The 57,671-nt window shown below is 37.7% G+C and carries 45 protein-coding genes and 14 pseudogenes (2 of these 59 running past the window's edge); 43 read left to right on the top strand and 16 right to left on the bottom strand.

Annotated features, from left to right (window positions below):
• The 8 genes and pseudogenes from WG932_RS16950 to porN form a co-directional block, all read left to right on the top strand.
• Window positions 1-181: the final stretch of a DUF4271 domain-containing protein gene (locus WG932_RS16950; protein ID WP_483084756.1), read on the top strand. 713 nt of this gene lie to the left of the window's left edge; the window shows 181 of its 894 coding nt (coding positions 714-894); its start codon lies beyond the left edge, outside the window; its stop codon occupies window positions 179-181.
• Window positions 182-183: 2 nt separating this feature from the next.
• Entirely contained in the window at window positions 184-399 is a 216-nt protein-coding gene (locus WG932_RS16945; RefSeq protein WP_483084755.1) for a DUF4271 domain-containing protein, read from the top strand.
• Window positions 400-414: 15 nt separating this feature from the next.
• Window positions 415-1,197, top strand: a complete 783-nt coding sequence (locus tag WG932_RS16940) for a uroporphyrinogen-III synthase (protein ID WP_483084754.1) — start codon at window positions 415-417, stop codon at window positions 1,195-1,197.
• A 67-nt stretch (window positions 1,198-1,264) separates the two neighbouring features.
• Complete coding sequence (locus WG932_RS16935) at window positions 1,265-2,239, top strand: PorP/SprF family type IX secretion system membrane protein (protein WP_483084753.1); 975 nt, start codon at window positions 1,265-1,267, stop codon at window positions 2,237-2,239.
• A gap of 114 nt (window positions 2,240-2,353) precedes the next feature.
• A pseudogene (gene porK, locus WG932_RS16930) lies at window positions 2,354-3,447 on the top strand (T9SS ring complex lipoprotein PorK/GldK).
• A 63-nt stretch (window positions 3,448-3,510) separates the two neighbouring features.
• Window positions 3,511-4,319 (top strand): annotated as a pseudogene (porL, locus tag WG932_RS16925) (type IX secretion system motor protein PorL/GldL).
• 57 nt (window positions 4,320-4,376) lie between these two features.
• Entirely contained in the window at window positions 4,377-5,978 is a 1,602-nt protein-coding gene (porM, locus tag WG932_RS16920; RefSeq protein WP_149392073.1) for a type IX secretion system motor protein PorM/GldM, read from the top strand.
• A 43-nt stretch (window positions 5,979-6,021) separates the two neighbouring features.
• The gene (gene porN, locus WG932_RS16915) at window positions 6,022-6,846 is read left to right on the top strand and encodes a type IX secretion system ring subunit PorN/GldN (protein WP_014019215.1); all 825 of its coding nucleotides are present in this window, start codon (window positions 6,022-6,024) and stop codon (window positions 6,844-6,846) included.
• Window positions 6,847-6,898: 52 nt separating this feature from the next.
• Here the strand turns inward: porN and uvrC are convergent.
• The 4 genes and pseudogenes from uvrC to porW all read right to left on the bottom strand — a co-directional run bounded on the left by uvrC (window position 6,899) and on the right by porW (window position 13,775).
• Window positions 6,899-8,692: pseudogene (uvrC, locus tag WG932_RS16910) on the bottom strand (excinuclease ABC subunit UvrC).
• 219 nt (window positions 8,693-8,911) lie between these two features.
• Window positions 8,912-11,221: a penicillin-binding protein 1A gene (locus WG932_RS16905; protein ID WP_149392072.1), complete on the bottom strand. Its 2,310-nt coding sequence runs from the start codon at window positions 11,219-11,221 to the stop codon at window positions 8,912-8,914.
• Between the two features lie 8 nt (window positions 11,222-11,229).
• Window positions 11,230-12,375: a tetratricopeptide repeat protein gene (locus WG932_RS16900; RefSeq protein ID WP_483084752.1), complete on the bottom strand. Its 1,146-nt coding sequence runs from the start codon at window positions 12,373-12,375 to the stop codon at window positions 11,230-11,232.
• Window positions 12,276-13,775 carry a type IX secretion system periplasmic lipoprotein PorW/SprE gene (gene porW, locus WG932_RS16895; RefSeq protein ID WP_483084751.1) on the bottom strand — a complete coding sequence of 500 codons (1,500 nt, stop codon included), beginning with the start codon at window positions 13,773-13,775 and terminating at the stop codon, window positions 12,276-12,278. The genes WG932_RS16900 and porW overlap by 100 nt, the downstream gene beginning before the upstream one ends.
• A gap of 200 nt (window positions 13,776-13,975) precedes the next feature.
• On the opposite strand from porW, the gene WG932_RS16890 reads away from it, so the two are divergent.
• From WG932_RS16890 to WG932_RS16880, 3 genes are read left to right on the top strand one after another with little or no spacing between them, the layout of a single operon-like run.
• Entirely contained in the window at window positions 13,976-14,845 is an 870-nt protein-coding gene (locus tag WG932_RS16890; protein ID WP_014019211.1) for a M23 family metallopeptidase, read from the top strand.
• A 2-nt stretch (window positions 14,846-14,847) separates the two neighbouring features.
• Window positions 14,848-15,267: a bactofilin family protein gene (locus tag WG932_RS16885; RefSeq protein ID WP_014019210.1), complete on the top strand. Its 420-nt coding sequence runs from the start codon at window positions 14,848-14,850 to the stop codon at window positions 15,265-15,267.
• Window positions 15,233-15,472 carry an AtpZ/AtpI family protein gene (locus tag WG932_RS16880; protein WP_014019209.1) on the top strand — a complete coding sequence of 80 codons (240 nt, stop codon included), beginning with the start codon at window positions 15,233-15,235 and terminating at the stop codon, window positions 15,470-15,472. The genes WG932_RS16885 and WG932_RS16880 overlap by 35 nt, the downstream gene beginning before the upstream one ends.
• 33 nt (window positions 15,473-15,505) lie before the next feature.
• Here WG932_RS16880 and WG932_RS16875 read toward each other — a convergent pair whose 3' ends face one another.
• Complete coding sequence (locus tag WG932_RS16875) at window positions 15,506-15,739, bottom strand: hypothetical protein (RefSeq protein ID WP_149392070.1); 234 nt, start codon at window positions 15,737-15,739, stop codon at window positions 15,506-15,508.
• Between the two features lie 176 nt (window positions 15,740-15,915).
• Between WG932_RS16875 and atpB the strand changes: the two are divergent.
• From atpB to atpG, 6 genes and pseudogenes are all read left to right on the top strand, one after another.
• Window positions 15,916-16,937, top strand: a pseudogene (atpB, locus tag WG932_RS16870) (F0F1 ATP synthase subunit A).
• A gap of 40 nt (window positions 16,938-16,977) precedes the next feature.
• The gene (atpE, locus tag WG932_RS16865; protein ID WP_014019206.1) at window positions 16,978-17,235 is read left to right on the top strand and encodes an ATP synthase F0 subunit C; all 258 of its coding nucleotides are present in this window, start codon (window positions 16,978-16,980) and stop codon (window positions 17,233-17,235) included.
• A gap of 77 nt (window positions 17,236-17,312) precedes the next feature.
• Window positions 17,313-17,807 carry a F0F1 ATP synthase subunit B gene (atpF, locus tag WG932_RS16860; RefSeq protein ID WP_149392068.1) on the top strand — a complete coding sequence of 165 codons (495 nt, stop codon included), beginning with the start codon at window positions 17,313-17,315 and terminating at the stop codon, window positions 17,805-17,807.
• A gap of 10 nt (window positions 17,808-17,817) precedes the next feature.
• Window positions 17,818-18,378, top strand: a complete 561-nt coding sequence (gene atpH, locus WG932_RS16855) for an ATP synthase F1 subunit delta (protein ID WP_014019204.1) — start codon at window positions 17,818-17,820, stop codon at window positions 18,376-18,378.
• 37 nt (window positions 18,379-18,415) lie between these two features.
• Complete coding sequence (gene atpA / locus WG932_RS16850; RefSeq protein ID WP_014019203.1) at window positions 18,416-19,993, top strand: F0F1 ATP synthase subunit alpha; 1,578 nt, start codon at window positions 18,416-18,418, stop codon at window positions 19,991-19,993.
• Between the two features lie 45 nt (window positions 19,994-20,038).
• Window positions 20,039-20,908 carry an ATP synthase F1 subunit gamma gene (gene atpG, locus WG932_RS16845; protein ID WP_014019202.1) on the top strand — a complete coding sequence of 290 codons (870 nt, stop codon included), beginning with the start codon at window positions 20,039-20,041 and terminating at the stop codon, window positions 20,906-20,908.
• Window positions 20,909-21,319: 411 nt separating this feature from the next.
• Here the strand turns inward: atpG and WG932_RS16840 are convergent, their stop codons facing one another.
• Both WG932_RS16840 and WG932_RS16835 read right to left on the bottom strand, forming a co-directional pair.
• Entirely contained in the window at window positions 21,320-22,255 is a 936-nt protein-coding gene (locus WG932_RS16840; protein ID WP_483084750.1) for an SGNH/GDSL hydrolase family protein, read from the bottom strand.
• A gap of 186 nt (window positions 22,256-22,441) precedes the next feature.
• Window positions 22,442-23,464 (bottom strand): hypothetical protein, encoded by a 1,023-nt coding sequence (locus tag WG932_RS16835; protein WP_483084749.1) that lies wholly within the window; start codon window positions 23,462-23,464, stop codon window positions 22,442-22,444.
• Window positions 23,465-23,960: 496 nt separating this feature from the next.
• Between WG932_RS16835 and WG932_RS16830 the strand changes: the two genes are divergently transcribed.
• From WG932_RS16830 to WG932_RS16800, 7 genes and pseudogenes are all read left to right on the top strand, one after another.
• Window positions 23,961-25,097: an alkaline phosphatase PhoX gene (locus tag WG932_RS16830; protein ID WP_483084748.1), complete on the top strand. Its 1,137-nt coding sequence runs from the start codon at window positions 23,961-23,963 to the stop codon at window positions 25,095-25,097.
• Window positions 25,094-25,369, top strand: coding sequence for an alkaline phosphatase PhoX (locus WG932_RS16825; RefSeq protein ID WP_483084747.1), 276 nt, complete (start codon window positions 25,094-25,096; stop codon window positions 25,367-25,369). Before WG932_RS16830 ends, WG932_RS16825 begins: the two co-directional genes overlap by 4 nt.
• A gap of 258 nt (window positions 25,370-25,627) precedes the next feature.
• On the top strand, window positions 25,628-26,368 hold the full coding sequence (locus WG932_RS16820; protein ID WP_483084746.1) for a tetratricopeptide repeat protein: 741 nt from the start codon (window positions 25,628-25,630) through the stop codon (window positions 26,366-26,368).
• Between the two features lie 76 nt (window positions 26,369-26,444).
• Window positions 26,445-26,924, top strand: a complete 480-nt coding sequence (gene ribH, locus WG932_RS16815; protein WP_483084745.1) for a 6,7-dimethyl-8-ribityllumazine synthase — start codon at window positions 26,445-26,447, stop codon at window positions 26,922-26,924.
• 41 nt (window positions 26,925-26,965) lie between these two features.
• Window positions 26,966-28,290: pseudogene (locus WG932_RS16810) on the top strand (aspartate kinase).
• A 10-nt stretch (window positions 28,291-28,300) separates the two neighbouring features.
• A pseudogene (locus WG932_RS16805) lies at window positions 28,301-28,638 on the top strand (DUF6787 family protein).
• Between the two features lie 37 nt (window positions 28,639-28,675).
• The gene (locus WG932_RS16800) at window positions 28,676-30,487 is read left to right on the top strand and encodes an ABC transporter ATP-binding protein (protein WP_014019194.1); all 1,812 of its coding nucleotides are present in this window, start codon (window positions 28,676-28,678) and stop codon (window positions 30,485-30,487) included.
• Here WG932_RS16800 and nadC read toward each other — a convergent pair.
• Together nadC and WG932_RS16790 are read right to left on the bottom strand one after the other, a co-directional pair.
• A pseudogene (nadC, locus tag WG932_RS16795) lies at window positions 30,444-31,320 on the bottom strand (carboxylating nicotinate-nucleotide diphosphorylase). The gene WG932_RS16800 and the pseudogene nadC overlap by 44 nt on opposite strands.
• A gap of 43 nt (window positions 31,321-31,363) precedes the next feature.
• Window positions 31,364-31,765 carry a DUF4783 domain-containing protein gene (locus WG932_RS16790; protein ID WP_014019192.1) on the bottom strand — a complete coding sequence of 134 codons (402 nt, stop codon included), beginning with the start codon at window positions 31,763-31,765 and terminating at the stop codon, window positions 31,364-31,366.
• Window positions 31,766-32,014: 249 nt separating this feature from the next.
• On the opposite strand from WG932_RS16790, the pseudogene WG932_RS16785 reads away from it, so the two are divergent.
• The 3 genes and pseudogenes from WG932_RS16785 to WG932_RS16775 form a co-directional block, all read left to right on the top strand.
• Window positions 32,015-32,206 (top strand): annotated as a pseudogene (locus WG932_RS16785) (2,3-bisphosphoglycerate-independent phosphoglycerate mutase); the annotation flags it as partial.
• A pseudogene (gene gpmI, locus WG932_RS16780) lies at window positions 32,186-33,542 on the top strand (2,3-bisphosphoglycerate-independent phosphoglycerate mutase). The pseudogenes WG932_RS16785 and gpmI, both read left to right, overlap by 21 nt.
• Window positions 33,543-33,547: 5 nt before the next feature.
• Complete coding sequence (locus WG932_RS16775) at window positions 33,548-34,111, top strand: hypothetical protein (protein WP_483084744.1); 564 nt, start codon at window positions 33,548-33,550, stop codon at window positions 34,109-34,111.
• Window positions 34,112-34,365: 254 nt separating this feature from the next.
• On the opposite strand, the gene WG932_RS16770 is transcribed toward WG932_RS16775, so the two are convergent.
• From WG932_RS16770 to WG932_RS16755, 4 genes and pseudogenes are all read right to left on the bottom strand, one after another.
• Complete coding sequence (locus tag WG932_RS16770; protein WP_483084743.1) at window positions 34,366-35,889, bottom strand: sodium:proton antiporter; 1,524 nt, start codon at window positions 35,887-35,889, stop codon at window positions 34,366-34,368.
• 178 nt (window positions 35,890-36,067) lie between these two features.
• A pseudogene (locus WG932_RS16765) lies at window positions 36,068-37,293 on the bottom strand (Glu/Leu/Phe/Val dehydrogenase dimerization domain-containing protein).
• A complete protein-coding gene (locus WG932_RS16760; protein ID WP_483084742.1) occupies window positions 37,290-38,201 on the bottom strand; it encodes an anhydro-N-acetylmuramic acid kinase in 912 nt (303 codons plus the stop codon). The pseudogene WG932_RS16765 and the gene WG932_RS16760 overlap by 4 nt, the downstream one beginning before the upstream one ends.
• A 56-nt stretch (window positions 38,202-38,257) precedes the next feature.
• A complete protein-coding gene (locus tag WG932_RS16755) occupies window positions 38,258-38,407 on the bottom strand; it encodes a hypothetical protein (RefSeq protein ID WP_483084741.1) in 150 nt (49 codons plus the stop codon).
• A gap of 105 nt (window positions 38,408-38,512) precedes the next feature.
• Here WG932_RS16755 and WG932_RS16750 point away from each other — a divergent pair, with 105 nt between their 5' ends.
• The 13 genes and pseudogenes from WG932_RS16750 to WG932_RS16690 all read left to right on the top strand — a co-directional run bounded on the left by WG932_RS16750 (window position 38,513) and on the right by WG932_RS16690 (window position 52,645).
• A complete protein-coding gene (locus WG932_RS16750; protein WP_483084740.1) occupies window positions 38,513-39,238 on the top strand; it encodes a type III pantothenate kinase in 726 nt (241 codons plus the stop codon).
• Window positions 39,225-40,541 carry a BamG family beta-barrel-assembly machinery protein gene (gene bamG / locus WG932_RS16745; protein ID WP_483084739.1) on the top strand — a complete coding sequence of 439 codons (1,317 nt, stop codon included), beginning with the start codon at window positions 39,225-39,227 and terminating at the stop codon, window positions 40,539-40,541. The genes WG932_RS16750 and bamG overlap by 14 nt, the downstream gene beginning before the upstream one ends.
• On the top strand, window positions 40,516-41,835 hold the full coding sequence (locus tag WG932_RS16740; RefSeq protein ID WP_014019184.1) for a tetratricopeptide repeat protein: 1,320 nt from the start codon (window positions 40,516-40,518) through the stop codon (window positions 41,833-41,835). The genes bamG and WG932_RS16740 overlap by 26 nt, the downstream gene beginning before the upstream one ends.
• Window positions 41,836-42,107: 272 nt before the next feature.
• Window positions 42,108-42,560 (top strand): LPS export ABC transporter periplasmic protein LptC, encoded by a 453-nt coding sequence (lptC, locus tag WG932_RS16735; protein WP_483084738.1) that lies wholly within the window; start codon window positions 42,108-42,110, stop codon window positions 42,558-42,560.
• 130 nt (window positions 42,561-42,690) lie between these two features.
• The gene (locus tag WG932_RS16730; RefSeq protein ID WP_483084737.1) at window positions 42,691-42,918 is read left to right on the top strand and encodes a hypothetical protein; all 228 of its coding nucleotides are present in this window, start codon (window positions 42,691-42,693) and stop codon (window positions 42,916-42,918) included.
• Window positions 42,908-44,166 (top strand): annotated as a pseudogene (locus tag WG932_RS16725) (hemolysin family protein). The gene WG932_RS16730 and the pseudogene WG932_RS16725 overlap by 11 nt, the downstream one beginning before the upstream one ends.
• A 94-nt stretch (window positions 44,167-44,260) precedes the next feature.
• Window positions 44,261-46,374 (top strand): annotated as a pseudogene (locus WG932_RS16720) (SurA N-terminal domain-containing protein).
• A 97-nt stretch (window positions 46,375-46,471) separates the two neighbouring features.
• Window positions 46,472-46,738 carry a DUF493 family protein gene (locus WG932_RS16715; RefSeq protein WP_014019179.1) on the top strand — a complete coding sequence of 89 codons (267 nt, stop codon included), beginning with the start codon at window positions 46,472-46,474 and terminating at the stop codon, window positions 46,736-46,738.
• Between the two features lie 11 nt (window positions 46,739-46,749).
• Window positions 46,750-46,980: a 4a-hydroxytetrahydrobiopterin dehydratase gene (locus WG932_RS16710; RefSeq protein WP_014019178.1), complete on the top strand. Its 231-nt coding sequence runs from the start codon at window positions 46,750-46,752 to the stop codon at window positions 46,978-46,980.
• Between the two features lie 7 nt (window positions 46,981-46,987).
• Window positions 46,988-47,668 (top strand): 16S rRNA (cytidine(1402)-2'-O)-methyltransferase, encoded by a 681-nt coding sequence (rsmI, locus tag WG932_RS16705; RefSeq protein ID WP_014019177.1) that lies wholly within the window; start codon window positions 46,988-46,990, stop codon window positions 47,666-47,668.
• Window position 47,669: 1 nt separating this feature from the next.
• The gene (locus WG932_RS16700) at window positions 47,670-48,467 is read left to right on the top strand and encodes an inositol monophosphatase family protein (protein WP_483084736.1); all 798 of its coding nucleotides are present in this window, start codon (window positions 47,670-47,672) and stop codon (window positions 48,465-48,467) included.
• A gap of 224 nt (window positions 48,468-48,691) precedes the next feature.
• On the top strand, window positions 48,692-49,300 hold the full coding sequence (locus WG932_RS16695; RefSeq protein WP_014019175.1) for an NADPH-dependent F420 reductase: 609 nt from the start codon (window positions 48,692-48,694) through the stop codon (window positions 49,298-49,300).
• Window positions 49,301-49,882: 582 nt separating this feature from the next.
• Window positions 49,883-52,645, top strand: coding sequence for an AsmA family protein (locus tag WG932_RS16690; protein ID WP_483084735.1), 2,763 nt, complete (start codon window positions 49,883-49,885; stop codon window positions 52,643-52,645).
• Window positions 52,646-52,651: 6 nt separating this feature from the next.
• On the opposite strand, the gene WG932_RS16685 is transcribed toward WG932_RS16690, so the two are convergent.
• Both WG932_RS16685 and WG932_RS16680 read right to left on the bottom strand, forming a co-directional pair.
• Window positions 52,652-53,575: an AEC family transporter gene (locus tag WG932_RS16685; protein ID WP_149392053.1), complete on the bottom strand. Its 924-nt coding sequence runs from the start codon at window positions 53,573-53,575 to the stop codon at window positions 52,652-52,654.
• A 74-nt stretch (window positions 53,576-53,649) separates the two neighbouring features.
• The gene (locus WG932_RS16680) at window positions 53,650-54,021 is read right to left on the bottom strand and encodes a hypothetical protein (protein WP_014019172.1); all 372 of its coding nucleotides are present in this window, start codon (window positions 54,019-54,021) and stop codon (window positions 53,650-53,652) included.
• Window positions 54,022-54,469: 448 nt separating this feature from the next.
• Between WG932_RS16680 and WG932_RS16675 the strand changes: the two are divergent.
• The 3 genes and pseudogenes from WG932_RS16675 (at window position 54,470) to rpiB (ending at window position 57,038) form a co-directional block, all read left to right on the top strand.
• Window positions 54,470-55,737 (top strand): annotated as a pseudogene (locus tag WG932_RS16675) (serine hydroxymethyltransferase).
• An 11-nt stretch (window positions 55,738-55,748) separates the two neighbouring features.
• Window positions 55,749-56,594, top strand: a complete 846-nt coding sequence (gene tatC / locus WG932_RS16670) for a twin-arginine translocase subunit TatC (RefSeq protein ID WP_014019170.1) — start codon at window positions 55,749-55,751, stop codon at window positions 56,592-56,594.
• Window positions 56,595-56,604: 10 nt separating this feature from the next.
• Window positions 56,605-57,038, top strand: a pseudogene (rpiB, locus tag WG932_RS16665) (ribose 5-phosphate isomerase B).
• Between the two features lie 22 nt (window positions 57,039-57,060).
• Here the strand turns inward: rpiB and WG932_RS16660 are convergent.
• Window positions 57,061-57,671, bottom strand: partial view of a hypothetical protein gene (locus tag WG932_RS16660; RefSeq protein WP_483084734.1) — the 3' portion only. The gene runs 709 nt beyond the window's last position; 611 of the gene's 1,320 nt are visible here — the last part of the coding sequence; the start codon falls outside the window, past its right edge; its stop codon occupies window positions 57,061-57,063.

The following is a 57,671-nucleotide window of genomic DNA, read 5'->3' as shown; positions in this document are numbered from 1 at the left end:
AAGTGGGATTGAAAAGTTAGTGTTTGCTTGGCTTATCTTTTCCCTGTTATTGACCATAATCACATTTTTTAAATTTATCTGGCTGGGAACTGGTGCATTCTTATTTAGCCTTAATAAAATCGCTTTTCCACATTTTTTCTACCTTTTAAAAGTTAGGGGTTTGCACTTTTCATTATCATAGGTATGCTCGTGCTTGTGTATGCGAACAATTGGGTTTCTTTGTATGAGCATTTCTCTTATATGTATTATACTTTTTTCCTAATATATTCTTTGGGATTAATAGGCTTGGCAATATGGTTGTATAAAAAAAATGGATTTAATAATTATCATTTATTTTCTTACCTTTGCACCTCGGAATTGATCCCATTTTTGGTTATTTGTAAATTACTCCTAGGGTAAAGGAAAAAAAAAAAAATGACGCAAGCAACAAAAAACAGACTAAATCGAGTTAGGAGCATCTTGGTTTCACAACCTAAACCTTCCGATAAGCGGTCCCCTTATTTTCAGTTAACTGAAAAATATAAGATCAAAATTGACTTTAGGCCTTTTATAGAGGTACAGCCGGTGTCTATAAAAGATTTCAGAAAGCAAAAGATTGAAATTTTAAAACATACTGCAGTAATTTTCACGAGTAGGAATGCCATAGATCATTTTTTTGGCATATGTCAGGAGCTAAAAATAGAGATGCCTGCGGATATGAAATACTTCTGTATTTCAGAGCAGACAGCTCATTATCTTCAGAAGTACATTGTGATCCGGAAAAGAAAATTGTTTGTAGGTACCAGAACCGCTGCCGATTTATTTGATTTCTTTAAGAAACATAAATCAGAGAAATATTTATTTCCATGTTCAGACATTAGGAAAGATGATATTCCTGAGTTTTTGAGCAAAAACAACATTGATTTCACAGAGGCAATCATCTACCATACAGTGGCAGCAGATTTATCAGACCTAAAGGATATTAAATATGATATTTTAGCGTTTTATAGTCCTTCAGGAATTAAATCATTGTTTCAGAATTTTCCGGATTTCGAACAAGGGAAAACCAGAATTGCGGCATTTGGGCCTACTACGGCACAGGCGGTAAAAGATATGAACCTTATCATGGACATAGAAGCCCCTTTACCAAATGCCCCAAGCATGACCGGTGCTTTGGAGCTTTATATAAAAAAGCGAATAAAATCTGATTTCTTTTAATCTTTTTACTGGTAAATTCAGTTTAATTGTGTAGAATAGATTTCGGAAAGCAAAACATCTTTTACGCATGAATAAAAGAATTTACCTGTTAACTTGTGTGATGATCGTCATGGCTTTTATTCTGGATCTCCAGAAAGCCAATGCGCAGCAGGATGCGCAGTTTACGCACTATATGAATAACGGTATGTTTTACAATGCCGCTTTCGCAGGTAGAGAAGAAGGAAATATTATAACAGCACTCCATAGAAGTCAATGGTTAAATTATAGTACGAGCTCAGGAGCAGGAGGGGCTCCCACCACCCAGTTGATATCTTTTTCCGGGAGATTAAAAAGTTTGCCGGTAGGATTTGGATTGGTTGCAGTAAATGATCAAATAGGCCCATTTAGCAACCAGGAGGTGAATCTTTCTTTAGCGTATAACTTAAGGTTAGGCCGAGGAAATTTAAGAGTTGGTGCATCAGGTGGTTTTTTTTCTAGCACGATAAGATTTGATGAATTTTCGCCGGTTAATCCTGATCCGAGTATCCCTTCTGCAGGGGATGAAAACCAAATGAAGTCTCAAGCTTCTATTGGATTATTATACGAGCGAGGAAATTTTTATTTGGGATTAAGTAGCAGGCATTTAAATGAGCCTGATTTTGATTTTGGTAGTGGAAGTTTAGCTAATCAACTTGAAAATCATAATTATTTGATGGCTGGTTACAAAATAAACACTTTTGCCCAATTGAGTGTTGAACCTAGTATGTTGGTTAAATCCGTTGGTTTGAATAATTTTTCATATGACTTTAGCGTTATAGGCACATATAATAAAAAAGTAAGTCTTGGAATGGCTTATAGGTTAGAAGAATCGGCATCAGTTTTGGTAGGGTATAGTTTGTTGAAAGACAACTCCCTTAGATTGGGGTATGCATTTGACTTGGTAGTGGGTGGCGTTCAGGCAAAAAAGCCATCTTCTCATGAGTTTATGCTTACTTATAATATACCCCAAGTAGCGAAACAATTTGACAGAATTATTCAAAGAACTCCGAGATATAGGTTTTAACTTTAAGAATTTTATTGAAGAAATCTTTGCTATTTTCTAATAAAATCTGTTAAATTTCGAATTAGTTGATTGTTTAAATGGTTGAAAATGAATGTAGTTACTTTATTGTCATTTATGTTAAAAAAAATGAATCATAGCTTTTTGACCCTGATATCAGGGTTATTAATAATGACACTACTTCAAAGTTGTGGCCTTTTTGGAAATAAGGGTACAGCTAGTGAAAAGCTCAATAGAAGAGGTGAGGTAACGGGTGTGCCTAAAAGATCCGGCTGGCAGCAATCCCTGCCATTTGAGATGGTTCCTATCAAGGCGGGGACATTCTGGATGGGTCAAGCAGATGAAGATATAGGTGTAAGCAGGTCATCAACCAATAAACAAGTGACTATCTCTGAGTTTTTTATGGATAAATATGAAGTGTCTAATAATAAATACAGACAGTTTTTAGATGCAGTGAGAATGGGGGAATTGGCATTAGGTACTCCTACTACCCAAGCAAATCCTCCAGAGTTTGTTTTGGAAGAACTGTTGCCTGATACCACAATTTGGTCCCAAAGTTTCACACATCACTATGGAGATCCCCTGATGGAATACTATTTCGATCATCCGGCTTTTGATGACTATCCGGTTGTAGGTGTTAGTTGGGACCAGGCCAAGAAATTTTGTGAGTGGAAATCATACCATATGAATGCCAATGACGATTCAGAGTTTGATATGCCTAAATTTCGTTTACCATTAGAGGCAGAGTGGGAATACGCTTCAAAAGGAGGTAAAGATATTGCAAAATATCCTTGGGGAGGTCCTTACCTTAAAAATAGGAGAGGCTGTTTGATGGCTAATTTTAAACCTGGAAGGGGTAATTATATAGATGATGGATTTGCTTATACAGCTCCTGTGGATGCTTTTGCACCCAATGGATACGGGCTATATAATATGGCAGGAAATGTAGCAGAGTGGGTAGAAGATGCGTACAATCCTGCTGCAAATGCTTTGATATGGGATATGAATCCTACGTATATTGATTCTACTGAAAGTAGAAAAGTAGTGAGAGGCGGATCGTGGAAAGATGTAGGGTATTTTTAGAAACTAGTTCAAGGAATTTTGAATACCAATTTGTTCAGACGGCTCATATTGGATTTAGAACGACGATGACTTATATTGGAAGGTCAGGTTCCATGAATGTTAATTCAAACAAAAGGAGCCGTCGATAATTATTAATAATCACTTAAAATCAAATACTAGCAAACCGTTTTAAATTTTTATTTTTACTAAATATGTCTACAAAAAATAACACTTTCGCTTATAAATTCTACGGATCAATAATGCCTAAAATTTATGGTATTGGTGCCGCAATTGTAATTCTTGGTGCGATGTTCAAAATTTTGGACTGGCGTTTTTCTTCCATAATGATCGGTGTTGGTTTGTCAACAGAAGCATTGATATTTTTTCTATCTGCTTTTGAACCTAAAAATGAAGAATTAGACTGGACAAAGGTGTATCCTGAGCTGGAAGGTGAAAATGCAGGAGCTACTCCGGTAAGAAGAGGAGGGGCTGTGCAAAATACTGATCAAACTTCCCAAAAATTGGATGAAATGTTGGCTAAAGCAAAAATAGGCCCTGAATTGATCGAAAGTCTGGGGAAAGGCATGCAAAACCTAGCTAGTTCAACAGAGAAATTAGGTAAGCTTTCGGATGCAGCGGTTGCTACCAATGATTATGCTGAAAATGTAAAAAAGCATCCAAATCAATGCTTGAAATCAATGAGTCTTATACCAAAACTGCAAGTGCTTTGGCTGAAATGTCTTCGGCATCTGAGGGAGCAAAGGCTTATAGAGACCAATTAGTGAATGTAACCAAGAGCCTGGCTTCATTAAATAATGTGTATGAGGAAGAATTGAAAGATTCCAATATGCATGCCAAAACCATTAGTAAATTCTATTCCAATGTTAGTGTAGCAATGGAAGGGATTCAGGAAGCAGGAAAAGAAACAGAGACATTCAAAAATGAGTTGGCTAAACTCAATAAAAATGTTAAATCGCTTAACAATATTTATGGTGGCATGCTAACAGCCATGAAAGGTTAATAAAACATAATTCCAATCAAATTTTTATTTATATATATTCATAAAGTAAAATAGCTTATGGCGGGTGGTAAAGAAACACCAAGACAGCGGATGATCGGGATGATGTACTTAGTATTGACCGCGCTGCTGGCTTTACAAGTAAGTAACCAAATCCTACAAAAATTTGTATTGATCAACGATGGGTTGGAAAGAACTTCAAAGAATTATGTTCAGAAAAACCTATTTTCTGTAAATATTATATCTAGTACGGTAGAACAACAAGGTAATAACAAGGTTGATATCCCTAAAGTGGAAGCAGCCAAGGAAATTCGCCAAAAAAGTGCGGAATTGGTAAGTTATTTGGAAGAAGCAAAAACGAAGTTGATTGAAGAATCAAATGCCATTGATGATCAAGGCAACTTTAAATCTTCTGCACTTAAAAATGTTGATATTCCGGGTAATTTATTCAATAATAATCGCCTTGGCTATGACATGCAGGAAAAGTTGAATGAATTTCCTGAAGAGCTAGAACAAATATTGGCTGGATTGAATATTGACATGTCCTTCGAAAGAATAGCTAAGAATGCTGACGAAATCGACCTTTTCAAAAATGATGTCGATGTAAATTTCAAGGATTATGTAAACTTAAACTATGTCAAATCTCCAATTGGTGCTGTTTTAGCAATTATTAGTCAGCATCAAAATGAGGTGTTGAATATTGAAAGTGAAGCCCTGACAGCAATTACCAATTCTTTAGGTTCATTTATCTTTGAAGCTGATAAGTTGAAAGCAAGAATTGCCGCCAATTCAAATGTTGTGGCAGCAGGGACTACTTTCGAAGCTGAAATGTTTTTGGCATCTTCCTCCTCATCCACCGAGTTGAAAATGACTGCTGATGGTAGAGAAATTCCTGTTGAGGAAGGTTTTGGTCAAATTAAATTTCCGGTAGCTCCGGCTTCTAATTATGATGACAGAGGATTAGCGGCTAGATCTCTCAAAGGTGAGATTACAGTTCCTATTGGTGGAGAGGATAGTGTTTTCACCATAGATTATGACTACTTCGTAGCCCAACCGGTGATCAAAGTAAGCTCTGAAGTGGTGAACCAGTTGTATGCTGAATGTGCCAACGATTTGGTTATTGAGGTTCCTGCTTTAGGAAATACCTATGCGCCTAACTTCTCTGTGTCAGGGGGCCAAGCCGTCAAAGGTTCAAGACCTTCTGATGTAACCATTATTCCGGCCGCTTCAGGAAAAGTTGTTATTGGGGTGTCTAGTGGTGGAAATAAAATTGGCTCCGTTGATTATGATATCAAGCCTGTTCCGGATCCTTCCATAATTCCTTATAATGGGGATAGAAAAATTGATTTACAGAATTCAACTCCTGTCAACGGATTGTTAAACCTCCAAATCAGGGCAGTTCCTGAGCCAACATTTGGTAGAACCATGCCAAGAGATGCTAACTTTGAAGTTACTGCAGGTGAAGTAAGGCTAGTTCGAAATGATGTGCCTAGAGAAAGTGTAGCTATTTCTGGACAAAATATAGCAGTAAGAAATTTACTTGCACAAGCACAGTCCGGAGATCGTTTGGTGGTCATCGTAAAGGAAGTGACACGAACCAATTTTAGGGGTAGCAAAATTAAAAGCGCTGTGAACGAAGTTTTCCCAATTCCGATTAAATAATATTCGGTTAGTTGAATCGTTCTATATTTAAATGTAAGAAATCATGAAAGAATTAAGGAAAGTAATTGGGCTACTGGCAATTGGCATTGTTGCGTGTTGTTTCTCTGCATTGCCGGGGTTTTCCCAAAATATCCCTAATTCCGGTAATCCTGGAATGAATGTAGGTGATGGTGGTTATGATATGGATACTGTATATTCTGTCCTTCCAATTAGAGATTCTGACAAAATGTACCAAATTGGTGTGTGGAGAAGAATTGATCTTAGGGAGAAATACAATTTGCCATTTTATGGCACAGGTGGCCTGAAGAGGGATGGAATCATGATGAATATTTACAATGCGGTTGTTGAAAATTCCATTGAAGTATTCGCTGATGAAGAATTTAGAGAGCCACTTCCCATCACGGATTTTCAAACTAGATTTTGGACAGCAGAAAATGGCGATTCAATATTTGTAAAGGACTTATATTACTTGGACTTTAGAGAAGACTTTGTTTTTGACAAGCATCGCTCTGAGGTAAGGTTTGATATTAAATACCTTGAATTAGTGATGCCAAATGAAACCAATTATGGTGTTGGTCAAAAGACAATTGGCTTTATAAGATTTAGAGATTTTTACAATTATTTTGACACCAAGGAACATGGAGAATGGACAAATTTTCAAAATATTTCCAAAAATTTACCTTACAATCAAGCGTTTGATATGAGGCTGTTCCGATCAGTAGTAAGGAAATATACGAATCCGGAGAATGAATTAATTGTGGATATGATTGATTCAAATAACCCTAATCAAGAACTTCAAGCTTATTTAAAATCAGTTGAATTTGAATACGAACTCTTGGAGTGGGAAAACAACCTCTGGGAATGGTAAAATAACTTTGTATAACATCAATAATAAAGCAGGTACAGCAATGTGCCTGCTTTTATTTTTTGTGCATGGCCTCCCATACTTTCTGGCCCTTATCTTTGCCTATCACGGATATTATTTCCTCCTTTGATGCAGCTTCAATTTTTTTATAGGACTTGAATTGTTTTAATAGCTTGTGTGCAGTTAAGTCCCCAATTCCCTCAATGGCCAATAACTTGCTATTTAAGGCGCCTTTGCTTCGAAGGTCGCGATGAAAAGTGATGGCAAAACGATGGGCTTCATCTCTAATTCTTTGAATTAAACGCAATGACTCAGACTTTTTATCAATATATATAGGGTATTGATCTCCCGGAAAGTATATTTCTTCTAAACGCTTCGCAATCCCTATAATGGGTACTTTTCCGTACAGATCTAGGTCCCTTAAAGCTGAAACAGCAGAGGATAACTGACCCTTTCCACCATCAATTACGATCAATTTCGGCAAAGGCTTTTCTTCAGTAACAAGTCTTTTATACCTTCTAAAAACTACTTCTTCCATACTGGCAAAATCATCCGGGCCCACCACCGTTTTGATATGGTAGTGACGGTATTCTTTCTTGGCCGGTTTCCCATTTAGAAAACACACCATGCTTGCCACAGGATTGGTGCCTTGAATATTTGAATTGTCAAAGCACTCAATGTGTGTAGGTAATTCATTTAAAGAAAGGTCTTTTTTCAATTGTAGAATAACCCTGTTTTTCTTGTCTTTCCCTTCATCTGCAAAGGATAGTTTTTCTTTTTTATAATAGAGCGCATTCTTTAAGCTCAGCTCTATTAATTTTCTCTTGTCACCTATCTTTGGCTGTACCAAAGTTAAGCCTTCCGGACTCTCTTTAAATTCCTGATTTACCAAAACCTCTTTTGCATCACTTTGAAACTGATCCCTTAACCTGACAATAGCGGTTAACAGTAACTCTTCATCCGGCTCGTCCAATTTCTTTTTAATTCTACCGTTTTGCTTAAGGTAATGGCTCCATTTTTTATCCTTAGGTAGTTAACAAAAGCAAATTTTTCTTCACTTACGATGGTAAAGACATCTAAACTGTCAGTGTTAGGATTGATTACAAGAGACTTAGCTTGGTAATTAATTAATGAATCTAATTTTTCCTTAAATCCTTGAGCCGCTTCATAATTCATTTCAGCAGCACTTTCTGTCATTTTCTCCTTGAAATAGGTTTTTGCAATTCCCAGATTGCCTTTTAAAATGTTTTTTGCTTGTTCGATGTCGGCCAGATATTCATTTTCATTTTGTAATCCTTCACATGGTCCTTTGCAATTTCCTAGATGGTATTCCAAGCAAACCTTATATTTTGAGTTTGTTATTTTTTCCGGTGAAAGATCTAACCGGCAAGTTCTCAAAGTAAATAAAGAGTGAATAAGCTCCAACACATTGTTCATTGCTTTTACACTTGCAAAAGGTCCAAAATAGGTCCCCATAGATGGGATCACTCTTCTGGTGGCATATATTCTTGGGAAATGTTCGTTGGTAAGGAGAAGGTATGGGTAAGTCTTATCATCCTTTAATAGGATATTGTATTTGGGTTGGGTTTTTTGATCAAATTGTTTTCCAACAACAAGGCATCAAACTCAGAATTAACGATGGTGATTTCAATCTTTCTGATCTCCCTCACCATCTTCCTGGTTTTTGGTTGATGCCTACACTTTTACTAAAGTAACTACCAACTCTTTTTTTGAGGTTTTTTGCTTTTCCTACGTAGATGAGCTTACCCTCTATATTGTAATACCTATATACCCCAGGTAATTCAGGTAGCTGATTGTGGTTTTCCGGTAAATATGAAGGGGAAAGCATGTCCATGGAGACAGTGGTATTATTATTTGATCTCTGAATATGTGTTGTAATTAATCAAATACTCAATGTAAGGTCTATTTGATTTACCTTGTATGTAAGGAGCATCAGGCAATAAAATATTGATTTTTTTATTACCTGATGCTTCTATCCTATAATTAATTTTAAATAACTTTTTTGAAAGGAATAGTTAATCCTCAAGAATATTAACAGAAGAAGAACCTAGAAATCTGTTGATGTTGCATCGTAGTCAAATTCTTGATATTCCTCCGTTTCAAGATCGTATTTTGAGCAATCAATTTCTATACTGATAGGTCTCTCAGGTTTAGGGAATGGTCCTTTGGTGATGCCCAATGAAGTATCTTCATAAACCTTGCTCATGTACTTTGACCATATAGGCCGAGCAGTTCTGGAACCTTGACCATTGATCCAGCTTCTGAAATGTATGGCTCTGTCATCTCCACCTACCCATACTCCACTGACCAAGTCTTTTGTTATTCCCATATACCATCCATCTGATGCATTCTGGGTAGTACCTGTTTTGCCACCTATTTCGTTGCCTTCATCTCTTATACTCCAAGGTAAACCTTGACTAGTTCCTCCTTCTTCCTCTGTTCCACCTCTCAACATATAAACCATGATATAGGCATGCTCTTCGCTCATTGCCGGTCTTTTTCTAGGAATAAATTGGTGCAATACATTGCCATTTTTATCCTCTATTCTATCAATATAAATCGGAGTGATGTGCTCCCCCTTGTTGACAAAAGTACTGAAGGCACCTACCATTTCCATAATGGATACATCTACAGTCCCCAGTGCCAAGGCTGGTACTGCTTCAAGTTCACTAGTGATGCCTATCCTTTTGGCAGTTTCTACTACCACTTCCGGGCTGAGTTTTTTCATCATATAGGCAGTAATTGAATTGACTGACTGCGACATGGCCGACCTGATAGTCATTCTTTCATAGGTGAATTTACCATCAGCATTATTGGGCCTCCATGTTGGTTGATTGGGTACATTAATTTCTACCGGCTGATCGATCACAGTATAACAAGGGCCATAGCCATTTTCTATAGCAGCAGCATATACGAATGGTTTGAAAGTAGAGCCCGGTTGTCTTTTTCCTTGTTTAACGTGGTCATACTTGAAATGAGAATGGTTGGTGCCCCCTACCCAGGCTTTGATATGGCCAGAATGAGGGTCCATAGATACAAAACCGGTTTGAAGAAATTTCTTATAGTACCTCATGGAATCCATGGTACTCATCAATGTGTCTATATTTCCCTCATAAGAAAAAACCTTCATTTTTTTCTTTTCATTGAGTTTGTATTCAATACTGTCTGTATTGTCCCCATACCTGGCTTTTAGATTTCTATAAGCTTGGGTTCTTTTGACAGCATTTTCTATAAAGTTGGGAATTACTCTTCGGCGATTATCGATCCAAGGATCACGATCCCCCATCTCTTCTTCAAATTTCTTTTGAAGCTCTGACATGTGTTCCTGAACAGATTCTTCTGCATATTTCTGTAATCGACTGTCAATCGTGGTGTAAATCTTTAGGCCATCCCCAAAAAGGTCATAGTTGCTTCCATCAGGTTGTAGATTTTCTTTTGTCCATTGAAGTAAATCGGCTTTAACGACCTCTCTAAAATAGGTGGCCAAACCTTCATTATGACTCTCTACTTGGTATTCTAACGCCATTGGCGTTGCGCTCAAGGAATCAAATTGAGATTGCGAGATTAAATCTACTTTCTTCATTTGAGCCATCACCGTATTCCGTCTTCGTGTAGAATTTTCGGCGTTATACACAGGGCTGTAATAGGAAGGGGCTTTTAGCAAACCTACCAGAGTAGCGGATTCCAATATATTTAAATCTCTTGTATCCTTATTAAAAAATGTCTTAGCAGCAGTTTTAATACCGAATGCATTGCTTCCAAAGTCTGAAGTGTTCAGGTACATGGTCAAAATCTCATCTTTGGTATAGGCGCTTTCTAACTTTGTGGCCACAATCCACTCTTTGGTTTTGATGATGACCATATTCAATATAGGTACTTTACTTAAAAGTCCCTGAGAATCCCCGGAACGCGTTTTAAATAGGTTTTTTGCCGTTTGCTGGCTAAGGGTACTTCCTCCTCCGGCATTTTTTTGCATCAAAAGGATGGATTTGACAAAGACCCTACCCAATGCTCTGGGATCTATTCCTGAATGGTCTTCAAACCTTACATCCTCAGTGGCGATCAAGGCATTGATAATATTGGGAGAAAGTTCATTGTAAGTTACGGGAGTTCTATTTTCCCTAAAGTATTTGCCCAACAAGACCCCATCTGCAGAGTATAGTTCAGAAGCCAATTCACTATCGGGATTTTCTAATGATTCAAATTCGGGCATTTCTCCGAATAAGCCTAAGAAATTTGCATTTACGGATACTACAAACAAGACAAATCCTGCCAATCCTAAAATGAAAGCAAGCCACATATACCTTATTATTTTAACATAAAGTGGCTTGGAATTTTTATTTTTTACTTTACTCATACTGGATGTCAATAAGCTTTCTCATAGAAAGACCTGTATTCCTCAATGTCTTTCCTTTTGTTGAGTTGTTGGAAATTACCAATTGAAATTACAAAACTACTATTTTTTATTTCCTCAGTTAAGGAATCATTATTAAAACTATTTAAAAAGGCTTCTTTATAGGCTAGAGATTTTTCTGCACTGGAAAAAGGGCTTATGATCAAAATACTTGTGTCCTTTCCTAGTGATATGGTGCCTGTTCTTAGTCTTTGATTGGCAAAATTGGCATTGTGGAAACTCTCTAGGGAAGCTGTCAAATCATTGGCAGTCTCAGCTAATGATGCATTCATTGGTAAAATGAAAATATGGGTTTGATTTAGGCCTTCTTTATAAGGAGAAACTTCTGCAGGAGGTTCGGGTTTCACTATTGAAATGTCTGAAGGCAGCTCATTTTCATCCGGCTCCTCAGCGTTTTCTTCTGCTACCTCTTCGCTTTCATCACTCACTGCATTTAATAATTTTTCAGCAAAGGCCAAGAGTTCTTCTTCTTTGGTTTGCTGTAAATACGTTTGAAGTCTATTTTTATAAATTTCCAATGATTCTAATTGACCGGTGATCATGATATCCAATAACAATAATCGATCCGTATTTTTTGTCAATGGATATTCATCGAGGGTTTTTCTAATAATATTTTTTGCCTCTTCATAGGCCCTGTCTTTATAAAGGCCGTAGGCAACTTTATAATTTTCCCCTGAAGCTAGGTTTGCCTGGGATCCTGAGACTTTGTCGGGGTTATTTATGGACTTGGTAAATTGAGAATTAGGAAATTCCTGATTCAATAGTTGTGCGTATCTATCCGCGTTAATGTTCAAATCTTGATTGGCTAAGAATAAGGTATAATAGGCTTCAGGCTTTTTTAAGGTTTCCGGATACTTTTCTATTAAAGCCTCCAAGTATTCAATCGATTTCTCCGATTGCTTGAGGTCAAAGTAAAGCAATTTACCCAAATTGAAATAAGCCTCTTCCATTTGGGTTACCATCTTTTCTCGTTCCTCCGGCGTATTAGGGATTTGGCTCAAGAGGGTGTTTTTATCAGGAAGCTTTGCTGTGATGGTAGCCGAACTGTTTTCTTCTGCCTCCTCCATCGGCTCATCAACAGCGATATTATTCTCCACTGAATTGGCGGCCTCCTGAAACCCCTATCGCTACTTCGCCAATTGTCGGACAAAGGTCTATTGCCCCAAATTTGAGTGAACTCCAATGCTCCTCTTTGAATGGCTACAGGATTGTCCCAATAAAATGAGGCTCCTGAACCACCACCACCTCCTCCAAAAGCCAGCAAATTTTCAAAGATCCCTTGAGATTTCTTTTCTTCAGCCATTTTCGCCTCATTGATGAGTCTTTCCTCCTCCAACGCTAGGAAATCATCAACATATTTCTCTTGTTCTTCAGCACTGAGCTGACTTAGTTGAATCAGGCTGTCATTATAGGTGAGCAATTCATAATTGGTTGCATATTGATCAAAGATGACTTTGCGGGCAGCAAGGACACCATGATTTTTATCTGTCTCCTTAAACTTAGATATGGCACTGTCCAAGTAATATTTTGTTTTAAGAAAATCCTCTTTTTCATTTAGATAAACATTCGAGAGTTCTTCGTAAATATATCCTTTCTGGCGTTCGTTTTCCCCTTCCTCTTTAGCTGCCAAGGTGTAAAGTCTAATAGCTTCCTCCAAATTGCCTTGTTTTTTTTCAAACCGGCCTTTTTCAAATAGAATAACATCTCTGAAATCTACATTTTTATTGTCTTTGTAAAGATCATCATAGTATTCCCTAACTCGTTTCAAATCTTTGCTTCGTTCCAATTCTGCCACTTGTTGGGAATAGAGCTGGGCAAAAAATGTTCGTTCATAATTTGGGCTACCTGATAGTGCTTTTTGATAGTATTCATAAGCAAATGCATCTAAACCTGATTTTTGATACAGTTGGGCCAAAATAAAGTTTATTCTGGACGCCTCTGATCTGCTAGATGTATATTCGAGAGATTTAAATAAGGATGGAGCCATCAAATCCATTTCTCCGCGAGCCTCATAATAATAAGCCAAAGTTTTATATAGGTATTGCTTATTTTCGTCAGAGATGTTTTCCTCTTTTGAAAGAAAATCTATAACAAAGCTTGCATCTTCATATTGGCGATGGTCGATAAATGACCTTAGCAACTGTATCAACGCGACGTGCCTTACCTCATCCTGAGAGCTATTGACATTGAGGAATTTAAAAGTGTTTTGAGCTTCTTCATGTTTGCCTTTGTAATAGTCCACCTTACCAATAAGGAAATAGGAAGGGTCTACCCATTTGCTTATTTTATGCCAATCTACGGCTTTTGAAGCCATTTCCCGGGCTTCCTTCAATAGGTCCTCTTTGGCTGAAACAGTGCTACTATCAATAGGATAAAATACGGGCAATACTTGAGAGAAATCTTCTTGGTATTCATTTTCTATTTCTTTTTCTAATTCTAAGATTTTCTCCTTGGCATAATAATAGGCATTGAATCTTGCCGTTGTGTTATGGTACAATCGGTTTGTGAAGGTGTCTTTTTGCGAAGAGCAAGAAGATAGCAAATTCACGCTTATGATTAAAAAGAAAAATAAAATGACCCTTTGCAATGTTTTTGAGTTTGAATTCTTGTCCAAATTAGTTCTTTTGGAATAAATATTTAAACGAAAGGAATTAAATTCTATTTTTGTAAAAAATAAATATCTTAAACAAGTGTCCATTGAGCCTTAAACAGAAAATAAACGACTGGATAGAAACAAAGTTCCTGATAGTAATTAGAAAGGAGGAAGACTTTTCGGTTATTACCTCCTTTAATATTACGAAGGTCAGGGTAGGATTATTGTTCGTATTAGTTTTCATGACCTGCTTTGTGATATCTTTGTTTTTATCAAAAACCTTGTTGGCGAGGTGGTTTGATCCCGTTTATATAGAAACAGAAAATATGGTTAAAATTCATGCCTTGTCTGAATCAATTGATTCATTGATCATGGAGGTTGAAGCCAAGGATCAATATGTTAAAAATATTCAGAATGTTATTTCCGGTGAATTTGAAAACAATACACCGGAAACTTCGGATACCGCAAGCCAACCAGTAGTGAATAGAGGGGAGATTGACCTGTATAAAAGTAGTGACGCCACCAAGAAAATTATCGGAGAATTTGAATCGCTTCCTCTTGAGGAATCGAGTTTTGGAAGGATAAGTAGTGGGGCATTTACTGACAACTATTTTTTTCCACCGGTTAAAGGAGTGGTTTCAAGTGGTTTTTCATCCGGTCAAAATCATTTCGGTGTAGATGTTGTTGCCGCTGAAAATGAACCAGTGAAAGCCATTGCTGATGGTACTGTGATTTTCTCTAGCTGGACACTAGAGACCGGTCATGTAGTAGCAGTACAGCATTCGAATGAATTGATTTCTATTTACAAACATAATTCTGTAATATTGAAATCGATTGGAGACCCCGTTCGTGGTGGTGAAATAATATCCATAATAGGAAACACCGGTGAACAGACCACCGGACAGCACTTGCATCTTGAGTTGTGGTACAGAGGAAATCCGCTTGACCCTCAAGAATTTATTACATTTGATTAGATATGGCAAAAAATACTGATGATAAGAAAAATACCACAGAGTTGGTTACTTCAAGTAATCTTGTGGCATTAGGAACAGTAATAGTAGGCAATATAGGTTCTCAGGGAAATATCCGAGTAGAGGGAACGGTGGATGGATCACTAGATTCTCAGCAGAAAATTGTCATTGGCGAGTCAGCCAAGGTCAATGGAGATGTTAGGGCTCAAGATGTGGAAATTTCCGGAGAGATCAAAGGAGATATTTACTGTTCAGATTCACTTTATCTAAAAAAGACAGCATTGATCTATGGTGATATTTATACCAAAAAATTAATCATAGAAAATGGTGCTGAGTTCAATGGTAAATGCAATATGGGCAACAGTAACCAATTAAAAGTGGAAAGAAAAGATGGGGACACCAAAAAACAAGCCTCCTCAAACTGAGCCTCCGGTGTATGTTAAATACTTCGGTTTGGCCTTTCAAATGTGTGCCATTATTGGTCTTGGTAGCTATTTAGGGTACAGGCTACATTTGAAGAGCAATATGGAATTTCCTCTTTATTTATTAATAGGATGTTTTCTTTCTACAGCCATTGCTTTTTACCAACTCTTCAAGTCCATTTCTCCTAAGAAAAATAAAGAAGAGTAAATCTTTCTTAAAATCTCTTCCAAAATATTTCAATCAGATGAAGGCTTTATTTAAAAACCCATTGTTGGGGTTGGTGTTTTTTTCATTGTTGCTTTTTGCAATTATTTGGTTTATTGAACTGGTATATCCCGGACCATGGGTGCATACCTTAATATATACCATACTTTTATTTTTTGCAGTTCTCACAGGAGTTACAGGGTTTTTGGCAGAAAAATTGATGAAATTAGAAGCATTTACCAGTGTTTCTGTGATTTTGGGAATGACCATAATTAGATTATTTTGCTGTATTATCTTTGTTTTTTATTTTATGGCTAGGTCACGAAAATTTACTTTGGTTTGTGGTTGATTTCTTTGTGATTTATTTGTTGTACTTATTGTTTGATATGTACGGCTTAATAACTAATTTGCGCCTTCATTCGAAATAGGCAATAAAAATTGTTTTGATGGTCCGCAAATTTACCAGGTTAAGTATCTTATTGTCAGTAATTTTACTGACATTTTCTGCAGCAGCAATGGCTGCCTCTGATGGTGATGAAGATAAAACAAGCTTCATCATGCATCACGTTAAGGATTCCCATGAATGGCATTTTGCCACCATAGGGCATACGCATGTCACACTATCTCTTCCTGTAATTATCTACTCTTCTGACAGGGGGATTGAGTTTTATTCTTCTTCCTCATTTGTAGATCCCGAAACGCATCATTTCGGTGTAGAGCACAATGGGTACTATATAGATGATCATGATAAGCTTAAAGCAGTTGATGAAAGCAGGTTTTTTATTGATCTGAGCATTACAAAAAATGTGGCCATGTTGTTTTTGATATTGGCCGTGACCTTATTCTTTACACTGTCAGCTTCCGGTTACTACAAAAAGCATCCGAATAAAGCCCCAAGAGGAATTGCTTCCTTTATTGAGCCCATAGTTCTTTTTGTCCGTGATGAAATTGCAAAGCCTAATATTGGCCCAAAATACAAAAAGTTCACTCCCTATTTATTGACCTTGTTTTTCTTTATATGGGTTGGAAACCTTTTGGGTTTGGTGCCTGGTGCAGCGAACCTAACAGGGAATATTGCTGTAACGTTTTCCTTAGCGATAATAACATTTTTCATTACCAATATTAATGGTAACAAAGACTATTGGAAACATGTGGTGGCTACCCCGGGGTACCGCTTCCACTATTATTGGTGATTGTACCCGTAGAGATAATTGGTTTGTTCACCAAACCTATCGCCCTTACTGTTCGACTATTTGTAGCGATTACAGCCGGGCACATTGTTATTCTAAGCTTTATAGGGCTGATCTTTATTTTTGAGTCTTATGCTGTAGGAGTGGCTTCGACCTTTATGGTAGTATTTATCAATGTGATAGAATTACTGGTAGCTACTATTCAAGCTTATGTATTTACTTTATTCTCTGCCATGTATATCGGTTCTGCTGTAGCCGAGCATGGGCATGAGCATTAATTATGAAATCTTTGTTCAATTAAATTAAATAAAAACGAGTATGTTAACTTCATTATTATTGACTGCCGGTTTTGCACTTATGGGTGCGGGTATCGGTGCCGGAATTGTTGCGATAGGCGCAGGTCTGGGTATTGGTAAAATCGGTGCGCAAGCCATGGAAGGCATTGCACGTCAACCTGAAGCAGCTGGTAAAATCCAAACTGCAATGTTGATCATCGCTGCTCTTATTGAAGTAGTTTCCTTGTTTGCAGTAGTAGTTTGTCTACTTATCGCACTTAATGGTAATATTACTTTCTAGAAAAATTGGACCGGCGTTAGGCCGGTCCTTTCTTAATTATTGAACAAAACTGATCTTTAGCTTAAAAAATACACAAAATGGATTTGATTAGTCCTGAATTAGGTTTGATTATTTGGCAACTAATAGCCTTTGCCATCTTATTTTTCATTTTAGCCAAATTTGCATGGAAGCCAATCCTCTCAGCACTTGATGAGAGAGACAGTACCATTGAGGCGTCCCTTAATGAGGCCGAAAAAGCAAGGTTGGAAATGCAAAATCTAGTAGCCGACAATGAGCGTTTGCTACAAGAAGCACGAGTTGAAAGAGATGAAATATTGCGTTCCGCGAATGAGTTTGCAACCCAAACCATGGAAATATCCAAGGAAGAGGCAGCCAAAGCTGGAGCGAAAATGATCGAAGAGGCCAAAGCTGTGATTGAAACTGAGAAACAGGCCGCATTGACAGATGTTAAAATTCAAGTTGCTGAACTTTCTCTAAAGATTGCTGAGAAATTGATGAGACAAAATCTTGCCACTGAAGCTTCTCAAAAAGAGTTGGTAGAAGAATTTGTGAAAGATATTAAATTAAACTAATCTACTCGGAATGTCAGCATACAAAGTAGCATCTCGTTACGCAAAATCACTGCTGGAACTTGCAGTAGAGAAAAAAGAATTGGATCAGGTAAAGTTGGATATGACAACCGTTTTATCATTAAATGCTGGTGATTCATCTTTTTCAGACATGGTTAAAAGCCCTGTCATAAGTTCTGATAAAAAATTAGCTGTCTTAAAGTCTTTGATTGGCAAAAATGCCTCCGCATTGACTTTAAAGTTTTTCGATTTGGTGGTAGAGAAAGGCCGTACTGGATTTCTCCCCGATATGGCCACTGCATTTCTAAGGTTATACAATGATCACCTGGGAATTCAAACCGCGGAGGTGGTAAGCACCATACAATTGGATGAGGATTTGCGAACCTCGTTTAAGGAGATTGTTAAAGAAGTCTCCGGAAAAAATAAAGTGAATCTCATAGAAAAGATTGATCCAAATTTAATAGGTGGTTTTGTTCTTAAAATTGGGGACAAACAACTTGATGAATCGATCAAAAGTAAATTACAACAGTTGCATCTGGACCTAACCCAGAACCTGTATGAGAAGAAATATTAATAAGAAATTAAGCTGTAATCAATAATACTATACAATAATGGCAGATGTAAGACCAGATGAAGTTTCGGCAATATTGAAAGAGCAACTCTCGGAAGCCAAGACTCAAGCAGAATTGGAAGAAGTGGGTACTGTACTCCAAGTCGGTGACGGTGTAGCCCGTATTTACGGACTCTCTAAAGCGCAAGCTGGTGAGTTGATCGAATTTGACAATGGTTTAAGAGCCATGGTTCTCAATTTGGAAGAGGACAATGTTGGTGCTGTACTCTTTGGAGACGCTAAATCGGTTAAAGAAGGAGATACCGTCAAGAGAACGAAAAGGATTGCCTCCATTAATGTAGGTAATGGTATGTTGGGAAGGGTTGTAAATACTTTAGGTGTTCCTATCGATGGTAAAGGAGCTTTGGAAGGAGACCTATATGAAATGCCTCTTGAAAGAAAAGCTCCGGGTGTTATCTATCGTCAGCCGGTAACAGAACCTTTACAAACGGGTATCAAATCTATTGATGCCATGATTCCAATTGGAAGGGGACAACGTGAATTAATCATTGGTGATAGACAAACAGGTAAAACTGCTGTTGCGATTGATACCATCCTTAACCAAAAAGAATTTTACGACAAAGGTGAGCCTGTATTTTGTATTTATGTGGCCATTGGTCAGAAAGCTTCTACAGTTGCTAACGTGGTGGCTGCACTTGAAAAAGGCGGAGCCCTACCTTATACCGTAATTGTAAGTGCTTCTGCTGCAGATCCTGCTCCGATGCAATTCTTTGCTCCTTTTACAGGTGCCACTATTGGAGAGTTTTTTAGAGATACAGGAAAGCCTGCTTTGGTGGTTTATGATGACCTTTCCAAACAAGCAGTAGCTTATCGTGAGGTTTCTTTGTTGCTTAGAAGACCTCCGGGACGTGAAGCATATCCTGGTGATGTATTTTACCTTCACTCCAGATTATTGGAAAGAGCAGCTAAGATCAACTCTTCTGACGAAATTGCAAAGCAGATGAATGACTTGCCACCTTCCTTGGCACCTTTGGTGAAAGGAGGAGGATCATTAACTGCCCTGCCTATCATTGAAACTCAAGCAGGTGACGTTTCTGCGTATATTCCTACGAATGTTATTTCCATTACTGATGGACAAATATTCTTGGAAACTAACCTTTTCAACTCAGGTATCCGTCCTGCTATTAACGTTGGTATTTCTGTATCAAGGGTAGGTGGTAATGCACAAATCAAATCCATGAAAAAAGTAGCGGGTACATTGAAGCTTGATCAAGCTGCATTCCGTGAATTAGAGGCTTTCTCTAAATTTGGATCTGATCTTGACCCTACCACCAAAAGAACTATTGAAAGAGGTAGAAGAAATCAGGAAATTCTTAAACAAGGACAATATTCACCTGTTCGTGTGGATCTTCAAGTTGCAATTATCTATGCATCTTCCAGAGGCTTGTTAGACAATGTCCCTGTTGGAAAAGTTAGGGATTTTGAAAAAGACTTTTATAATCTTATTACTGCTCAATACCCTGAAGCCCTTACAGCGATCAATAAAGGAGACCTAAATACTGCAGGCGATTTGCTTAAAAAAGCTGTTGAGGAGTTGACTCCAAAATACACAGCTTAATTAGCACTGGTCTTAAACAGTATATAAGAAGGATATAGAATAATTATGGCAAATTTAAAGGAAGTAAAAGAAAGGATCAATTCGGTAAGCTCTACCCAGCAGATTACCAAAGCTATGAAAATGGTGGCGGCTGCTAAATTGAGAAGGGCACAGGAGAAAATTGTGCAGATGAGACCCTATTCTCAAAAACTAACTTCCATCCTCAATAATATTTCTTCAGGAGCTGAAGGAGTGTCTGATATTGTATATGCTCAGGAACGTAGTGTAGCCAACTTATTAATTGTCCCTATCACTTCCGATAAAGGATTGTGTGGTGCTTTTAATTCGAATATTATTAAAGCTGCGAATGTTGTTATCCAAGAGCATCAAGGTCAAAATATTACGGTGATGCCCGTAGGAAAAAAGGCCCTTGATTTCTTTAAAAAACAAGATTATTCTTTGGTGACGGCTCATTCCGGGTTGTTTGAAAACATTACCTTTGAGCCGGTTAAAAAAGCTGCTGAATATGTAATGGAAGCTTTCGTTGAGGGTGAGTTTGATCAAGTTATTTTGGTCTATAACCAATTCAAAAACGTGGCCACTCAGGTTGTTGTTAAAGAACAATTCTTACCCATTGCTAAAATGGAAGAGGAAGAGAATGATATATCCCAACAGGACTATATCTTTGAGCCCTCCAAAGATTATATTATTGAAGAATTGGTGCCGAATTCCTTGAAAATTCAATTTTATAAGGCCATTCTTGATAGCAACGCTTCAGAGCATGGGGCTAGGATGACTGCCATGAGCAAAGCAACAGATAATGCTGCAGATCTATTGAAAGATTTGAAACTGGTTTATAATAGAACCCGACAGGCTGCCATTACCAACGAAATCCTTGAAATCGTTGCCGGAGCAAATGCACTTGAGGGAAAATAGAAAACAAGATCTTAAAATATGGAAAAGCTGGTTGTATATGCAATCGGCTTTTTTGTTTTCAGTCTAAGGTATCTAAATTGTTGATTTTAAACCCCGAAATATGCAATAGACTATCTATTACGGGCTGAAATCGCTTAAAAAGCAGCCACTTCCTTGCTGCTTTCAATTTTACCAACGCGGTACTATTCAAAATATTTTAACTGCCTGATTTACCTCTGATTACAACACTTCAAGTAAACACGGTACAGGCTTTACCCCTGACTATTTTCAGGTCGGAGGATTACTATTACATTATCCGAGTTGAAACGATTTTCAACATTTAATAGAATGTGTAGGCATAGCGTTTAATAACCTTGAGTAGGGAAAAGAAGCACAATACCAAATGGTGTGAATTGGTTAAGACGAGTTTGCTTACTGTTCTTTGTTAAGCTCGTTTATTCTTTGAAGAATTGCTTTTCTTTCGATTGCGGCCTCTTTCCAAGGAAGCCCTTTTTTCATGCCCGGTCGCTTGTGACCTATATGGTTGAGTAAGGCGTCTTTAGTGATGGATTGTCTTTCTTTTACAAGGGATAATATTTCTAAGCCATTATTGAAGTTTTTATAAACCTCAGAAGGTTGGTTTTCTTTAAGGTAATCTATCTCGCCTATTCCCAACAGTAGGTTTCTTGCCATTATCCAATGCCCCAGATCAGCCGGGTGTACCCCATCCTTTGCCAGTTCAAATGTAGGGTCAGACAGTCTTTGGTCTTCTTGGAACTTTCGCATAGGCCAATGGATATCAATAACTTGCCATCCTTCTGTATACTGCTGACTTAATAGCCACGAAGCATAGATATCTAAAACATTGGCATAAGCTGCTCCTTTCTTTGGGTCGTATACTGGGGGTGTACTATGGATGATGTCTGCCCCTATGGCTTTAGCCTTATCATGAAGTTTTTTTAGTCCCAATTGATAGGCTTTAAATCGCTCCTCATCAAAAGGAAGATAGATTCCATCATTCATCCCATAATTAGCAAAAATCAAATCCGGCTTCAGTTCATTAAGGACTCTATCTAATCTTTCATGTAAGTCAGGCCTAGGGAACTTTCCATCTGCATGACCTTCTTCTGATAAGCCCGAAACAGTTTCACTTGGAAGCCCTATATTGATGAAATCCCATTCCCTGTCAGGATAGGAAAGCCTTAAATAAGTTTCTACATAATCCACATACTGACCTGAATAGGTTATGCTATTTCCCAAGAAAACAATTTTTTTTACCGAAGGTGAAATCTTCAAACTTTCCTGTGCTTGAAGGTTTGAAACCAGCATCCCACAAAGAAGAAAACCGAGGATAGTTTTAAGTGACATTTGAAATTTTTAAGGATTTGAAAAAGAGCTTCAATATACCTAAAATTAGTTTAATTGGGATATCGACAAATAAAGTTATTCTGAACTCCTTTCTAAAACCATTATGGATTGGTTTGCTTTTTATCCAGGAGCCATTTGCACAATTTGGCGAGGTCTTCTTCAATTATTTCTCTCTCTTTTTGATTTTCATTTAACTTCTTCATTAACTTTTTCAATTGAAAGTCCGGTTTCACAGCCATAATTCTGGAAAAAACTTGCGAAAATAAACCCTTCACGTGCTTTCATCAGTAATGCCCTCAGCTTATAACCTCTTGAAAGTTGAGTAATCTTGGCCACCTTTACCAGCCTTAAAGACCTTACAAAGGATACAAATGGAAGTAAAATAATAAGGAGGTCAATCCAGTTTTTTTTGATGTAGGAAAATTTGTTGTCAGTAATTGCGATCAATAGCAAAAATTCGAAAGCAAAAGCAAACCAGATAAAGCCTTGAATCAATCCAAGAAGTAACGATAGGTCCATATTTAAAAAACTTTCGACTTCTTCATAAAATTGCCACTCGATTAACAATACCGGAATGATTAGTAAGGCTATAATAATCATAGGAATTGAAAATTGTTTTTTTAAATGGTTGTATAATCCTTCATTACACTTTGACCAATTATAAAATGGTAACCATATTTTCTGTGGCTCCACTAAGTTGCGTTGTCCAATAGCTATCGGTGGAAAGATCAAACAGATTAAAGTTCTAACCAGGGAACTCTGAGCTATTTTCACTTTTCCCATATAGGCCAAAACCATAATTAAAAGGGCATCGATAAAAAAGAAGAACCATAAGCAGCCATAAATTATTGCCATTCCGGAAATAAAATTGGAATACTGTAAGGTTCCTTCCTCATAAGAAAAATTATTGATGATGGCAGCAGAGATGATAAGCATGATGAAGGAGATTATGAATTTTGGCCAAACGATCCTATTTTGGTATTGGGTCAAATTGTTCATAGACCAAACTTTAAGGTTTGTTTGCAAAGAGGTGTCTCTAGTGGATTTTACTTGGAGCAAAAGGGGAAAATCTAAGGAAATTTCTCCAATGGGGTCGAGTAAACGCTCCCTTTCCAATAGATTTTCGATTTGCGCAATGACAAATGGGTTTTGACAACGTTGGAGCGCGGCCATTAATACTTCTTTTTTATCACTTGTAATTTGGTCCATAATTAGTTGGTTGAAGCACAAAGGTAATTGCTTGACATTGGAAGCAAAAAACCAAGATTAACCTTAGAAAATGGTATTGGTTCTGTAGATTTCTTATATAGTTTTTAGTCCGCAAAAAAATCAACCATTTAGTCTTCATGGTTTTTCGGCCTATATTAATCTTGGCAACGGAGATTATTCCATAGGATTTAGATTTTTTCCTGTGTAGCAAATATTAATATATACATAATGATGAATTTGAATGATTTTGATAGCAATGAATTAAGATTACAAAAAAATTGGTAAACCAGAAGATTCATTAGTCATAATAGTATTCAAACCTTCTTTAAAAATTTTGTAAGAGGTTGATTTTGACCGTTAAAAGATTAATGGTAGGTAATTATTTTGATTTTAATTAAACTGCTTATTCATAATAAGGGAGGGACCCTTTTTAAAAAATAAGGTATGATTTAGGATTTTAGCGTATAGTTAAGTAATAACCATTTGAAAATTTTATATGAATCCATTTAACAAAGACACACGAAGAAAATTTATTAAAACCTCTGGAATGGCCACGCTTGGCTTTATGGGGTTGTATCAGTTTATCAATCCCAACCAAGTTTTAGGGAAAACAGCAACTCCAGCTACATTAGGCTATGGTCCATTACAGAAAGACCCTGAAGGTATTTTAAATTTACCTGAAGGATTCACTTATAAAATCCTTACAACCAAAGGAGATAAAATGGACGATGGCTTTTATTTACCAGGGGCCTCAGATGGGATGGGTGCTTTTCAAGGAAAGAATGGAAGGACAATAGTGGTTCGAAATCATGAGCTTAGTCCTGATTCATTAGAAAATTCGGGCTTTGGAAAAAACAATGAGTTGGTGGATAAAATTAGTCCCAAAGATTTTTATGATTTTGGAAAAGGTTTATTACCCGGTTTAGGAGGTACTTCAACTTTTGTTTACAATGAGAATACCGGGGAACTGGAAAAACAATACATGAGCTTGGCAGGAACCGTTAGAAACTGTGCAGGTGGTATTACTCCATGGGGGACTTGGCTTACTTGTGAAGAAAGTACATTAAAAAAGGGTGGTTACGAAGGACGTTTAGAAAAAGATCATGGGTATGTTTTTGAGGTTCCGGCATCTGAGGAAATAAAAAGAGCAAAGCCACTACCGATTAAGGCAATGGGTAGGTTCAATCATGAGGCGGTAGCGGTAGATCCTGCCTCGGGTGTTGTTTACCTTACAGAGGACAGAGGAGACAGTATTTTTTATAGATACATTCCTAATAATCCGGGTAAACTTCATAAAGGAGGTAAATTACAAGCACTTGTCATTTTGGGTGAGAAAAGTAGGGATACCAGAAACTGGGAAGACAGTGAAGGCCCTGAGTTTCCACTAATGAAAAAGCATAAAGTGACATGGGTTGACATTGAAAATGTGGAAAGTCCTGAAGATGACCTGCGTTTCCAAGGCTTTGACAAAGGGGCAGCTGTTTTTGCTAGAGGAGAGGGAATATGGTATGGAGACAAGGAGGTTTACTTTGCCTGTACCAATGGAGGTAAAATAGGTGCAGGACAGGTATTTCGTTACACACCAAGTAAAGACGAAGGAAAACCTGAAGAAAAAACAACCCCGGAGAGTTGACCCTATTCGTAGAATCTGAAGACAGGGAGATATTAAAGAATTGTGATAATTTAGCTGTGGCTCCTTGGGGGGATGTTATTTTATGTGAGGATCACAAACATCCTTTCCTAGTAGGGGTAACCCCAAAAGGTGAATTGTATCACCTCGCAGAAAATGTAGGTTTTGAGTCTGAGTTAGCAGGAGGAGTGTTTTCACCATCCGGAAAAACCTATTTTGTAAATATTCAAGGCCCTGGCATTACCTTGGCCATTACCGGACCTTGGAAGTCCTAGTTTGTTAGATTAATGGAAATGCTCCACTTTCAATGATTTTTGAAGGTGGAGCGTTTTTATTTATAGGCAAATTGGAAGCATGGGTAAACAGCCTTATGTAGCATTCGCTTTAGAAGGGCAAAAAACATGATAACTAAAGCTAATGAAGTGATAGAGTGGTGAAAAGATGGGGAAATATAGCAGAGTTTAACCATACTTATTCATTTTTTACTGCTCAGGCCACAATAGTTTTGTTATTCATTAAAACATAATCTATATTTGCCACTCAAAATTAAAAATGATGGCCACTCAAAAGACAAAAAAGGGAAACCGACTACAGATACATCCAATGAGCTTCTTGAGAATCCGGAAGCAATTGCTGACCGCCTTGGAAGAGGGGAGACCTTCTTAAAGGACAACGCCAAATTTGTTGGCGGAGCCATTGGTGCGGTGATTTTAATTATTGCAGGAATAATTGGGTTTCAGATACATAAAGCCAATCAAAACGAGAAGGCTCAAGGAGAAATGTTCCAAGCAGTTTACTATTTCGAGCAGGATAGTTTAGACTTTGCTTTGAATGGAGATGGTGTAGAACCTGGATTTCTTACCATTATAGATGAATATAGTGGAACTGATGCTTCTAATCTAGCTCACTACTATGTAGGTTCTATTTATCTATCCACAGGTGAATTTCAATCTGCAGCTGATCATTTGAAAAAGTTTTCTTCTTCCGACTTTTTGGTGCAGGCTCATGCCTATTCATTAATTGGTGATGCCTATATGGAACTTGGCGAGTTAGATGATGCCATCGACTATTATAAAGACGCTGCCAATTATAAAGTCAATGAGTTTTTCACTCCAAAGTATTTAGCAAAATTGGCCATCGCTTATGAAGAGGCAGGTGAATTGGATCAAGCCATTGCTACCTATGAAGAAATAGAAACGAAGTATTCAAATGCTTATGAATACAGTGAAGCTCGAAAGCATAAAGCCCGACTCGAAGGTCTGGCTTCTAATTGATATGAATTAAATCATTGATATAAAAGAGTAAGACCTGATTGGTTTTACTCTTTTTTTGTGAATTAATAGCAAACTTATGGCTACCTCATTAAAAAATTTAAGTCAGCATACCCAAGAAAATATTCAGGATATAAGTGATAAGACCTTTGCCTTGGTGGTAGCTGAATGGAATGACGAAATTACATCCTCGCTTTATAGTGGGGCAATTGAAACGCTTTTGCGCTATGGTGCAAAAAAAGAGAATATATATAGAAAGAACGTTCCCGGATCCTTCGAGCAGCTCCCCTTAGGTGCACAATGGTTGGCAAAACTTGAGGAAATAGATGCCGTGATATGTTTGGGTTGTGTAATACAAGGTGAAACGCGGCATTTTGATTTTATCTGTGATGCCGTAGCCAATGGAATTACACAAGTAGGATTAAAGTATGACAAGCCAGTGATCTTCGGTGTGCTTACTCCGGAAAATCAGCAGCAAGCTTTAGATAGAGCAGGAGGTAAACATGGTAACAAAGGAGATGAAGCGGCCATCACAGCGATAAAAATGCTAGGCTTTTAAGGCCGGCTAATAACAACATATATCATAAATCTGGTATTCTAATGAAAATCATGAAATTTGGCGGTACTTCTGTAGGAAGACCGGAGAGAATGCATCAGGTAAAAGATCTGATCACATTAGATAATGAAAAGAAAATTGTGGTGCTTTCAGCTTTGTCTGGCACTACCAACGCTTTAGTAGCGATAGGGGAATCTTTGTCTTCTGGAAAAAGGAAGAGGCCAAGGAAAAAATACAAAGTCTCCATGAACATTACATTCAATTTCATCAGGCCTTATTGAGTACTGAAGCAGGCAAAGCCAAAGCATTGCAAATCATTAATGAGCATTTTGAGTTTTTGAATATCATCCTTAAAATATCCTTTAATGAAGCCATTAATAAGGATATTTTGGCCCAAGGCGAATTATTATCAACCAAGCTGTTTTACACTTTGCTTCAGGAAAATGAAGTTCCTGCAGTTTTTCTGCCGGCACTTGAGTTTATGTGTATTGATGAAAATGATGAACCAAACCTCGGCAGAATTGGTGAAAAGTTAAAAGCCATATTGGCCAGTTATCCCAATGAGACTGTTTTTATCACTCAAGGTTATATTTGTAAAAATCACCTGAATGAGGTTGATAACCTCAAAAGGGGAGGAAGTGATTATACTGCTTCCTTAATAGGTTCAGTTTTGTCAGCTTCTGTTGTTGAAATATGGACGGATATTGATGGGATGCATAACAATGATCCCCGGGTGGTAGATCAAACCAGACCCATTGCTCAATTGTCTTTTGATGAAGCCGCTGAATTGGCCTATTTTGGCGCGAAAATCCTACATCCTGCTTCTATCTGGCCAGCCCAATCTCACAATGTACCCGTGAAACTTCTCAATACCATGGAGCCAAGTGCACAAGGGACTACCATAACAGGTGAAGGAGAAGGTTCTGTTGGTGTTAAAGCTATTGCGGCAAAAGATGGCATTACCGCCATAAAGATAAAATCCAGTCGCATGCTTTTGGCACATGGGTTTTTGAGGAAAGTTTTTGAGATATTTGAAAAATACAAGACATCAATTGATATGATAACCACTTCGGAAGTGGCCATATCTTTAACCCTTGATGATATTACCCATTTAAAGGAAATAACTGCTGAATTGCAGAAATTGGGGAAAGTAGAAGTTGATCATTACCTCTCCATTATCTGCATTGTTGGTAATTCTATTATGGAAGAAAAACAGGTCCTTAATAAGATTATTGATAGTGTTGAAGAATTTCCGTTAAGAATGGTCTCTTACGGTGGAAGCAAGCACAATGTGTCCTTGCTCGTGGATGGTAAACATAAAAATCAAGCCTTGCAATGCCTGAATAATGGCCTGTTTGACTTCAAGTAAAAATAAGTAGATGGGTGAGCCACAAGCAAACAAATCCAATTTTCTAAAAAAGCTTCAAGCCAAATGGCAGCTAAAAAGTCTTTGGCAGGTGGTGCTGGTTTTGGTAGTGTTTGCTTGTACAGGTTTTACAATTTTATTGATTAAGCAACCCATTTTTGATTTTTTAGGCTTCGATACCAGTGAAAGGAGTTTCTTGAAAACGGTCATTTACCTTTTGTTGGTATTGCCATTATATCAGTTATTCCTTTTGATATATGGTTTTATTTTTGGACAATTTGCTTTTTCTGGGAAAAAGAAAAGCAATTTTTCCGCCGTTTAAGACGGTTATTAACCCAAAATAAAAAGTAAAACTAAAGTTATTAACAGGTAAAAAATAGTATTATCAATGGCTAAGCAAAGAGGTTTACCTATAGAAGAAAGTGACAAAAGAAAATTAAATAAAAAGAACTTCGAAAAGCTATTTGGGATTTTCAAGTTTGCCATGCCTTATAAAGTGCCTTTTATTATTGGGATGGTTTTTTTGTTTTTTTCCAGCCTAATGTTGTTGACTTTTCCTTATGTGGCAGGCAAATTAATTGATGCCGCTTCAGGGAAAGATTGGATTATTAATGATATCAATGGGATCGCCTTTGTATTGATCGGGATATTATTTATTCAAAGTATATTTTCCTTTTTTAGGGTTTGGCTATTTGCTAAGGTTAGTGAAAACTCCATGAGGGACATTAGGGTGGCCCTGTATGAACGATTGGTGAGATTGCCTATGACATTCTTTGACCAACGAAGAACAGGGGAGTTGATCAGTAGGATTACTTCTGATGTCACAATGCTCCAGGATACCTTCTCCATAACCTTGGCAGAATTGTTAAGACAAATCATTACGCTTGTAGCAGGAATAATATTTTTGTTTTATACCACTCCGCGGTTAACACTTTTTATGTTGATTACAATTCCCGTACTTGTGGTGATAGCTATGATATTTGGGAAATTTATCAGGAAACTTTCCAAGAAAACCCAAGATGCACTTGCCTCTGCAAATGTGGTGGTGGAAGAAACCTTACAATCTATCGCGACAGTAAAATCTTTTACAGGGGAAAATTATGAAATTAACCGGTATAGAAATAAACTCAATAGTGTAGTAGAGGTTGCATTGAAAGCAGCCGGATTTAGAGGGGCTTTTATTTCCTTTATAATCTTCGCTCTTTTTGGAGGTATCGTTGCTGTAATATGGTATGGGGCGACATTGGTAAGTGCCGGAGAGATGAGTGTGGGAGACCTCGTTTCCTTTGTCTTGTATACCACATTTATCGGTGGATCCATAGCCGGATTGGGTGATATTTATGGGCAAATTCAAAAGGCCATTGGTTCTTCTGAAAGGGTATTGGAAATCTTAAATGAAATAACTGAAGAGCAAAAAAGCCTCACTTCAGAAAGCTCCATAAGTGGATCTATTCGGTTCGATAAGGTGAAGTTTCATTATCCCACCAGGCCTGAATATCGTGTGTTGGATGGAATTTCTCTATATGCAGAGCCGGGTGAAAAAATTGCTCTTGCTGGACATAGTGGTGCCGGGAAATCTACAATTATTCAATTATTGCTTAAGTTTTATTCCATAGGTAGTGGGTCTATTTTACTGGATGAAAAATCCATAGAAGAGTGGGACCCACAGGGTTTAAGGAAAAATATTGGAATGGTGCCTCAAGAGGTGCTGTTGTTTGGTGGATCGATCCGGGAAAATATCAGGTATGCCAAGCCAAATGCCAGTGAGGAGGAAATAGTAAATGCTGCCAAACAAGCAAATGCTTTAGAGTTTATAGATAAATTCCCTGATGGTTTTGATACCTTGGTAGGCGAGAGAGGGATCAAGTTATCCGGTGGTCAAAGGCAAAGGATAGCCATTGCTAGGGCAATATTAAAGGATCCGGCCATTTTAATTTTGGATGAAGCTACTTCGTCTTTAGATGCCGAAACGGAATCTTTGGTTCAAGAAGCCCTGGATAAATTAATGACGGGAAGAACCACTGTTATTATTGCCCATAGACTGTCTACCATTAGGAAGGTTGATAGAATTTATGTGATCAAAGATGGGAAGGTTATCGAAGAAGGAAATCACGAGGCATTAAGCGCTAAAGAAGGTGGACATTATGCCCACTTAGTTAATCTGCAGTTTGCGGATGATACTTTACGGCCTTTAAGCTAATGTCCAGACTTTGCACCTGATGGGTAAGGGCTCCCACTGATATGAAATCCACTCCGGACTCGGCTACATCTACGATAGTGTTTTCATTAATCCCTCCCGATGCTTCTGTAATGTATTGTTTGTCAATTAAGGCCACAGCTTCTTTCATTTCTTTGGGTGACATATTGTCAAGCATGATAATATCTACCCCTCCTTTGTCAAGTACTGCTTTAACTTCCTTTAAATTTCTTGTTTCAATCTCTACTTTTAAATCTAGCCTATTTTTTCAAATAGGCATTGGTGGCATTGATTGCTTCTGCAATACCTCCTGCAAAATCAATATGATTGTCCTTAAGCATAATCATGTCGTATAGCGCATAGCGATGATTTTGCCCTCCGCCAATAGCCACTGCCCATTTTTCAAGCATTCTAAAATTTGGGGTGGTTTTGCGAGTGTCCAATAAACGTGCGTCTGTATGTTGGATTAATTGATTGAAATGATGTGTTTTGGTGGCGATGCCACTCATTCTTTGCATACAATTCAATACGAGCCTTTCTGTAGTAAGTATAGATTGGGCACTTCCCGAAACGGTAAGCCCAATGTCTCCATAGTTTACAGCATCCCCATCTTTCATCAGCAAGTTGACTGTCAGGTTAGGGTCAAAGTGGCTGAATATCCGCTCGGCCAATGTCAATCCGGCAATGATTCCTTTCTCCTTAATTAAAAGGTTTGCTTTTCCTTGTTGGTCGGCAGGAACTGATGCCAAAGTGGAGTGGTCTCCTACGCCCACATCTTCTTTCAGTGCGGCATCTATAAATTGATTTAACCCTTCTGCTGTAATATAGTCTTTCATATTAGGCCAAAAATAAGAAATTATTTCCTACCAAAAGGATAATTTATTTCTTAACGAAATCCAGACTATTAACCAGCCATCTCCCATCATCCAGTTCTTTTCCTTTGATCAATACACTAAACTGATTGTTAATGGAGGTGTAAGTGCCTATTAGAAAGCTGTTTTTAGCGTCAATTTTATTTTCTTTTTGCAGCTTAAAACTCTTGACCGGATTGCTCTTGAAAAAATTGGCCAGAACGATTTCTGCTTGGCTTTTTGAAAAATCTTTCTTGCTATTGTCAAAGCGAATTTCAACCATTTTGCCTAAAAAGGATGACAGGGCTTTGCTTGAACCCTTTTGAAAAGCTGAGATGATGGATGAGTTTTTTTCTTGTGCTAAGCCTACGAATAGATGGGCAAACAGGAAAATACCTAGTAGTAGAAATTTTGAATTAAAGCGGAACATTTTAATTCTCTATCAAATTCCAGACCAAAATATCAGTAATGTGAAATTTTGCTTAATGAAATTTTACAGGTTTTATTTTTGACATTCCTTAACGGATAATATTCCTCAATTTGCTGACCTCTATCTTTTATTCTCTTATATTTGCGTGGTAATGGAAGGAATGCTGGGATGTGTATCCTAGTAAATTTTAGGAGCAAAAACAGTATTTCTTTCAGAATTTTTATTTGATAGAAACCAATAGAAAAAGACATGGATAAAAAAGTTTTATTGATGATACTAGACGGATGGGGTATTGCCCCAAATCCTGAAGTTTCTGCTATTGATAAAGCCAAAACGCCTTTTATCGACAGTTTATTTGAAAAATACCCTCATTCTAAATTGGAAGCTTCAGGTTTGGCCGTTGGGCTCCCTGAAGGCCAAATGGGCAATTCAGAGGTTGGTCACATGAACATCGGAGCCGGTAGGGTGGTTTATCAGGACTTGGTTAAAATAAATAATGCAGTAAAGGACGGGGATTTAAAAGATCATCCGGTATTAAAGGAAGCATTTTCTAAAGCCAAGGCTAATGGTAAAAAAGTGCACTTTCTAGGGCTGGTATCAGACGGCGGTGTGCATGCGCACATTTACCATTTAAAAGGCCTATGTGATGCAGCAAAGGCCAATGGATTGGATGAAAATGTGTTCATTCATGCCTTTACAGATGGTAGAGATACCGATCCGAAATCCGGTTTGCGGTTTTAGAAGACCTTAAGAATCATTGTGAAAATTCTGCAGGTAAAGTGGCCTCCATTGTTGGTAGGTATTATGCCATGGATAGGGATAACAGATGGGAGAGAGTCAAATTGGCATATGATGCCATGGTAAATGGTGAAGGTGAAAAATCTAAAGACATGTTGTCGGCCATCAGGAAATCTTATGCCAATGGTGTGACGGATGAATTCATAAGACCAATTATTCAAGTGGATGAGGAAGGCAAACCTTTGGCTTCCATAGAAGAAGGAGACACTGTTATATGTTTTAACTTTAGAACAGATAGAGGTCGAGAGATTACTGAGGTGCTTACACAAAGAGATTTTCCTGATTATAGCATGAAAAAACTTGATCTCGATTATGTCACTTTCAGTAGATATGATGAAAAATACAAAGACATAGGGGTAGTTTTTGAAAAAGATAATCTAAAGAATACCTTAGGGGAAGTTCTGGAGAGAAATCATAAAAAGCAAATCAGAATTGCTGAAACAGAAAAATATCCACACGTAACCTTTTTCTTCTCTGGAGGTAGAGAGAAAGAATTTGAAGGTGAAAACCGGATCTTATGCAATAGTCCTAAAGTGGCTACTTATGACTTACAGCCGGAAATGTCTGCTTTTGAAATAGCAAAAAAATCAACCAAGAGCTTCCTAAAAAAGAGGCTGATTTCATATGTTTGAATTTTGCCAATGCAGACATGGTAGGCCATACTGGTGTTTTTGATGCTGCAGTTAAGGCTTGTGAAGCAGTGGATGAATGTGCTTCCTCTGTGATCGAAACTGCACTGGCTAACGATTATACCATTATTGTTATTGCAGATCATGGCAATAGTGATGTTATGGTAAATGAAGATGGCACACCTAATACCGCCCATACCACCAACTTGGTACCATGTATTATGGTGGATAAACAGGATAGGTTGGAAGTGAATGATGGTAAATTAGGAGACTTGGCGCCAACAATCCTTCAACTCATAGGTGTGGACAAACCAAGCGAAATGACAGGAAATGTACTCCTGAAAGGTTAATTACCATGTGCAATTGCCAGAAAGTATTGTTTCTATTAATAGCACTTGGCAGCTTGGTTTCATGTAATGAAGAAGAGAAGGTAGTGTTTGCTAATCCAACTCAGATTGAAACCTATTTCCCTATTTCAGATTTCTTGGCGGAAAATATTGGAAAGTTAACATCTGCTGAGGTCCGAAAAGAAATTCGCTTTAATGATGAAACTGAATCGGTGAATTTTGTTATGGATAGTTTGACTTGGAGACAAGAAATGGATTTCTTCTTTCAAGCAGATATTAACAAAGCTGCATTGGCTGCATCTTATGAAACCGAGGAAACAACAGATCTTTTAATTCATCAGCTTAAGCCTGGGGAAAAGGGAGATATCAAAAGGATTGAAGTTAAAAAGCAATCGGGAAAGGTAGTGGAAATCGTTATCCTCTCAATAATCAATAATCTTTTTTATAAGTCAACAGTAGAAGGGAAGATAATTATTGAGGATGAACAAATTGATGCCTATTATTTATCTGGTGATCAGAAAGTTTGGTTTCTGCCGGGCACCAAATTACAAGTGGAAGCAGAAGTGATTTAACTATAGTAAATTTTATATCAATCAAAAAAGGCCATTTAGGATTTCCTAAATGGCCTTTTTTGCTATATACTAACCAAAATGAAAAAGAATCCAAGTGGGCCTCAACTATAACCTGACTTATTGTTCTGCTCTTTGTTTTTACCCTCTTGATTTCCTGTCATTTTTAGGGAATGAGCGCCGAAATGCGTTACGGAAAGTGGGCTTCCCAATAGTAAATAAATTACAGATAGAAGGTTTATTCTTTGCTTTTGTATTTAAACAAAAGCAAAGAATACGAGCCAAGTGATGAAAAGAATTGGAAGCAAAATAGGGATTGAAAATCTCAAAATGTATCCAAAAAAGGAAGGCATCTTTATACCACTTTGTTCTGCAATTGATTTCACCATAAAATTAGGGCCATTACCTATATAGGTCATGGCACCAAAGAAGACTGAGGCTATAGAAATTGCCATCAATTCAAAAGCTGAATTCACATAATTGTTCATGGCAAAATCCTTAACCTCGGGGATGATATTTATATCAGCTCCTTGGGAGGCCATGGCCGCAGCTAGGAAATTCAAGTAGGTTGGGGCATTGTCTAAGAAACCTGAAAGGATTCCTGTGCCCCAATACAAGGTGTTGTGTGTGATTAAAGCAGAACCCTCATCAGATTGAGCAAAGGTGCCTACCAACTCAAGTGCCGGCATCATGGTACCAAATATACCAATGAATATAAAAGCCACTTCTCTTATAGGTTCAAAATTGAATTCGTTTCCTGACAAAGCTTCCTGATCCGCAAACTTATAGGAAAAATAGGCTACTGATAGCATAATTGCTTCACGAAGGAAACTGAATTTCTGTCCATCATAATGTATGGCAGGCACCCATTCTAGAACATTGGGGTCCAGGAATACTGAAATAATTATTACTAAAAGCCAAAGGAAGTTTTTCGTTCCTTTAAGGGATATTTTATTACTGTATTGAGTTTGTTCTTCGAGAACTACTCCATCTCCTTTGCTTCCGTATTTTCGGTCCACGATATAAAACAGTACAGCTAATATGATTAAAGCCAATATCCAAGCCGGCCAGTTGTGGGCTAAAGTCCAAAAGAAAGGAACTCCTTTCAAAAACCCGAGGAATAAAGGCGGGTCTCCAATGGGTGTAAGGGAGCCACCTATATTACTTACCATAAAGATAAAGAATATAATATGGTAAGCTTGAATGTTGTTTTTATTCAATCGAATGAAAGGTCTGATTAATAACATGGATGCTCCCGTAGTTCCAATTAGATTGGATATCAAGGCACCTGTCAATAGCAAGAGAACATTGGCAAGGGGAGTTGATTTTTTATCCACATTTATCAAAATTCCTCCTGAGGCTATAAACAAAGAAGCCAGCAAGGAAATAAATTGGATATACTCTGCCAAAGCATGTACCGGATTGTGGACATTTCCTAGGACAAATAAATAATAGAGCACGACCATTATGGCCAAGCCAACAGCAATTTTGGGGTAATTATGGTGCCAAAAACTTTCGTAAAATAATGGCCCTGTAGCAATCATTAGTAGTAATGCTACAAATGGAATAACCAGCCAAGTCGGTGCATGGTGATGCTCAACCACATGGTCTGCTGTTGCATCGGAATGCAAATTTTGATCTTCAGACGCTGCGTTTGGTTCGTGCTGTTCTGCTTGAGCGATGTACTGGATATTGGTGTTGTCCTGGGCTTGTAAATGTGCAGGGATGCATACGCTTATTAGCCCAAAGAATAGGAGCCATGAAGCTATATATTTCTTCATTCACTTATATTTTTTATGTAAAGATTGATAAGTTAGGAATTTTGATTATTGTTGGAATATTTAGTAGTCTTTATTTAATTCCCTAAGCTAGCTAATTTGTGGATTAGTAACCAAATAAATTCTTGGCAGTGGTTAAAAAACCTGATTTTAATAACTATTAAAGGATTGCTGTATTTTTTCACCGTAATTTTTGTAGGGCTATTTCCAAGGCCATTTGAGCGATTTTGGTGTTTTCTGGGTTAAAAGTGTGGCATTTTTTAAGTGCTTTGTAAATTGTTTTGCTCACATCCTGAAACATGGCTTCATCCGTGACCTGAGCTTTGTCTGACATTAAATAGGCTGCTATTCTAGCTAAACCTGCATTTGATATAAAATCAGGGATTAATGCAATTTTTTCGTCTGCCATTTTTGTGACTGGCCCAAGGAAAATATCGTTTTCAACAAAGGGGAAATTTGCACCACAAACAATCAGCTCTAATTTTCCATTGATTAATTTTTTCAGGTGATCTTTTTGAACCAGTCTTGATTTTGCCGCCGGAATGAAAATTTCTGCAGGTAAGCCCCAGAGTTGGTCTTTTGCATCCTCATAGGGGAGCAGTCGATCACTGATCAATTTATTGTTTTCTTTATTTAAAAAGAGGGAAGTGATGGTTTCAGGTGTCATTCCTTCCTTATCGATTATCACGCCTTCCAATGATGAGATCCCAATGATTTGAACTCCTTTTTGGGCTAAAAATAAGCAGCAGCTGCGCCTACATTTCCCCAGCCTTGGATGATGGCTTTCTTTCCGGAAGGACTGCCTCCCCAAATCTTATAGAAGTGTAGTACTGACTCAGCTAATCCATATCCGGTAATTACATCCCGTACTTGAAACTTTCTGGAAGAAGTAGGAAGGTATTGTGGGTTTTCAACAATTTTGGATAGCCCTAACCTCAATTGACCGATTTTTCTGATTTTTTCAGCTTCACCCTTTTTGTTTAATGCGTTGACGATGCCTTCCTGTGGGTGCCACAGACCAAACTCTTCCGATAAAGGTAATAATTCACTGTTCTCATCAATGTTTATTCCGGCACTTGTGCCATAGTAACTTTTTAAAATCGGAGAAACTGCCTTGAACCAACGCTCGAGAACACCTGCTTTTCTCGGGTCTGCTGGGTCAAAATTTATTCCCGACTTTGCGCCACCTATCGCAGGACCAGAAATAGTGTTTTTAATAGCAGTATTTTTTGCCAATTGGATGACTTCGTTTTTGTCAAGCCCAGCCTTCATTCTGGTATCTCCCCAAGCTGCTCCACCTCTAAGGCTATTGATGACTAACCAACCTTCGGCTTCCGTTTCACTATCATTCCACTCAAATACAATTTCCGGATGGAGGTTCTCAAACTTTTTTAGTTGTTCTCTCATGTGTTGATTTCTATTGTTCCTTTTAATTTGAAGTGTCCAAAGACAGTGCCACCACAGTTGTCTCTGGAAGCTCCAGTGACCGAAGCCAAACAGTTATTTTCGTTTCGAAGCCTCAATAGGCCTAAAAATGCAAATACCAATGCCTCCTTAAAATCTATAATTTGCTTTTCGGGAATTATCAAATTTACTGTTGACTTAATTTTACTTTCAAGCCTCTGAACAAAAAAGGCATTATAGGCTCCTCCTCCTGTCACCAATAATTTTTGATGAATTGATTTTGGCTTGGTATGGCTTAATACCTCCCTTGCTATACAATTCGCAAAATGCTCACATAAGGTTGCCAATAAGTCTTGCGGAGAATGATCAATATGATCCAAAACGGGTAAATAATCTTCTGTTATGTTTTCTCTCCCAAGAGATTTGGCTCCACTTTGTTGATAAAAGGGCAGTTCTTCTAAGGTTTTTAGAATTTCGGGGATAACAACTCCGGATTTTGCAAACTCCCCGTCTTCATCAAAAGGTTTACCTAATTTCAAAGAGAAGTGATTTAAAAGTAAATTGAAAGGGCAGGTGTCAAAAGCGAGTCTTACTCCATTGCTATCCATTGAAATATTGGCAATTCCTCCCAGATTTAGAGCAAAATCAAACTCTTGGAACAATTGGGCATCGCCAATTGGAACCAAGGGAGCCCCTTGACCTCCTAAAAACACATCTAATTTTCTGAAATCATTGATTACGGGAAAACCCGAGCTTTCGCTTAGTGAAAAACCATTTCCAATTTGCTTGGTCAATTTTATTTCCGGTCTATGGAAAACAGTATGACCATGTGATGCAATGGCCATGGGATTTAACTTGTACTTATCACAAAAATCCGAGCATGTTTGCCCCATCCATTGTCCAAACTCCATGTCCAGACATTCTAATTCCGCTGCATTTAATAAATGAGCAGTTTTAAGGGATTGTTCTAGATTTGGGGGAAAGGTATGGTTTCAGCCTTAATAATTTTAAAATCCCAAGTCTCATTTTTAAAAAAATCACAGCAAGCTATGTCCAGTCCATCCCCTGATGTGCCGGACATTAGGCCTATAATTGTATAAGTACTTTGCGGTTCCATGGGTTAAAGTTTGTTAAATAAAGAAAAACTTGACCTAAAAATAACAGATCACTCACCAGCCTCCAAAGTAAAATGACTAATTTTGAAGTAGATTACTAAAAGGTTATGAAACAAAGGCATTGGGTTGTTGATATTGGCAACACGCGCATAAAAACCGGACTTTTTGAAAATGGGACGCTATTGGAGTCAAAGTCGTTTTCGGAGCTATCCAAATGCAATGATTACTTGATGCCTCAAAATGGAGACAGGGTATTGATTACTTCGGTAAAATTGTCTTTAGATGAATTGAAAGAGACTTTCTCCTTTCCATTCTTGTATTTCGATCATGAAACACCTCTTGAAATCACTAATTCCTATAAGACTCCACATACTCTAGGTCTTGATAGGTTAGCCGGTGTTATTGGTGCCAAATCATTTAAAAATGAAGGCAATATTTTAGTTATTGACATGGGGACTTGCATTACCTATGATTTCTTGAGTAAAAAAAATATTTATTTGGGAGGAGCCATTTCTCCGGGGCTGAAAATGAGAGCCAGAGCAATGCATGAATTTACTGCCAGATTACCGTTAATTAATGTTCAAAACCAAGAAATCCCTTATCTGGGCACCGATACTACCTCTTGTATGGCCTCAGGAATTTACCACGGAATAGCAGAAGAAATAAAAGGATTTATTCAGCGGTATAGGGAGGATTTTGGTCATATAGAGGTCTTTATTTGTGGTGGAGATGCAGAAATCTTTGAAAGCTTAATAAAAGACCACATATTTGTAATCCCCAATTTGGTCCTGTACGGATTGGACAGAATCTTAATATACAATGTTGAAAAATAAAATACATGTAGCAACCCTGATTTTATTCATGGGATGTTTTGCTATCCACCATATCAGTTACGGTCAGTTTTCATCTTCTACCTATAGCTCATTAGGTATTGGTGTGTTCAATAATTCAGGACTCACCCAGAACCAAGGCATGGGAGGAATGGGAGTGAGCTTCGGTAATAGCTACAGCATAAACCATGTCAATCCGGCGGTTTCTGTAAAAAATGGAGCTTTTGGTTTCCAAGCAGCTTTCAATTATAATAAATTGACTGCCGCAACGGAGTTGTCCTCCGAAGATTTGGATGGAGGAGGGTTAAGCTATGTGGCCATGTCTTTTCCTTTAATACCAAGAAAATTTACCATGGGAATTGGTTTAAATCAATTGACTGGGGTAGATTATAATATTACGGTCAACTCACCTGTAGTAAATACAGACTTGGTATCAAACAACACCATCGTTGGAACAGGAGGTTTAAGTCAGGTTTATTTACAGAGTGGTTTTCAAATTTACAAAAATTTAAGCTTAGGGGTTGAGGGAGCATATACTTTTGGTTCTACCATTCGAACCAATCAATTAAACCTTTTGGATGCAGATTTAAATGCCGTAGGGATTTCTTCAGAGTATTACGAAAGACTAACTTATAGTGACGTGGTTTTTAAAGGTGGGATTTATTATGCCCAACCATTAGGTAATCAACAGTACCTGAATGTTGGTGCCATTTATCAGGTATTTGGGGATGTTAATGGAAGGGAATTTGCGAAAATGGCAGAATCTGGCCAAGCTAGCATTCCCAATAGTGTGGGAGATGTGATCGCAGATAATATTTCCGGAAGTGTTTTCATACCTGCAAAGCTAGGGTATGGTGTAACTTATGAAAAAATTAATAAATTTGCGGTTGGTGTTGAAGCCCAGTTTCAGGATTTTTCCTCCTATCAGGCTTTTAATGCTTCCTCACCAAGCGAAAATATGGGAAAAGCCTATAAAATTTCACTTGGAGGGCAATATATACCCAATGCCTTTTCTCTTGAAAGTTTGCTGAGCCGGTCTACGATTAGGGCAGGGATCGAATATGAACGACTACCATTTCAGGTGAATCAAAATAATGTTGATGATATTGGCATTAATTTTGGTACTTCAATCCCGATATACAGTCTATCCCTATTGAATTTGGCTTTGAAGGCAGGGACAAGAGGAACAATAAATGATGGATTAGTTAGAGAAAATTATATAAAAGTTTCTTTAGGATTATCAATAAATGACAACAGTTGGTTTTACAAAAAGTATTTGAATGATGTTGACAAACATGAAAATTAAAATTGCAATTATCGGATGTTTGTCCTTCCTCATGGTTGGACTAGCTCAAGCCCAGGACGGATGGAATTTTCCGGATGATCCAGAAATGGAGAAAAAAGCAAGAGAGCTAAACGCTGCGTATAATGATTACATGAATTCGGAAGATTTCTTAAAGGCTAAAGCTCCCTTAAATTGGTTGCTTGTCAATGTCCCCAATTTAAACGAGGCCCTTTATATTAATGGTGTAACAGTTTATGATGGTGCAGCCAAGCAGGCCACAGACGAAGCGGAGATTAGTGTTTACCAAGATTCTGTTTTGACCATTTATGATTTGAGAAAAGAGCTTTATGACAACGAGCCTCAATGGATCGTAAATAAGGCATACTATGCGTATCAATATTATAAAAGTAACAAAGATAAGATTGGAATAGTACCTGATTTGTTTGAGAAAGCAATAGAAATTCATGGTAAACTAGAGCCTTCCCAATTGAATGCAGCATATTTTGATGCAATTTATAGGAATTTTGCCTACAATAAGGCTTACACTCCTGAAGAAGTCATTGAGAAATATGAATTTATTATGAGTAAGCTTGATGAAGATGAAGCTGCAGGCGCTAATGTTGCCAGTTCAAGAGGTACCCTTGATCAGTTGTTAAATGCAATGGATATTATCAATTGTGATTTCATCGAGAAAAACATGGGACCTAAATTGGCAGAAGATCCTACCAACTTAAAGTTGGCAAAACAAATATTTCAGTATGCAATTAAACAAAAGTGTACAAGTAGTGATGTTTTCCTAATGGCGCTTGAAACCATAGACAACGACAATCCTACTTTTACCACTTCTCAGGTAAGGGGTATGCGATACATGCAGAACCAAGAATATGAGAAAGCTGGTGAGCTTTTCGAAAAAGCCTTAACATTAGCTACTACTGATGAAGAAAAAGCTGAAATTCACTGGGATATGGCTAAAGTTCATGCAAACTTAGGTCGTAGGGGACAAGCCAGATCTTCTGCCCTACAGGCAGCTGAACTAAATGAAGAATTAAAGAGTGATGCCTACTCATTCGTAGGAGGTTTGATCATGTCATCAGCAACTATCTGTAAAGGTGGTCAAAGCAGAGTGAAAGATTATTCAATCTTTATTGCAGCGTATAATGCTTACGCAGTGGCTGGAGACAGCAAAGGCATGGCCAATGCCAAAGCAAGGTTCCCTTCTAAAGAAGAGTTGTTTACTGAAGGATATCAAGTAGGTCAAACCATCAACACCGGTTGCTGGGTAGGTCAAACGGTTACTTTAGCTTCTAGAGATTAAGTAAAACGAAATTAATATATCATTGAATAAAAAAAGGCGGTATTTTTACCGCCTTTTTTTATTTTGTTAATTTGGACTCTCGGTGAAGGAGGTAGAGTCATATGCGTATCTTTGTTTTACTTTTTGCAGAATGCTTTTCATCCAGGTCACCATTATTATGCAAGACTTATGAAGTCATATGCATAATCCACCTGGAAAAAATAAAATTCCTCCCAAAATGTCCTTACCTTTGTAGGGAAATTATGTTTAGTAATAGTTTGAGCATTCGATATTTGCACTACCAAATCTTTGGAAAGTTGACTACCACCAATCCATCAAGAACAGGTTTTAAATGCCTGTTGTTTGCTGTGGTTGTAATAGGTAGTTTTTCCTGTAGAGAGGATGTGGATAAAACCCAATTGGCTACCTATGAAGGCCCATACCGCACAAGTTATGAGGTTGAACTTCTTCATAGTGATTCAGCGATTGTCAGAACCAAGTTATTGGCAGACACCCAACTGGAATTTAAAAATGGGGATGCGGAATTTCCAGATGGGATTGTTATTCATTTCTACGATAAAGAAGGTGAATTGAGCACTACTATCCGTGCCGATAGAGGCTATATGGAAAGAAAAACCAATATTTACAGAGGGGAAGGGGATGTGCAGGTACACAATATTGAAAAAGAACAGAAATTAAATTCTGAGGAGTTGTTTTGGGACAAGAATAAAAAAGATATATACTGACAAATTTGTAACAGTGGAAGAGCCTGACAGGATTATTAAAGGTACAGGTATGGAGGCAGATGAAGGCTTTAATGAATATAAGTTTACAAAAGTGACAGGTGTTATAAATAATGTTCTCTAAAATATTAATATGAAAATAAGTAGTGCTGTATTGTTATCTCTAGCAGCTGCCTTGGTGGTGATAGGGGCTCATTTAACCATAAAGGCAGGAATTGTGGCTTCTTATCCATTTTTCATGTTTGCATTAGTGCTTTTGTTTTGGCACATGTACCAAAGGAATAAAATGGAAGAGACTGAGCCGAAAGAAAAAAACCGAGTAAGCATAAAAGTAAACGCAAGAAAAATTAATGGACAGTAATTATTTACTTTTAGTACTCATCAGTCTGTTTTTTCTGCTTTGTTTTCAGGGATGGAAATTGCCTTTGTGTCTGCGAACCGTTTGCAGATAGAACTTCAGGGAAAACAAGGGAAAATTTCCGGAAAAATTTTAGCAGGATTTATCCAAAACCCCGGGCAGTTCATTGGTACTTCCCTAATGGGAAATACGATAAGTTTGGTTCTCTATGGTATTTTCATGGCTTATTTGTTAGAGCCACCTTTGAGTTTGTTTTTACCTGAAGCCATCAATACCCAAGCAGGGATTATGATTGTACAAACCATGTTGTCTACACTGATAGTATTGGTTACTGCAGAATTTATCCCAAAGAGCATCTTTATCCTGAACCCTAACAGGCTGCTTGCTTTTTTCTCCTTGCCCTTTGCTGTGATCTACTATTTAATGTATCCGGTGGTATGGGTTGTAGTTGGCTTGTCTAAATTTGTGATCGTTAAGGTACTTAATTTGGACTACAATGATGATAAACCTGCATATACCATCACAGATTTAAATAGTTTTATCCAAAACTATATGGATACCAAAGGGGAGGATATTGACATAGATGCTAAAATCTTTGACAATGCTGTAGACTTTAAAAAGGTAAAGGTAAGAGAATGCATGGTTCCGCGTACAGATATCGTCGCGATGGAAGTAGAAGATCCTATTTCTGATTTAAGAGAATTGTTTGTAGAGAGCGGACATTCAAAAATAATAATTTATAAAGAAACCATTGATGATGTAATAGGTTATTGTCATCATCTCGAGCTATTTAAAAAGCCCAAAGAGATAGAAGATATCTTGACGCCCATCATTATTGTTCCTGAGTCTGCATTGGCCAATGAATTATTGGTACAGTTTATTAAAGAAAGAAAGAGTCTTGCATTGGTAGTGGATGAATTTGGTGGTACAAGCGGAATAGTAAGTATGGAAGACATCATAGAGGAGATTTTTGGGGAGATAGAAGATGAATATGATAACGATGATTTAATTGATCAAAAAGTAGCTGATGGAGAGTATCTGCTCAGCGCTAGACATGAAATTGATTACCTGAATGAAAAATATGAATGGAATTTGCCTGAAGGAGAGTTTGAAACACTGGCGGGATTTATACTCTCCCTAACAGAAAGTATTCCTCAAAAAGGAGAGTTTGTGAGCTATGGACCTTTTACTTTTACCATCGTTTCCAAGCAAGATCATCGAATAGATACTGTAAAAATTAAGATAGAATAACCAACGTTGTAGAAATACTTTATTTATAGATGCGGTAATATTTTGAATTTACCACTATATGTAATTATTTTGCGACACTTCAAAAAATAGGAGAATGGCATTAATTAAAGAAATAAGACAAAGAACAGGTCTTGCGATCGGTGTAATCGCTGTAGGACTTATATTCTTTTTAGTAGGAGGCGACCTTTTAGGACCCAACTCTATGTTATTGGGATCCAGCAGAACGACTGTTGGCGAAATTGCAGGAGAGGACATATCCTACGAAGAATATGTTCAGAAAATTGAACAAACCAAACTCAGTTTTCAGCAGAACACAGGAAGAAACCCTTCTGAGAATGAGCTTTCCAGTATCAGAGATCAAGCATGGCAGGCGCTTATTGTGGAGAAAATTTTTGCCCAACAATATGAAGAGTTAGGCTTAAAGGTTTCTGATGAAGAGCTTGTTGACATGGTTCAAGGTAAAAATATCATCGGAGAACTGAGAAGACAATTAACGAACCCGGAAACTGGGGAGTTTGACAGGTCTCAGTTGATCACATTTCTTCAATCGCTAGAAACTGCCGATCCACAACAACAAATGTTTTGGGCGCAACAAGAACAGTTGTTTGCAGACTCCAGATTAAGAATCAAATACGACAATATGTTGGCTACTTCTGAGTACGCAACTACCGTGGAAGCCAAAATGCAACACAAGATGGCCAATACCATTGCGGACGTAAGCCATATTCAGATCCCTTACTATGCTGTATCTGATTCTGTTGTTTCTCTTTCAGAGGGTGAAATAAAATCTTACATCAATGAAAACCAAGATAAATATAAAGTGGAAGAAAGCAGAAGCATAAAGTATGTGCGCTTTCCATTACAGCCGAGTGCTGAAGATTCTGCTACTACCTTGGAAACTATTCAAAGCTTAACAGTTGAGCTCAAAGAGACTCCATCAGATTCTGCTTTTGTAATTAGAAACTCTGAAGCAGCTAATCCATTTATTACTGTTTATCCCGGGGATCCATTGCCGGTGAATTTTACAAATAACGTGGATAACCCTGAAGTAGGTGTTGTTTATGGCCCATTCTTAAGTAATAATTCAAGTTATGTGAGTTATAAAATAACTGATAGCTACGAAGGTGCGGCCAGAATGAGGGCTAGTCATATCCTTTTGAGTACCGAAGGGATGGATGAAGATGGCAAAGCACAGGTCAAAGCAAGGGCTCAAGAAGTATTGGATGAGGTGAATGAGACCGGAAACTTTGAGGTTGCAGCTGCACAGTATGGCCAAGACGGAACAGCTCAGCGTGGCGGAGATCTTGGATGGTTTTTAAAGACAACTTTGTAACAGAATTTGCTGATGCGGTTTTTGCTACCAAATCTCTTGGGGTAATCAATAAGTTGGTGGAAACCGAATATGGATACCATATCATTAAGGTTACTGAATTGCCGGAAACAAAGCATCAGAAAATTGCAGTACTTGAGCTTGAACTTATTGCTAGTGATATAACTAGAAATGATATTTTCAGAAATGCAGATTTCTTTGCAGCCAATTCTGATGATGCAGCTTCTTTTGAGGAAAATGCCAGTACCGAAAATTACCAAGTATTGGCGGCCAATAATGTGGGAGCCAATGCAAGGACGCTAAACAATATGACTTCTGCACGAGAAATTGTGAGATGGGCTTTTAATGATGCTTCTATTGGGAAAGTTTCCACAGTTTTTGAACTGGATGATGCATATGTTGTTGCTTTATTGACCGGCAAGACTGAGGAAGGAGAAGGAACCATTGAAAATCCTGAAATTAGGGCACAAGCAACCATAGCCTTAAGAAATGAAAAGAAAGCAGAAATAATAAAGGAGAAAATCAAAGGGTTGGAAACTTTAGAAGCTATCAAAGAGGTCTATCCTGATGCTTCTATTGGAACAACTCCGGATTTGAAGATGAATGCCAGTGTATTACCGGGTATAGGATTTGCTCCAAAAGCAATAGGTGCAGTATTTGGTCTCCAAAACTCTGGAGATATTACCCAACCGATATCCGAAGATATAGGAGTGATCGTAGCCAAACTTAATAGCCTTATACCGGCAACTGAGATTGCAGATTACACCCGTTACCAAAATGAAATTACAGCAAGTGCTTCTCAAAGAACTGCATATATGATAATGATGGCAATGGAAGAGCTTGCCGGAGTGAAAGATTATAGGTACAAGTTCTTTTAAGCTACTTAAAAGATTAAAAAAAATCCCATTCTGATATCAGAATGGGATTTTTTGCTTTCTAGGGATTTAATTTTAAAAAAAATTGGTTGATTAATTGATGGAAAAAATAGCGAATAATTCAACCTTTAAAGAGAAACTGGAAAAAGAAACCAGTTTCCCTACTTTGTACATGTTTAAATTTATTGTACCCAATGGCAAAGAAAATGAGATTGGAGAATTGTTGCCCAACAATGAGATGGTTTTAAAGCCATCTTCTAAGGGGAAATACGTTAGCGTGACGATCAAATCAATGATGCCTAATAGCCAATCAATTATTGACGTTTACGAAAAAGCAGCAAAAATTAAAGGAGTAATTGCACTGTAAATATTCGATTTATGTGGAAAGAAGCCAATAATAAATTAATTAAAACTTTTGAGTTTAAAGATTTTAGCGAAGCTTTTGCCTTTATGACCCGAGTAGCTCTCTTGGCAGAATCTCAGCAACACCATCCCAATTGGAGCAATACGTACAATAAAGTGCACATTGAACTTACGACACACGACAAAGGAAATACAGTGACGGAGAAGGATCGTGATTTAGCCCAAGCAATAGACCGTTTAATATAATATGTCCATGGATTCAGGCGTTGGCCTATATTTAGTACCTACACCCATCGGGAACCTTCGGGACATTACCTTAAGGGCCTTGGATACCCTTAAGGAAGCAGATGTGATTTTGGCAGAGGACACAAGAACCTCCGGAAAGCTTCTCAAACATTATGAAATCAAGCGTCCTTTAGAGAGTTATCATATTCACAATGAACACAAGAGCATTGTCAGACTGATTGAAAGAATGAAGCAAGGCACTGTTTTTGCGTTGATAACCGATGCCGGTACTCCCGGAATATCTGATCCGGGTTTTCTTCTGGTGAGAGAAGCAATTGCTGCTGATATTGAGATTATAAGTTTGCCTGGTTCCACTGCCATAATTCCTGCCCTAGTTAATTCGGGACTTCCCAATGACAGATTTGTCTTTGAAGGTTTTTTACCCCATAAGAAAGGTCGAAAGACTCGAATTGAAAGTCTGGCTGAAGAACGTAGAACCATGGTGTTTTATGAATCGCCCTACAGGCTTATTAAGACGCTAAATCAATTTTCTGAAGTTTTCGGTCCTGATAGAGAGGCATGTGTAAGCAGGGAATTGACTAAAATTCATGAAGAGAATGTAAGGGGAAGCCTTACAGAACTTATAGATTATTTTACAACCCACACCCTCAAAGGTGAAATAGTATTAACAGTTGCAGGAAAAATTTAATATGAATCTTCAAGAAATTACTAAAAAAGTAGAAGGTGTTGCCCGAAAAGCGGGTGCATTTATCAGAGAAGAAAGCAAAAATTTCAACCTTAATAAAGTAGAACAAAAAGGATTTAATGACCTGGTTTCCTATGTGGATAAAGGTGCGGAAGAGATTGTTGTCAAAGAGTTGGCTGAAATTGTTCCTGAAGCGGGTTTTATCACAGAAGAAGGAACAAGGTCTGATAATAATAAGCCTCTTACTTGGATTGTAGATCCTTTAGATGGTACCACCAACTTTGTTCATGGAATACCAATGTATGCCGTGTCCATTGCACTTGCAAGGGGTATGGAGATCATTGTGGGTGTGGTGTATGAAATCAATCTTGATGAATGTTACGCAGCTTATGAAGGAGCAGGATCTACATGCAATGGAAAACCTATCAAAGTTAGCGAAGCCGGTGAACTGGAGAATAGTTTAGTGGCAGCAGGTTTTCCTTATGATGATGGAGGTAAGCTGGACGCTTATTTACAATTACTGAAATACTTTATTAAAAATAGTCATGGCCTTCGTCGCTTGGGGTCTGCCGCAGTAGATTTATGTTATGTAGCATGTGGACGCGTGGAAGGCTACTTGGAATATAATTTACAATCTTATGATGTCGCTGCGGGTGCATTAATAGTAAAGCAGGCAGGTGGAAAAGTTACCGATTTCTCCGGTGGAGAGGATTTTATCTTTGGAGGACAGATATTGGCCTCCAATTCCAAACTTCATGGGGCTTTAGAAAAAGCACTTTCCGAAAAATTCCTGCAAAAATAAGAGGAATTGCTTCTTATTGCCTGTGATTAACTGCAAAAAACATAATTCAAAGAAATTAATTTCATATGTAAAAAAATAATTTGTAATTTAGCTACAATTGATTAGTTTTCAATTATTTAATAAAAACAACCTGTTTTTCGGACTTATCACCCCTCGTTCAACTTTAGCTGAGCATCGCGTATTTTACCGAAATAGGCTGTTCACTATTTAACAATTCGAATAACATGAATATAGGAATTTTAGGCGGTACTAATTTGGCGACCAACCTAGGCAATAAGTTTATTTCTAGAGGAATGAATGTGGCTTTTGGTGTAAGGGAGGGATTCAGTACACGTAAAGTAGAGTGGAGAATTCTCAAAATGCATAACCACAATGTTTTAAACTATGCAGAAGTGATTTCAAACTCGGATGTGGTGATCATATGTTGTGAAAATGAGTTTTTACCGGTGGTATGTAAGTATATCAAAGAATACAGTTCACCAGAAATGTTGATTGTCGACAGTACAAATGGAGTAAATGATGAAAGTGTTGTCTGTAATACTACACTTATTAGGCAAGAAACAGGACATCAGCACGTTTTTAAAGCCTTCAATAACCTTGGACTAGATTATCCCAAATCTGATCCATTAGAATTAATTAAAGAAACTTATTTCTGCGGAGACAACACCAAAGATAAACTGGTTGTAAAGAAATTAATTGAATTGATAGGGTTTAAAGCAATTGATGCCGGGGCAATAAAAAATGCGCCCTTGCTTGAGGCTGTTTATCATCTGAGTAAGGAAATATCTTCAGCCAAAGCCGGTGATTGTCATTTTAGGTTAATGTCAGTTTAGTAATTGCAATTTAAATTTTTAATTATTTTTTAAGATGCTTATTTTTATCGGTATCGTTTTTGTTGTTCATAGTTGAGCATAGAACATTCATTGTAACATGTCCTGTTGAATTGAAATTTTTTTTACCTTGAACTAATAAATAGGTCAGATAATATTGCTTAACCTACCTAAATTATTTCAAGTTAAAAGAGGATTTTGTCATAAAAAAATGACTACGCCCAAGTAACTTTATTGCCTATTTTCGTTTAAAGTATCAATCCGGTATGGGAGCCTTTTAAAGGAACTTGGATCATAATAACTTAAAAGTTTAAATTTTTCTATTAATACAAACGCCATGAAAAAAATAGCTTATTTTATTTTTGCATTATTTGCACTCATTCTTTTGGTCTTGGTAGCAGTTCCGTTTTTTTCAAAGATAAAATCTTTGATAAGCTCGACGAAGAGCTGGACAAGAGTGTAAATGCGACGGTATACTATGATAGAGATAAAGTTAGTCTAAGTGTTTTTAGCAACTTCCCAAGCCTTTCTGCAAGTCTAGGGGATTTTGGTATCAAAGGCAATCCACCATTCCAAAATGACACCTTGGTAAATGTTGGGGAAATGCAGGTTGATTTGGATATCTGGTCGGTTATTTTTAGTGACAACCCAAGTTTAGAAGGTATTCGCTTGAAGGATGGCCAATTTTATGTTAAGGTTTTAGAAGATGGGCAGGCCAATTATGACATTATGTATTCAAGTGAAGAAGAAGAGGTAGTAGACACTACATCGTCAAACTTTCAATTGGGAATTGATTTAATCGAAATTGAAAACCTTGACTTCATATATGATGACCGGTCTCTGGATTTCTTAATGGTTATGTCTGAAATGAATTTTGAAGGCAGTGGAGATCTTGCCCTTGATGTTTATGATCTTATGGTAGTCGGGGAGGGCAATATTGTGAATGTTGCGTATGAAGGCGTGGAGTATTTGACTAATAAAGTGCTTGCCATAGACTCTGAAATCAATGTAGATCTTGAAAACATGAAGTTCGGGGTCAATGAGGCAACTTTTAAACTAAACGATTTTGGTTTTGGAGTGGATGGCTATCTAGCCATGCCCGGAGAAAATATTGAGATGGATGCCAAGTTTTATGGGCAAGACAATGATTTTAAAAGTGCCCTTTCTTTGGTTCCGGGCGTTTATTCGTCTTCTTTTGATGCATTGAAAACATCCGGTGAGATGGACTTTTCAGGAGCATTAAAAGGAACCTATAATGAGAATTCATTTCCTTCTTTTCAATTTGGCCTTGTTATAAAAGAGGGGATGTTTCAGTATCCTGATCTTCCAAGGCCTGTCCAACATGTAAATATGGATTTAAGAATTGCCAATGAATCCGGCAATTTAGATTATACGAGCATTGATCTTTCTACTTTTTCGCTTCAATTTGGTGAACAACCTGTTTCAGGACGTCTAAAAATAAAAGATTTGGTCAGTTATGAAATGGATGGCCAACTCAAAGGTGAATTGGACTTGTTGGAAATGACTTCAATATTCCCAATCGAAGACATGGAGTTAAAAGGGCAGCTGGCCATTGATGCTACTGCCAAAGGGAGGTATGATAGTGTGGCCCAAATTATTCCTGTTATCAATGCGAATATTGATTTGTCAAATGGATATGTGAAAAGTGTTGCCTATCCGGCCCCTATTGATAATATCAATGTTCGGGCCATAGCGAATAATAATACAGGTAAGATGAATGATTTTGCCATAAATATTCCTTCATTTGGCTTCGAATTGGAAGGGGAGAAAATTGATGGGGCTTTAAAGTTTAGTGACCTAGAGGAGATGAATTACGATTTTGCAGTTCATGGGGCTATCGACTTAGGTAAGATTGCTACAATTATCCCTATGGAAGATGTCTTGCTGGAGGGCAAAATTCAGGCAGACCTGGATGCAAAAGGAAGTTATGCAGCCATTGAGGCTAACCGCTTCGGTGCTCTCGATACCAAGGGTGAAATGGTGGTCAATGACTTTTATTACGCAGATAAAGATTATCCACAAGGAGTTAGGATAAATGAAGCTTCTGCCAACTTTAGTCCTAAAGCCATTAACCTTACCAAAATGGATGCCCGGCTTGGAGAGAGTCCTGTGGAAGCTTCAGGTACTTTATCCAACTATATGGCATTTCTTTTAAGTGATGAAGGGAATGAGCTTAAAGGCAATTTGTCGGTTTATTCAAGTAATTTTAATGTGAATGAATGGATGACTGAATCCGAAAGTGTTAGTGAAGACACTACCTCTATGGAGGTCATTGCATTGCCAGACAATATCGATTTTGTAATGGATGTGAAGGCAGACAAAATCCTTTATGACAACCTTACGCTTAATAATGCTCAAGGGAAAATGAAGGTAAAGGATGCCGTACTTTCTCTGGAAGGTTTTAAGACAGATATGTTGGGAGGCTCAATCGCATTTGATGGTAGTTACAATTCCAAAGACATTACCAAGCCATCATTTGACATGACTTTAGATATTAGCAAGTTGGGTGTGCAAGATGCCTTCAAATCATTTGTGACGGTTCAAACATTTGCACCTATAGCGCAACATGTAACAGGGGATTTTTCTACTAAATTTTCTTTTTCCGGTTTACTTGGCCAAGACATGATGCCGATTTTATCAAGCCTTGATGGTTCCGGCTTAATAAAATTGGCTGAAACAGCCATCAAGGACAGTCCACTTATTCAAGGCATTACTAGCTTGACCAAACTGGATGATACAGCCACCATTAGTTTAAAGCCAATGAATATTTCAGCTAAAATTGAAGATGGAATGTTGAACATACCTCCGTTTGAATTGCAGTTATGGGATTATCCTGCGAAGATTCAAGGTAGTACCGGCTTTGATGGTAGGATCAATTATCTGGTTGCCATAGACGTGCCTGCAAGTAAGTTTGGATCAAAGATCAATGGGCTGGTTACCAATTTAGTTGGAACTGACTTGTCAGATACCAAGGTACCATTGGCCTTTAATATTGGCGGTAGTTATGCACGTCCTAATGTTGGATTGGCATCTTCTGAGACGCTGGATAGTTATATTTCTAATGCCTTGAAAAGTAGAGTTGGTGGGGCAAAAGAAGATGTACAAGAAAAAATTGCTGCTGATTTCAAAGCAAAAGAAGATAGTTTAAAACAAGAATTTAAGGAGAAGTCTGAAGTGGCCAAAGACAGTTTGGTTCAAGAAGCATCTAAATTGGTGGACCAGACCAAAGAAAAAGCAGTAAATGAAGTAAAAAACCTTCTTAAGGGATTTACCAATAGGAATAAACCGGCAACTACAGAAGAGAAGGAAACCCCTAATCCTGAATAATAGAAACTAGCGAAAATATTCTAAGAGGTAAAACCAAAAGGTTAAGGTGATTACAGAGAGTGGTATCCCAACTCCCACAAGAAGTGAAGCGAGCTTTGGGCGAAGGTTGTAATTGGTGGCAATAATTGATGATGTGATCATGGAGGCCATGGCCGCTTCCATGACACTTACTTTAAAAATTAAATTTTGGTCCGGGTTATCCGCCGGGATCCAATGATAAATGGCATATATTAAGGTAGGGATTAAGATCAGTTTATGGGCAAGTCCATACCAAAGGTAATTGTCTTTGATGTCTGATACTTTAATTTTTATTTGTAATCCAACGGCGATTAAAGCAATGGGGGTAAGGGTAGCAGAGAAACTCTCTAGTACTTTTTCAACTACACCTTTGATTTCAATTTGAAATATATTTAGTAAGAGCGCCAAAATAAAAAATAAAAAGGGAGGAAAGAGTAGCATTTGTTTAGAGATATCTCTTTTCCTCATTTTTTCTGAACCATAAAGAGAGGCTACAATGATGGCCAAACTACTGACTACCAAAAAAGAGCCGGTTTGATCAATAAGGACAGCTATTTTCAGCCCTTCAGCCCCATATATGGCTTCGATCACAGGGTAGCCTATAAACCCGGTATTGGAAAGACCACCGCAAATAATGAGACATCCAATTGTTTTTTTATCCCATCCAAAACGTTTACCTAAGTAGCCGAATAATATCCAAGTAATGGTGAAAATTATCCATCCCACCGATACGGGTAGGAGTAATTCCAGACCAAGATTTAATTTTGAAATGTGAAGTAATGAGACTGCAGGTAAAACCACATAAATCAAATAGGCATTCAATGCCTTAGGTGCTTCGACCGGGAAATTTCTGACTTTCTGAAGAATTAAACCAATTAGAATTGAGGTGATAACGATAAGTATGTTTGCCATAGTACTGGAGTCTTTGGGCCAAAGTGAAATCAGATCCGTAAACTAATTTTAAATAAAAAGGCCTGCAAAATTTTTCAAACGAATCCAAAATGGTTTCTCTTTTGATTAAAGTAATGCTTTAACTGTGGGTAAAGCGTGCTTTCCGCAACGGGAATGCCCAAGAGGGTATCGTTAATTGCTCCCATTTCCCCTTTCTTATTCACCTCCATTGATTCTATCAGTAGGATCAATTCCTGTAATGGCAAGGGATCTCTGCATTCACTGGGCTTTATAGAATAGTTATTTCCATAAAAATCGACTATTTCAAAATAAATAACCCCATCTACTGTAGTGGCAAAAATACAAATTTCTTCTCCCCATTGACTTTCGGGGTAAGTAAGCTTTGCTATTAGTGCATTGGCAGCAGTTTCATTGAAATACGTCTTTGGTTGAAAGTCAAAATTCATATTCAGGCAAATATATGTCATTTAACCGCTAAATCGAAATAAAACCATAGCGCTTATCAATAGATTTGAGGTTAAGAAAAATTTTCTTTTTAGTGCCTTGCAGTCGTAGGGCTTTGAATGGTATCCTTGAAGTCTATGCATAAATTCAAACTTGTTTTCACCTATAAGAAGCTTGATGCCACGATAGACGATCAGCTATTTCATACTAAATAGTCCTAGGCTTTTACAAAAAATAGCAATTATTTTCTTGGGCTTAGTGGATTGATAGGATTCTTGGTTACAAAAGCTTGAAATATATTGATTTTACCAACAATCAAATTGAAAAGACAATTGGATTATACATTGTTTAAGAGTAATTTTGGCATTCGAATTAGAATCAAGTCTGATTTACATTCTTTCTACGTAAGTAAGGAAGGGTGTAAACTCAGTGAATAGAACAGATCATTACATGAAAAGAGATCAATTAATATTTGACCTGATAGCAAAGGAGGAGGACAGACAAAAAAGAGGAATAGAGCTGATCGCCTCTGAAAATTTCACTAGTAAGCAAGTTATGGAAGCTGCAGGAAGCGTGCTTACCAATAAATATGCTGAAGGTCTTCCCAAGAAACGGTATTATGGCGGCTGTGAAATAGTGGATGATATTGAGCAGATTGCAATAGATAGAGCCAAAGCTCTTTTGGAGCAACCTGGGCTAATGTTCAACCTCACTCAGGAGCACAAGCCAATGCAGCTGTGTTTTTAGCTTGTTTAAAAGCTGGAGATGCCATTTTAGGTTTTGATCTTTCGCATGGTGGCCACCTTACTCACGGCTCACCGGTGAATTTTTCCGGAAAGCTTTACGATCCTCATTTTTATGGTGTGGAGGAAGAAACAGGCGTGATCGACTATGCTAAAGTTGAAGCGCAAGCCAAAGTAGTTAATCCTAAATTATTGATTTGTGGCGCGTCTGCCTACAGTCGTGATTGGGATTACGAAAGGTTAAGGGCCATAGCGGATGAGGTAGGAGCAATTTTACTTGCAGATATTTCACATCCTTCAGGACTTATAGCCAAAGGCTTGCTGAATGATCCACTGGAATTTTGCCATGTGGTAACCACTACTACTCATAAAACCCTTAGAGGGCCTAGAGGTGGTTTGATTCTAATGAGAGAAGATTTTGATAATCCATTTGGTCTTAAAAATCCAAAAGGAGAATTAAGGAAGATGTCAGCATTATTGGATTCAGGGGTATTCCCGGGCACACAGGGAGGTCCATTGGAACACATTATTGCTGCCAAAGCCATTGCTTTTGAAGAGGCACTTTCTGATGAATATTTGGAATATATCATTCAAGTAAAGAAAAATGCTGCAGTGATGGCTGACGCATTTGTTGAAAAAGGTTACCAATTGATATCAGGAGGTACAGACAACCACCTTATGTTGATTGATCTTCGAAACAAAGACCTAACAGGCAAAATTGCAGAAAATACACTTGGTAAAGTGGATATAACCATTAATAAAAACATGGTTCCATTTGATACTAAGTCTCCATTTGTAACCTCCGGTATGCGTATTGGTACTGCAGCCATTACTACACGTGGGCTAGTAGAAGCAGATATGTTGAAAATTGTGGATTTGATCGATCAGTCACTTATGAATCATGAAGATGAGGCAAAGCTAGCAGAGATTAAAGCGACTGTTAACGACTGGATGGTTCAATTTCCTTTATATTAAATTAAAAATAAGTGGCACTCGATCAATATAACGAAGAAGAGGAAGACGAGAATGGCATGTCCTTCTTGGATCATTTAGAACAGTTGAGATGGCATTTACTGCGATCGATATCAGCGATTCTAATTTTCATGGTCCTGGCATTTCTTTCCAAAGGGTTTGTGTTTGGTCAGGTAATTCTTGGTCCTTCAAAAGTAGATTTTGTGACTTACAGGATGCTTTGTAAGTTATCTGAACTATTTTATCTTCCTGCCCTTTGTATTGAGAAGCTTCCCTTTATCATTCAAAGCAGACAAATGACGGGGCAGTTTTCCATGCACATTACTTCCAGTTTGGTGGTAGGCTTGATTGCTGCTTTTCCTTATGTGTTTTGGGAAATATGGAGATTTATTAGTCCTGGGCTGTATGCCAAGGAGCGAAATGCTGCAAGAGGAGCAGTTTTCTTTGTAAGTTTACTGTTTTTCATGGGCGCGAGCTTTGGGTATTTTATTTTATCTCCACTATCAATTAACTTTCTTTCCAACTACCAGCTTGACCCTTCTATTGCGAATGAGTTTGATATTACATCTTATGTATCAACCTTGTCCATGTTGGTGTTGGCCTCTGCGGTAATGTTTCAACTTCCTGTTGTTATCTATTTCTTAACCCAGGCCGGACTTGTATCTTCGGCAATGCTTAAGGCATACAGAAGGCATTCCATAGTGGTAATTTTGGTATTGTCTGCAGTAATCACTCCACCGGACGTGATCAGTCAAATATTGATAGCCATGCCTATCTTGGTGCTTTACGAAGCAGGTATTATTATCGCCAAACGTTTGGAAAGAAAGCGCAGAGAAGAAGAACTGGAAGACGAGTTATAAATCAATAGTTATGTCAGAAATAATCGCTATAGGAGGTGACCATGCAGGATTCACCTATAAACAAAAGTTGATAGAAGTCCTCCAGAAAAAGGCTATGAAGTAAAGGACTTTGGTCCTTTTTCTGAGGGGTCAGTGGATTATCCTGATTTTATCCATCCCTTGTGTAATGCAATTACTTCAGGAGAAATGAAACGTGGGATAATCATCTGTGGCAGTGGCAATGGAGTGGCCATTACTGCCAATAAACACCAAGGAATTAGAGCGGCCATTTGCTGGAATGAGGAATTGGCAGCCCTTTCAAGGCAACACAATGATGCAAACCTTATTTCTATTCCTGCAAGATTTGTAAGCTTTGAACTTGCAGAGAAAATGGTAGAGACATTCCTTACTACAGCGTTTGAAGGAGGAAGACATGCCCGAAGAGTGGACAAAATTCCCTGCTAATAATAAAATAAAGATTTCAGGTTTATTCCTGATTACCCCTATATATCAGACCATTATTAGATCTGGTGTATAGGGGTTTTATTTTTGGAAGATCCTTGACCCAATCATCGAATACACCGGCCTCATCAATAATGATTGTCGGTTGCTCTTTTTTAAGGTCTCGGTAAAACCTTGTCTTTCTTTGCATTTGCCCCATCTTTTCAAAATAGATTTCCGTAAGCCTAAAATTAAGGTATGGGCTGGCCATGTTTGTGTGCTGATAGGGAGCTAGGTCATTACCCAAAACCATTACTTTCTCATTGTCAGGAATACCGTAAGACCCTACGTTTTCCAGTTTATAACTGCTAAAAGAGTTGTCGTTAAGCAAATAGAAGGTCCAACTGTATCCCATTAAAGGGAGTATTAGGAATAAACTATATCCCAATACGTTTTGCACAAGTTTGGTTTTTGCAATGGAGAAAAAATGTGTGATAAAATAAGTCAAAACCGGAATGATGCTAATAAATTGGAAGGGACTAACCCTATCCATTAAAAAAAACATTCCTATATTAAAAATAAGGAAAAGCAAAAACAATTGATTTTGTTTTTGTTGATTGACTGTCAACCTTCTTAGGATATTGTTTTTCAAATATC

Source organism: Cyclobacterium sp. SOCE241, assembly GCF_056867545.1.
This window is presented reverse-complemented; position numbering and strand designations above follow the sequence as displayed.

Excerpts from the sequence above, each read along its gene's own strand:
- WG932_RS16685 (WP_149392053.1), bottom strand. The coding sequence starts at position 53,575 with ATGGCAAACATACTTATCGTTATCACCTCAATTCTAATTGGTTTAATT.
- atpG (WP_014019202.1), top strand. The coding sequence starts at position 20,039 with ATGGCAAATTTAAAGGAAGTAAAAGAAAGGATCAATTCGGTAAGCTCT.
- WG932_RS16885 (WP_014019210.1), top strand. The coding sequence starts at position 14,848 with ATGGCAAAAAATACTGATGATAAGAAAAATACCACAGAGTTGGTTACT.
- WG932_RS16680 (WP_014019172.1), bottom strand. The coding sequence starts at position 54,021 with ATGAATTTTGACTTTCAACCAAAGACGTATTTCAATGAAACTGCTGCC.
- WG932_RS16935 (WP_483084753.1), top strand. The coding sequence starts at position 1,265 with ATGAATAAAAGAATTTACCTGTTAACTTGTGTGATGATCGTCATGGCT.
- WG932_RS16750 (WP_483084740.1), top strand. The coding sequence starts at position 38,513 with ATGAAACAAAGGCATTGGGTTGTTGATATTGGCAACACGCGCATAAAA.
- WG932_RS16715 (WP_014019179.1), top strand. The coding sequence starts at position 46,472 with ATGGAAAAAATAGCGAATAATTCAACCTTTAAAGAGAAACTGGAAAAA.
- WG932_RS16775 (WP_483084744.1), top strand. The coding sequence starts at position 33,548 with ATGTGCAATTGCCAGAAAGTATTGTTTCTATTAATAGCACTTGGCAGC.
- atpF (WP_149392068.1), top strand. The coding sequence starts at position 17,313 with ATGGATTTGATTAGTCCTGAATTAGGTTTGATTATTTGGCAACTAATA.
- porN (WP_014019215.1), top strand. The coding sequence starts at position 6,022 with ATGAAAGAATTAAGGAAAGTAATTGGGCTACTGGCAATTGGCATTGTT.
- WG932_RS16940 (WP_483084754.1), top strand. The coding sequence starts at position 415 with ATGACGCAAGCAACAAAAAACAGACTAAATCGAGTTAGGAGCATCTTG.
- ribH (WP_483084745.1), top strand. The coding sequence starts at position 26,445 with ATGGCTACCTCATTAAAAAATTTAAGTCAGCATACCCAAGAAAATATT.
- WG932_RS16695 (WP_014019175.1), top strand. The coding sequence starts at position 48,692 with ATGAATATAGGAATTTTAGGCGGTACTAATTTGGCGACCAACCTAGGC.
- WG932_RS16700 (WP_483084736.1), top strand. The coding sequence starts at position 47,670 with ATGAATCTTCAAGAAATTACTAAAAAAGTAGAAGGTGTTGCCCGAAAA.
- WG932_RS16830 (WP_483084748.1), top strand. The coding sequence starts at position 23,961 with ATGAATCCATTTAACAAAGACACACGAAGAAAATTTATTAAAACCTCT.
- atpE (WP_014019206.1), top strand. The coding sequence starts at position 16,978 with ATGTTAACTTCATTATTATTGACTGCCGGTTTTGCACTTATGGGTGCG.
- atpH (WP_014019204.1), top strand. The coding sequence starts at position 17,818 with ATGTCAGCATACAAAGTAGCATCTCGTTACGCAAAATCACTGCTGGAA.
- WG932_RS16840 (WP_483084750.1), bottom strand. The coding sequence starts at position 22,255 with ATGTCACTTAAAACTATCCTCGGTTTTCTTCTTTGTGGGATGCTGGTT.
- WG932_RS16760 (WP_483084742.1), bottom strand. The coding sequence starts at position 38,201 with ATGGAGTTTGGACAATGGATGGGGCAAACATGCTCGGATTTTTGTGAT.
- WG932_RS16945 (WP_483084755.1), top strand. The coding sequence starts at position 184 with ATGCTCGTGCTTGTGTATGCGAACAATTGGGTTTCTTTGTATGAGCAT.
- WG932_RS16880 (WP_014019209.1), top strand. The coding sequence starts at position 15,233 with ATGGGGACACCAAAAAACAAGCCTCCTCAAACTGAGCCTCCGGTGTAT.
- bamG (WP_483084739.1), top strand. The coding sequence starts at position 39,225 with ATGTTGAAAAATAAAATACATGTAGCAACCCTGATTTTATTCATGGGA.
- WG932_RS16730 (WP_483084737.1), top strand. The coding sequence starts at position 42,691 with ATGAAAATAAGTAGTGCTGTATTGTTATCTCTAGCAGCTGCCTTGGTG.
- WG932_RS16800 (WP_014019194.1), top strand. The coding sequence starts at position 28,676 with ATGGCTAAGCAAAGAGGTTTACCTATAGAAGAAAGTGACAAAAGAAAA.
- WG932_RS16875 (WP_149392070.1), bottom strand. The coding sequence starts at position 15,739 with ATGGTCATTCCCAAAATCACAGAAACACTGGTAAATGCTTCTAATTTC.
- WG932_RS16835 (WP_483084749.1), bottom strand. The coding sequence starts at position 23,464 with ATGGACCAAATTACAAGTGATAAAAAAGAAGTATTAATGGCCGCGCTC.
- atpA (WP_014019203.1), top strand. The coding sequence starts at position 18,416 with ATGGCAGATGTAAGACCAGATGAAGTTTCGGCAATATTGAAAGAGCAA.
- WG932_RS16790 (WP_014019192.1), bottom strand. The coding sequence starts at position 31,765 with ATGTTCCGCTTTAATTCAAAATTTCTACTACTAGGTATTTTCCTGTTT.
- WG932_RS16905 (WP_149392072.1), bottom strand. The coding sequence starts at position 11,221 with ATGAGTAAAGTAAAAAATAAAAATTCCAAGCCACTTTATGTTAAAATA.
- WG932_RS16710 (WP_014019178.1), top strand. The coding sequence starts at position 46,750 with ATGTGGAAAGAAGCCAATAATAAATTAATTAAAACTTTTGAGTTTAAA.
- WG932_RS16755 (WP_483084741.1), bottom strand. The coding sequence starts at position 38,407 with ATGGAACCGCAAAGTACTTATACAATTATAGGCCTAATGTCCGGCACA.
- porM (WP_149392073.1), top strand. The coding sequence starts at position 4,377 with ATGGCGGGTGGTAAAGAAACACCAAGACAGCGGATGATCGGGATGATG.
- rsmI (WP_014019177.1), top strand. The coding sequence starts at position 46,988 with ATGGATTCAGGCGTTGGCCTATATTTAGTACCTACACCCATCGGGAAC.
- WG932_RS16770 (WP_483084743.1), bottom strand. The coding sequence starts at position 35,889 with ATGAAGAAATATATAGCTTCATGGCTCCTATTCTTTGGGCTAATAAGC.
- WG932_RS16740 (WP_014019184.1), top strand. The coding sequence starts at position 40,516 with ATGATGTTGACAAACATGAAAATTAAAATTGCAATTATCGGATGTTTG.